57 protein-coding genes, 2 pseudogenes and 1 riboswitch (1 of these 60 running past the window's edge) are annotated in these 57,671 nt (G+C 37.9%); of the genes and pseudogenes, 20 read left to right on the forward strand and 39 right to left on the reverse strand.

The features are described 5' to 3' along the window. Nucleotides 1–140 precede the first annotated feature (140 nt). The 10 genes from JN080_RS00005 to JN080_RS00050 all read right to left on the reverse strand — a co-directional run bounded on the left by JN080_RS00005 (nucleotide 141) and on the right by JN080_RS00050 (nucleotide 9,901). Entirely contained in the window at nucleotides 141–647 is a 507-nt protein-coding gene (locus JN080_RS00005) for a CBO0543 family protein (protein WP_256233824.1), read from the reverse strand. Between the two features lie 276 nt (nucleotides 648–923). After that, nucleotides 924–1,454, reverse strand: a complete 531-nt coding sequence (locus JN080_RS00010; protein ID WP_256233825.1) for a YceI family protein — start codon at nucleotides 1,452–1,454, stop codon at nucleotides 924–926. Between the two features lie 178 nt (nucleotides 1,455–1,632). Beyond that, a complete protein-coding gene (locus JN080_RS00015; protein WP_256233826.1) occupies nucleotides 1,633–2,376 on the reverse strand; it encodes a hypothetical protein in 744 nt (247 codons plus the stop codon). A gap of 197 nt (nucleotides 2,377–2,573) precedes the next feature. Beyond that, a complete protein-coding gene (locus JN080_RS00020) occupies nucleotides 2,574–2,813 on the reverse strand; it encodes a hypothetical protein (RefSeq protein WP_256233827.1) in 240 nt (79 codons plus the stop codon). Nucleotides 2,814–2,815: 2 nt separating this feature from the next. Next, nucleotides 2,816–3,139, reverse strand: a complete 324-nt coding sequence (locus JN080_RS00025) for a heavy metal-binding domain-containing protein (RefSeq protein ID WP_256233828.1) — start codon at nucleotides 3,137–3,139, stop codon at nucleotides 2,816–2,818. Nucleotides 3,140–3,418: 279 nt separating this feature from the next. Continuing rightward, nucleotides 3,419–5,092 carry a ribonuclease J gene (locus JN080_RS00030; protein WP_256233829.1) on the reverse strand — a complete coding sequence of 558 codons (1,674 nt, stop codon included), beginning with the start codon at nucleotides 5,090–5,092 and terminating at the stop codon, nucleotides 3,419–3,421. 136 nt (nucleotides 5,093–5,228) lie between these two features. Then, complete coding sequence (locus JN080_RS00035; protein ID WP_256233830.1) at nucleotides 5,229–6,011, reverse strand: sugar phosphate isomerase/epimerase family protein; 783 nt, start codon at nucleotides 6,009–6,011, stop codon at nucleotides 5,229–5,231. 211 nt (nucleotides 6,012–6,222) lie between these two features. Then, complete coding sequence (locus tag JN080_RS00040) at nucleotides 6,223–7,440, reverse strand: MFS transporter (RefSeq protein ID WP_256233831.1); 1,218 nt, start codon at nucleotides 7,438–7,440, stop codon at nucleotides 6,223–6,225. Nucleotides 7,441–7,841: 401 nt separating this feature from the next. Next, nucleotides 7,842–9,560 (reverse strand): sensor histidine kinase, encoded by a 1,719-nt coding sequence (locus tag JN080_RS00045; protein WP_256233832.1) that lies wholly within the window; start codon nucleotides 9,558–9,560, stop codon nucleotides 7,842–7,844. Beyond that, entirely contained in the window at nucleotides 9,548–9,901 is a 354-nt protein-coding gene (locus JN080_RS00050; protein WP_256233833.1) for a hypothetical protein, read from the reverse strand. The genes JN080_RS00045 and JN080_RS00050 overlap by 13 nt, the downstream gene beginning before the upstream one ends. 202 nt (nucleotides 9,902–10,103) lie before the next feature. On the opposite strand from JN080_RS00050, the gene JN080_RS00055 reads away from it, so the two are divergent. The 4 genes and pseudogenes from JN080_RS00055 to JN080_RS00070 all read left to right on the forward strand — a co-directional run bounded on the left by JN080_RS00055 (nucleotide 10,104) and on the right by JN080_RS00070 (nucleotide 12,567). Continuing rightward, on the forward strand, nucleotides 10,104–10,826 hold the full coding sequence (locus tag JN080_RS00055) for a response regulator transcription factor (RefSeq protein ID WP_256233834.1): 723 nt from the start codon (nucleotides 10,104–10,106) through the stop codon (nucleotides 10,824–10,826). Nucleotides 10,827–11,042: 216 nt separating this feature from the next. Next, complete coding sequence (locus JN080_RS00060; protein WP_256233835.1) at nucleotides 11,043–11,147, forward strand: anti-repressor SinI family protein; 105 nt, start codon at nucleotides 11,043–11,045, stop codon at nucleotides 11,145–11,147. 154 nt (nucleotides 11,148–11,301) lie between these two features. Next, nucleotides 11,302–11,469: pseudogene (locus tag JN080_RS29565) on the forward strand (citrate/2-methylcitrate synthase); the annotation flags it as partial. A 195-nt stretch (nucleotides 11,470–11,664) separates the two neighbouring features. After that, complete coding sequence (locus tag JN080_RS00070; protein WP_256233836.1) at nucleotides 11,665–12,567, forward strand: DMT family transporter; 903 nt, start codon at nucleotides 11,665–11,667, stop codon at nucleotides 12,565–12,567. 107 nt (nucleotides 12,568–12,674) lie between these two features. Here JN080_RS00070 and JN080_RS00075 read toward each other — a convergent pair whose 3' ends face one another. The 8 genes from JN080_RS00075 to JN080_RS00110 form a co-directional block, all read right to left on the reverse strand. Next, a complete protein-coding gene (locus JN080_RS00075) occupies nucleotides 12,675–13,637 on the reverse strand; it encodes a D-2-hydroxyacid dehydrogenase family protein (RefSeq protein ID WP_256233837.1) in 963 nt (320 codons plus the stop codon). Nucleotides 13,638–13,856: 219 nt separating this feature from the next. Further along, nucleotides 13,857–14,804: a COX15/CtaA family protein gene (locus tag JN080_RS00080; protein WP_256233838.1), complete on the reverse strand. Its 948-nt coding sequence runs from the start codon at nucleotides 14,802–14,804 to the stop codon at nucleotides 13,857–13,859. Between the two features lie 13 nt (nucleotides 14,805–14,817). Beyond that, the gene (locus tag JN080_RS00085; RefSeq protein ID WP_256233839.1) at nucleotides 14,818–15,732 is read right to left on the reverse strand and encodes a heme o synthase; all 915 of its coding nucleotides are present in this window, start codon (nucleotides 15,730–15,732) and stop codon (nucleotides 14,818–14,820) included. 108 nt (nucleotides 15,733–15,840) lie between these two features. Beyond that, on the reverse strand, nucleotides 15,841–16,140 hold the full coding sequence (locus JN080_RS00090; RefSeq protein WP_256233840.1) for a cytochrome o ubiquinol oxidase subunit IV: 300 nt from the start codon (nucleotides 16,138–16,140) through the stop codon (nucleotides 15,841–15,843). A gap of 1 nt (nucleotide 16,141) precedes the next feature. Beyond that, nucleotides 16,142–16,732, reverse strand: coding sequence for a cytochrome o ubiquinol oxidase subunit III (gene cyoC / locus JN080_RS00095; RefSeq protein ID WP_256233841.1), 591 nt, complete (start codon nucleotides 16,730–16,732; stop codon nucleotides 16,142–16,144). 12 nt (nucleotides 16,733–16,744) lie between these two features. After that, on the reverse strand, nucleotides 16,745–18,733 hold the full coding sequence (locus JN080_RS00100) for a cbb3-type cytochrome c oxidase subunit I (RefSeq protein WP_256233842.1): 1,989 nt from the start codon (nucleotides 18,731–18,733) through the stop codon (nucleotides 16,745–16,747). Nucleotides 18,734–18,759: 26 nt separating this feature from the next. Continuing rightward, the gene (locus JN080_RS00105) at nucleotides 18,760–19,668 is read right to left on the reverse strand and encodes a ubiquinol oxidase subunit II (protein ID WP_256233843.1); all 909 of its coding nucleotides are present in this window, start codon (nucleotides 19,666–19,668) and stop codon (nucleotides 18,760–18,762) included. Between the two features lie 341 nt (nucleotides 19,669–20,009). Next, nucleotides 20,010–20,198 (reverse strand): hypothetical protein, encoded by a 189-nt coding sequence (locus tag JN080_RS00110; protein WP_256233844.1) that lies wholly within the window; start codon nucleotides 20,196–20,198, stop codon nucleotides 20,010–20,012. Nucleotides 20,199–20,461: 263 nt separating this feature from the next. On the opposite strand from JN080_RS00110, the gene JN080_RS00115 reads away from it, so the two are divergent. Further along, nucleotides 20,462–21,355, forward strand: a complete 894-nt coding sequence (locus tag JN080_RS00115) for a LysR family transcriptional regulator (protein ID WP_256233845.1) — start codon at nucleotides 20,462–20,464, stop codon at nucleotides 21,353–21,355. A 311-nt stretch (nucleotides 21,356–21,666) separates the two neighbouring features. Here the strand turns inward: JN080_RS00115 and JN080_RS00120 are convergent, their stop codons facing one another. The 6 genes from JN080_RS00120 to JN080_RS00145 all read right to left on the reverse strand — a co-directional run bounded on the left by JN080_RS00120 (nucleotide 21,667) and on the right by JN080_RS00145 (nucleotide 28,844). After that, the gene (locus tag JN080_RS00120) at nucleotides 21,667–22,899 is read right to left on the reverse strand and encodes a DUF438 domain-containing protein (RefSeq protein ID WP_256233846.1); all 1,233 of its coding nucleotides are present in this window, start codon (nucleotides 22,897–22,899) and stop codon (nucleotides 21,667–21,669) included. A 224-nt stretch (nucleotides 22,900–23,123) separates the two neighbouring features. After that, entirely contained in the window at nucleotides 23,124–26,348 is a 3,225-nt protein-coding gene (locus tag JN080_RS00125) for a DEAD/DEAH box helicase (protein ID WP_256233847.1), read from the reverse strand. A gap of 114 nt (nucleotides 26,349–26,462) precedes the next feature. Beyond that, nucleotides 26,463–26,843, reverse strand: a complete 381-nt coding sequence (locus JN080_RS00130; RefSeq protein ID WP_256233848.1) for a VOC family protein — start codon at nucleotides 26,841–26,843, stop codon at nucleotides 26,463–26,465. Nucleotides 26,844–27,042: 199 nt separating this feature from the next. Beyond that, nucleotides 27,043–27,246 (reverse strand): cysteine-rich CWC family protein, encoded by a 204-nt coding sequence (locus JN080_RS00135; RefSeq protein ID WP_256233849.1) that lies wholly within the window; start codon nucleotides 27,244–27,246, stop codon nucleotides 27,043–27,045. Between the two features lie 207 nt (nucleotides 27,247–27,453). Continuing rightward, the gene (locus JN080_RS00140; protein WP_256233850.1) at nucleotides 27,454–27,621 is read right to left on the reverse strand and encodes a hypothetical protein; all 168 of its coding nucleotides are present in this window, start codon (nucleotides 27,619–27,621) and stop codon (nucleotides 27,454–27,456) included. 113 nt (nucleotides 27,622–27,734) lie between these two features. After that, entirely contained in the window at nucleotides 27,735–28,844 is a 1,110-nt protein-coding gene (locus tag JN080_RS00145; protein ID WP_305473460.1) for a citrate synthase, read from the reverse strand. A 204-nt stretch (nucleotides 28,845–29,048) separates the two neighbouring features. Here JN080_RS00145 and JN080_RS00150 point away from each other — a divergent pair, with 204 nt between their 5' ends. The 3 genes from JN080_RS00150 (at nucleotide 29,049) to JN080_RS00160 (ending at nucleotide 32,324) form a co-directional block, all read left to right on the forward strand. Continuing rightward, the gene (locus JN080_RS00150; RefSeq protein WP_256233852.1) at nucleotides 29,049–29,930 is read left to right on the forward strand and encodes a LysR family transcriptional regulator; all 882 of its coding nucleotides are present in this window, start codon (nucleotides 29,049–29,051) and stop codon (nucleotides 29,928–29,930) included. 296 nt (nucleotides 29,931–30,226) lie between these two features. Continuing rightward, nucleotides 30,227–31,696: a MurT ligase domain-containing protein gene (locus JN080_RS00155; RefSeq protein WP_256233853.1), complete on the forward strand. Its 1,470-nt coding sequence runs from the start codon at nucleotides 30,227–30,229 to the stop codon at nucleotides 31,694–31,696. Continuing rightward, nucleotides 31,635–32,324 (forward strand): type 1 glutamine amidotransferase, encoded by a 690-nt coding sequence (locus JN080_RS00160; RefSeq protein WP_309144648.1) that lies wholly within the window; start codon nucleotides 31,635–31,637, stop codon nucleotides 32,322–32,324. The genes JN080_RS00155 and JN080_RS00160 overlap by 62 nt, the downstream gene beginning before the upstream one ends. Before the next feature lie 550 nt (nucleotides 32,325–32,874). On the opposite strand, the gene JN080_RS00165 is transcribed toward JN080_RS00160, so the two are convergent. The 6 genes from JN080_RS00165 to JN080_RS00190 all read right to left on the reverse strand — a co-directional run bounded on the left by JN080_RS00165 (nucleotide 32,875) and on the right by JN080_RS00190 (nucleotide 38,838). Continuing rightward, the gene (locus JN080_RS00165; RefSeq protein WP_256233854.1) at nucleotides 32,875–34,065 is read right to left on the reverse strand and encodes a MalY/PatB family protein; all 1,191 of its coding nucleotides are present in this window, start codon (nucleotides 34,063–34,065) and stop codon (nucleotides 32,875–32,877) included. Between the two features lie 133 nt (nucleotides 34,066–34,198). Next, on the reverse strand, nucleotides 34,199–35,119 hold the full coding sequence (locus tag JN080_RS00170; protein WP_256233855.1) for a ketopantoate reductase family protein: 921 nt from the start codon (nucleotides 35,117–35,119) through the stop codon (nucleotides 34,199–34,201). Nucleotides 35,120–35,291: 172 nt separating this feature from the next. Beyond that, nucleotides 35,292–36,542: a multidrug effflux MFS transporter gene (locus JN080_RS00175; protein ID WP_256233856.1), complete on the reverse strand. Its 1,251-nt coding sequence runs from the start codon at nucleotides 36,540–36,542 to the stop codon at nucleotides 35,292–35,294. 319 nt (nucleotides 36,543–36,861) lie between these two features. Continuing rightward, on the reverse strand, nucleotides 36,862–37,437 hold the full coding sequence (locus JN080_RS00180) for a class I SAM-dependent methyltransferase (protein WP_256233857.1): 576 nt from the start codon (nucleotides 37,435–37,437) through the stop codon (nucleotides 36,862–36,864). A gap of 86 nt (nucleotides 37,438–37,523) precedes the next feature. Further along, nucleotides 37,524–38,336 (reverse strand): cytochrome c oxidase assembly protein, encoded by an 813-nt coding sequence (locus JN080_RS00185; RefSeq protein ID WP_256233858.1) that lies wholly within the window; start codon nucleotides 38,334–38,336, stop codon nucleotides 37,524–37,526. Beyond that, entirely contained in the window at nucleotides 38,314–38,838 is a 525-nt protein-coding gene (locus JN080_RS00190; RefSeq protein ID WP_375141568.1) for a DUF2243 domain-containing protein, read from the reverse strand. The genes JN080_RS00185 and JN080_RS00190 overlap by 23 nt, the downstream gene beginning before the upstream one ends. A 264-nt stretch (nucleotides 38,839–39,102) precedes the next feature. Here JN080_RS00190 and JN080_RS00195 point away from each other — a divergent pair, with 264 nt between their 5' ends. Then, nucleotides 39,103–39,240 carry a hypothetical protein gene (locus JN080_RS00195; RefSeq protein ID WP_256233860.1) on the forward strand — a complete coding sequence of 46 codons (138 nt, stop codon included), beginning with the start codon at nucleotides 39,103–39,105 and terminating at the stop codon, nucleotides 39,238–39,240. A 409-nt stretch (nucleotides 39,241–39,649) separates the two neighbouring features. On the opposite strand, the gene JN080_RS00200 is transcribed toward JN080_RS00195, so the two are convergent. Beyond that, nucleotides 39,650–40,198: a DUF1697 domain-containing protein gene (locus tag JN080_RS00200; RefSeq protein ID WP_256233861.1), complete on the reverse strand. Its 549-nt coding sequence runs from the start codon at nucleotides 40,196–40,198 to the stop codon at nucleotides 39,650–39,652. 229 nt (nucleotides 40,199–40,427) lie between these two features. On the opposite strand from JN080_RS00200, the gene JN080_RS00205 reads away from it, so the two are divergent. Then, nucleotides 40,428–41,708 carry an acetyl-CoA hydrolase/transferase family protein gene (locus tag JN080_RS00205; protein ID WP_256233862.1) on the forward strand — a complete coding sequence of 427 codons (1,281 nt, stop codon included), beginning with the start codon at nucleotides 40,428–40,430 and terminating at the stop codon, nucleotides 41,706–41,708. Nucleotides 41,709–41,795: 87 nt separating this feature from the next. Here JN080_RS00205 and JN080_RS00210 read toward each other — a convergent pair whose 3' ends face one another. Both JN080_RS00210 and JN080_RS00215 read right to left on the reverse strand, forming a co-directional pair. Further along, nucleotides 41,796–41,954 carry a hypothetical protein gene (locus JN080_RS00210; RefSeq protein ID WP_256233863.1) on the reverse strand — a complete coding sequence of 53 codons (159 nt, stop codon included), beginning with the start codon at nucleotides 41,952–41,954 and terminating at the stop codon, nucleotides 41,796–41,798. A gap of 15 nt (nucleotides 41,955–41,969) precedes the next feature. Then, nucleotides 41,970–42,485 carry a DUF3231 family protein gene (locus tag JN080_RS00215; RefSeq protein ID WP_256233864.1) on the reverse strand — a complete coding sequence of 172 codons (516 nt, stop codon included), beginning with the start codon at nucleotides 42,483–42,485 and terminating at the stop codon, nucleotides 41,970–41,972. Nucleotides 42,486–42,822: 337 nt separating this feature from the next. Next, a riboswitch (cyclic di-GMP riboswitch) is annotated at nucleotides 42,823–42,910 on the forward strand. A gap of 467 nt (nucleotides 42,911–43,377) precedes the next feature. Between JN080_RS00215 and JN080_RS00220 the strand changes: the two genes are divergently transcribed. Together JN080_RS00220 and JN080_RS00225 are read left to right on the forward strand one after the other, a co-directional pair. Next, nucleotides 43,378–43,551, forward strand: coding sequence for an aspartyl-phosphate phosphatase Spo0E family protein (locus JN080_RS00220; RefSeq protein WP_256233865.1), 174 nt, complete (start codon nucleotides 43,378–43,380; stop codon nucleotides 43,549–43,551). A gap of 293 nt (nucleotides 43,552–43,844) precedes the next feature. Beyond that, nucleotides 43,845–44,321, forward strand: a complete 477-nt coding sequence (locus JN080_RS00225) for a hypothetical protein (protein ID WP_256233866.1) — start codon at nucleotides 43,845–43,847, stop codon at nucleotides 44,319–44,321. Nucleotides 44,322–44,427: 106 nt separating this feature from the next. Here the strand turns inward: JN080_RS00225 and JN080_RS00230 are convergent, their stop codons facing one another. The 3 genes from JN080_RS00230 to JN080_RS00240 all read right to left on the reverse strand — a co-directional run bounded on the left by JN080_RS00230 (nucleotide 44,428) and on the right by JN080_RS00240 (nucleotide 46,742). Next, the gene (locus JN080_RS00230) at nucleotides 44,428–45,531 is read right to left on the reverse strand and encodes a 3D domain-containing protein (protein ID WP_256233867.1); all 1,104 of its coding nucleotides are present in this window, start codon (nucleotides 45,529–45,531) and stop codon (nucleotides 44,428–44,430) included. Between the two features lie 332 nt (nucleotides 45,532–45,863). Then, entirely contained in the window at nucleotides 45,864–46,433 is a 570-nt protein-coding gene (locus tag JN080_RS00235; RefSeq protein ID WP_256233868.1) for a DUF421 domain-containing protein, read from the reverse strand. Nucleotides 46,434–46,562: 129 nt separating this feature from the next. Continuing rightward, nucleotides 46,563–46,742 (reverse strand): Fur-regulated basic protein FbpA, encoded by a 180-nt coding sequence (locus JN080_RS00240; RefSeq protein WP_256233869.1) that lies wholly within the window; start codon nucleotides 46,740–46,742, stop codon nucleotides 46,563–46,565. Between the two features lie 214 nt (nucleotides 46,743–46,956). On the opposite strand from JN080_RS00240, the pseudogene JN080_RS00245 reads away from it, so the two are divergent. The 5 genes and pseudogenes from JN080_RS00245 to JN080_RS00265 all read left to right on the forward strand — a co-directional run. Then, nucleotides 46,957–47,274 (forward strand): annotated as a pseudogene (locus tag JN080_RS00245) (SDR family oxidoreductase); the annotation flags it as partial. A 246-nt stretch (nucleotides 47,275–47,520) separates the two neighbouring features. Continuing rightward, nucleotides 47,521–48,219, forward strand: coding sequence for a CDP-diacylglycerol--serine O-phosphatidyltransferase (gene pssA, locus JN080_RS00250; RefSeq protein ID WP_256233870.1), 699 nt, complete (start codon nucleotides 47,521–47,523; stop codon nucleotides 48,217–48,219). Between the two features lie 291 nt (nucleotides 48,220–48,510). Further along, nucleotides 48,511–49,131, forward strand: a complete 621-nt coding sequence (locus JN080_RS00255) for a DedA family protein (RefSeq protein WP_256233871.1) — start codon at nucleotides 48,511–48,513, stop codon at nucleotides 49,129–49,131. Nucleotides 49,132–49,440: 309 nt separating this feature from the next. After that, a complete protein-coding gene (locus JN080_RS00260) occupies nucleotides 49,441–50,007 on the forward strand; it encodes a DUF2062 domain-containing protein (protein ID WP_256233872.1) in 567 nt (188 codons plus the stop codon). An 824-nt stretch (nucleotides 50,008–50,831) separates the two neighbouring features. Beyond that, nucleotides 50,832–51,995 carry an MGDG synthase family glycosyltransferase gene (locus JN080_RS00265; RefSeq protein ID WP_256233873.1) on the forward strand — a complete coding sequence of 388 codons (1,164 nt, stop codon included), beginning with the start codon at nucleotides 50,832–50,834 and terminating at the stop codon, nucleotides 51,993–51,995. Nucleotides 51,996–52,008: 13 nt separating this feature from the next. Here the strand turns inward: JN080_RS00265 and JN080_RS00270 are convergent, their stop codons facing one another. Continuing rightward, the gene (locus JN080_RS00270) at nucleotides 52,009–53,028 is read right to left on the reverse strand and encodes a DUF3231 family protein (RefSeq protein ID WP_256233874.1); all 1,020 of its coding nucleotides are present in this window, start codon (nucleotides 53,026–53,028) and stop codon (nucleotides 52,009–52,011) included. Between the two features lie 253 nt (nucleotides 53,029–53,281). Between JN080_RS00270 and JN080_RS00275 the strand changes: the two genes are divergently transcribed. The 3 genes from JN080_RS00275 (at nucleotide 53,282) to JN080_RS00285 (ending at nucleotide 56,766) form a co-directional block, all read left to right on the forward strand. Continuing rightward, nucleotides 53,282–53,518: a hypothetical protein gene (locus JN080_RS00275; RefSeq protein ID WP_256233875.1), complete on the forward strand. Its 237-nt coding sequence runs from the start codon at nucleotides 53,282–53,284 to the stop codon at nucleotides 53,516–53,518. A 358-nt stretch (nucleotides 53,519–53,876) separates the two neighbouring features. After that, complete coding sequence (locus tag JN080_RS00280; RefSeq protein ID WP_256233877.1) at nucleotides 53,877–56,156, forward strand: nitric-oxide reductase large subunit; 2,280 nt, start codon at nucleotides 53,877–53,879, stop codon at nucleotides 56,154–56,156. A gap of 391 nt (nucleotides 56,157–56,547) precedes the next feature. After that, nucleotides 56,548–56,766, forward strand: a complete 219-nt coding sequence (locus tag JN080_RS00285) for a spore germination protein (RefSeq protein WP_256233878.1) — start codon at nucleotides 56,548–56,550, stop codon at nucleotides 56,764–56,766. A gap of 69 nt (nucleotides 56,767–56,835) precedes the next feature. Here the strand turns inward: JN080_RS00285 and JN080_RS00290 are convergent, their stop codons facing one another. Then, nucleotides 56,836–57,438, reverse strand: coding sequence for a methyltransferase (locus JN080_RS00290; RefSeq protein WP_256233879.1), 603 nt, complete (start codon nucleotides 57,436–57,438; stop codon nucleotides 56,836–56,838). Nucleotides 57,439–57,657: 219 nt separating this feature from the next. Beyond that, on the reverse strand, nucleotides 57,658–57,671 hold the final stretch of the coding sequence (locus tag JN080_RS00295; protein ID WP_305473472.1) for an amino acid ABC transporter ATP-binding protein. 733 nt of this gene lie beyond the right edge of the window; the window shows 14 of its 747 coding nt (coding positions 734–747); its start codon lies off the right edge, out of view; it ends in the stop codon at nucleotides 57,658–57,660.

Consider the following 57,671-nt stretch of genomic DNA (forward strand, 5'->3'; position numbering starts at 1 on the left):
TAGCTATATCAAGGCATACCTGCCTATTTCAGTGTGCGAAAGTTGAGTAATTATTTATTAATCGTGAAATAATTTTTCTGAATTTTTTAAATACCTTTAAAAACAGATTGAATTTCCCTTGTTAAAATTATGGTTTTCAGTTAAAAGGCAAGCTTAAAAGGAACTTGGAAATACGCTATCATGAAAGTTGTGATAATTATTGAAAGGATATAAGCTAGGAATGGATGTTTCTGATGTATGGCAATGACCGAAAACATAACAATGTCAAATGGAAATGAATACCAAAATTCCCACCCATTCTGATAAGAAATTCTCCCCGACACATACAATACCCACTCCACTGCAATATATATCCCAGACCACAGCAATATATACATCCCCCGCCAGACCCATTTTTCAGGAAAATGGCTGAGAAAAAGTAGGATACTAATTGGCATCGTAAAAAGAGCATAAACAATCACTGTCATACTTTGACCATATAGCCAATCGGGATGGAACTTCCATAAGGTATGGTCTTGTACAATGTATTCGTAAAGCAAACCGCCTGTGGCAATAAATAACATACTAGCATGGTACTTTTTCCAATTCTTCCAATTTCCCCATTTAAATGAAGCCATAATGGTCAAAACGGCAATAGCAACGTGCATTTTCACTGACCTTTCAGATGCTTTTTAAAACAGTTTCCCCTATCCTAACCATTATATGTAGAAAAATCCAAATCAACCTTAATTGTTTTCATGAACCAACCAAGTGAAAAACTAATCAATAGAGCAAGACAATGTATTGATAGTTGTTTTATTGGTACAATAACCTGATTTTCTCTTTCTCATTAAGAAAAGACATGCCGAATTAGTCGTCATGTCTCATAACATACAATGTATACGGCAGAAATTAGGAATCATATTCTGTGTAAACATTTTGGATTATTGTTTTGATGCTTGTATGTCTAGTGAAATTTGTACTTGGTCTGCAACTAACACTCCACCAGTTTCTAATGCAGCGTTCCATGTGAGTCCGTACTCACTTCTACTGATTGACCCGCTAGCCTCGAACCCGGCTTTTTCATTTCCATAAGGATCTTTTCCGCTTCCCTCGTAACTAACATGAAACGTTTCCGGTTTAGTGGTCCCACGAATCGTTAAGTCCCCTGTTACTTCATATTCACCAGGGCTCTTCTTTGTGATTTGAGTCGATTTAAATGTCATTTTAGGAAAGTGTTCAACATCAAAGAAATCGGCTGAGCGCAAATGATTATCCCGGTCTTCATTACGTGTATCCACACTGTTCACATCGACTGAGAATTCAATTGTTGCTGTTGTTAGGTCCTCAAGATCAGCATCTATTGATGCATCAAAAGTTCGAAACGTACCTTTAACTTTAGACACCATCATGTGCCTAATTTTGAAATCAATACTGCTATGTGCAGGGTCTAAATTCCACTTACTATTCGTCATAAAATTCCTCCTACTTTTTTACACACCCACAGACAGAGTAGACAAAAATACAAGATTTTATACAGCAATTTTATTTTCGGAAGAGACTTTTTAATATAGAAAAATTTAATAGGAACTTACACAATTGCAACAAAAAGAAATACGATAGCCTAATGAAGCCTTTACTCCCTATACTAATTCAAGCAAAATAAGCCTTTATTTTTTGTTTCATGTCCTCTTTGTTTTCTGCGAATTGACGATGGCGATGACCATTGCCTCCAGAAGGATGAGGAAAACCATTTAAAACATTATTTGCGTTCATATAATCGTTGTCTGCAAGAAAGGTCAGTACTTTTGCAACATTCACTCCCAACGGAATGATTAATGCCTGATTTAACTTTTCTACTTCTTTTGCAAAGTTTTCAATCACATATCTTTTCAGAAACTCCGTTTTTAAAAGATTCGGTGTCGATCCGCTATAGTTTTTTCCATTATAAAAGACGGGATACGTAATAACCGATGTAGTCTGAACGAGGTGACTGGCCGTAGTAAATAGCTCGCTTGTAGAGGCTATTCCTAAATAGTTCTGTAGTTGCAACTCATCTAGCATTGCAATTAAGTTTTTTCGCATGGTTCCTTCAAAGCTGGAATTTTTCTTCACTTGGTGCAGGATCTCTTCATCACCAACCTCTATGCCCTTTAATTCGATTACAGTGGAATAAGATTTTTTCATTTGATGGAGGCCTGGTGTAATTCCTGCAATAACTACTTTTGCAAGCTCATTTACGTATTCAAATGGAGCATAATAAATTTCAAGCTTTTTCTTTGTATCTTTTTCAAGCAAGAACTGCTCACTAAGGATTGCTTCCTCTTTCAGCGGTGCTGACAAAGATAAGATTAATTTCTTGTATGTATCAAATTTCGAATAGGATGCAATAGCCATTAACATGATCCTCCAATCACACTTCTTTTAATGAAAGGTAATTCTTTATTTTAAAATTAGCAAGACAAGGTCTAGGATTCCTTCCAATGGTTCGTGATGAACAAAATTATTTCACCAACTTGCCCCTTTTTCAGAAAAAAATAGACTGCCAAAATGGCAGCCCTATATAAACATTATTTTTGCCAATGTTTGTTTTTTCATCTATTTTGTCCGCTTACTTCTTCCTCAATATACATTCGTTCACCTGTGTTTGGATTGATATAGACGCGAGTTACAACCTGTGAAACTGGATCAATGGAGACTTCCTTAGTTGCTTCAAAGCCTTCGGTGTGGTTCGAGCTGTTTGCCTTATAGCGTTTGTCTTTTCGCTTAGAAATGATCCAGAAAAGAAGTATTACTGCTAATTGAAACAATAGGTAAAAGATTACCCATTTCATCCTTACTCCGCCTTTTCAACTACCACGGCGGTTCCGTAAGCAACGATCTCACTCATATTTTGGGCAATTTCTCCTGAATCATATCGAAACATGACAACCGCATTGGCACCCATTGCCTGCGCATTTTTTATTAACCGGTCCATTGCTTGTTTTCTTGCGTCTTCAAGCATTTCTGTATATTCTTTAATTTCACCTCCTGCTAAAGAACGGATTGCTGCGGTAACCTGTCCAGCAAATCCTCTGCTTCTCACAACTAAACCAAAGCAAGCACCCTTTACTTCTTTAATTTGGTAGCCCTCAATCTTTTCAGTGGTGACAATCAGCATTAAAAATCCCTCCTTAAGTGATTAAGTTTCATTATTATCATTTATGATAAAAGTAACTTAAATGAATTAAATTGTAAATCATTTTTAAGTTTTCAGAAAACTTTACTAAGAAAAAATAGGAGGGTTCATCCAATTCGTTAGTGGAATAAATGATTGTATTTCAAACCAGAGAAGAAAACGTGGTAATTGAAAATAGTGTAAAGCTACGGGAACGGGCACGATTCGTTCTTATTCGTTCTCGTCCCTCCATTTTTCAGTTTCATATTTACGATTAGCTATTTATATTTCAATAATAATTGGGAGTATCATTGGCTTTCTCTTTGTCTCTTTAAATAAATATTGTCCGACTGATTTTTTAATCGTTTGTTTCATAACTTTCCATTGACGTATATTTTCTGCTTGTAAATCTTTTATTGCTTTTTTAACAAGTTGATTTACCTCATTTATGAGTTCCTCGGAATTTTTCACATAGACAAATCCTCGTGTAATTGTATCGGGACCTGAAATAAGCTTTCGTTCAGATTTACTGAGCGTTAACACAATAACCATCATTCCATCCTCGGAAAGCTGTTTGCGATCTCGCAGTACAATTTCTCCGATGTCGCCAACACCCATGCCATCAACATATGTATCGCCTGATGGGATTTTTCGAGTTTGGCGGGCTATCCCGTTTTCAAAGTCGACGACATCACCATTTTTAATAATAAATGTATTTCCTTCCTCTACTCCAACGGATTCGGCTAACAATCGATGATGGTGCAACATTCGAAACTCACCGTGAATGGGAATAAAATAGGTTGGTTTCATTAATGTCAGCATCAGCTTTAAGTCTTCTTGATAGCCATGTCCGGAAACATGCATTCCCGTTGAACTTCCCGAGCCGTAAACCACTTTTGCTCCAAGCTGAAATAAATTGTCAATAATTCGAGAAACATCCTTTTCATTTCCTGGGATTGGTGATGCTGCTAAAATGACGGTATCTCCTGGGTAAATAGCTACATCTCGGTAGTTACCGGTCGCAAGACGGGCAAGGGCAGCCATCGGCTCTCCTTGACTTCCTGTACAAAGGATGACAACCCGTTCAGGCGACAATTTTTCAACTTCGTTAGCGTCAATTAACATGCCTTCTGGAATGTTGATATAACCTCGTTCGATCGCAATTGAGACAACATTCACCATACTTCGGCCAAGCAATGCAAGTTTGCGATTTGTTTTTATGGCAGCATGCACAACTTGCTGAACACGATTCACATTCGAAGCGAAGGTAGAGATGAAGATCTTTCCTTGAGCTTTCATAAACTCCTCATCCATATGGCCTGCTATTTTTTGCTCCGATGGTGTCAGGCCGGGACGTTCGGCATTAGTACTTTCAGATACTAAGGCCAAGACACCATTACTGCCTATTTCGGCCATTTTATGAATATCCGAATATTGGTTATTTTCAGGTGTCAAATCGAATTTGAAGTCCCCGGTATGGACAACACTTCCTTCGGGCGTATGAAAGACGATACCCAGACAATCTGGAATACTATGGCTTACTTTGAAAAAGGAAGCCTTTATCATCCCAAACTCAAGCTCTGAATCCGAGTCAATGGTAATAAGTTTGGTATCCCTTTTAAGCCGATGCTCATCTAACTTTAATTCTATTAACCCTAGTGTAAATCGGGTGGCATAAATGGAAACATTTAATTTTTTTAAAAAGTAAGGTATACCGCCGATATGATCCTCGTGTCCATGTGTCACCAGTAAAGCACGAATTTTGTCCTGATTCTCTTCTAGGTAAGACATATCAGGGATAATTAAATCAATTCCCAACAAACTTTCGTCCGGGAACTTGCCGCCACAGTCGACGATTACCATGTCGTCTGCATATTGAATAACATACATATTTTTACCAATTTCATTGATGCCGCCTAAAGCGAAAATGGATAATGCAGTTTCATTGGTTTTCAATTTTTATATCCTCCCAATCGCAATTAAATATTGATAGTCTTCCCCCTTAAAATCTTTTTTATTAATTTCGATGGAACTCAATAAAAAAAGCTTGTAGATTCTGAACGATCTACAAGCTTTTTTTATATGCTACAACTTATCCTATATTGCTCTGACTAGGAGCCCAACTTTGGAGTTCGTTTTTATCATGCTCAATTTTTTGTTTTATTTTGTTTTGTTCCCCACATGGGTATTCAATTGCGCAAGGAACGTCCTCAGAAAATTGATTTAAAATAGATCTAATATCTAAATCCCCTGATTCCATATCAGTTGCTTCAAGCTTTTCCCCTTGCTTCTTAACATTTTTTATATGTACATACTGAACAAATGGTCTTAGAACCTTCGCGCTTTCGATTGGGTTTTCATCAAAATAAACAAAATTGGCAACATCAAAAGTCAACCCGAGAGATAAATCAAACTCGGCCGCTTCTTCCATAAATGCTTTTAGTCTTGAAGAACTGCCTCTTTCATTCGACTGATCATTCTCAATCAATAGCTTTGTTGTAAATTGATTTAATAATCGCTTGATTTTTTCAGCTATTTCCTTCGTTAACTTTTCCAAGTCTCCCAATGTTACTTTCATTTGAAGTGCATGTAAAAGCTCTGCTTCTTTAAAATAATCTTCCAGCACTGGATTTACTTCATTGTCTTTAAATAAATCGTCAGGTACTGAATAAAAAAGCTTCACTTGTTCTTTCTTAGCGATTTCAGCTGTTTGTTTCAACTCCTCTTCTCCATCAGTTACAAACTCTCTGCGAATTTCAACATAATCAATTCCTACTGATTTTATTTCATGAAGTAATTCAGCTTGGCGGATGGTAGAATTCTCTTTCATTACTTGCTGATAGGCAATCGTATTTAATGCAATCGTACGTGGCATTGACAAATTCCTTTCTAGATGAAATTATTTCTATTTGAGCTTTTTTGACAAGTCCTTTTCTCAAATCATTGGACCCTCTTTCCTTTACAGTCTTACTGACGCTCAGTTTATCATTATATCTTTAAATTTAACCTTTTATAGTCAAATGCAGAAAAAAGAAAGAAACACGCGTTTCCTTCTTTTTAAAAAGTAATATAGTGTCTACACCACCTTAAGCAGATTGCTTCAATTGGATGGATGCTCTAACCTGCTTCTGCTTGAGACCAAGCATAACGATAAACGAAACGACGTATAAAATGGCTAAGTATGTCATCGCCACAGTCATATCATAGTTTTGCAGGATATGACCAACAAGAATTGGTGACAATCCCCCTAATGCTCTGCCGAAGTTAAAGATTGCGTTTGTGGCAGTGCTTCGGATTTGAACAGGATAATAGCTGCTTATCAATGCTCCATATCCAGCAAACATACCGTTTGAAAAGAAACCAACGATTGCCCCACCGATTAAAAGGCCTGCACTTCCGTGGGCATGAGCGTATAAGAATACGGCGGAGGCTGAAGCTAATAGGAACATTCCATAGGTGCGTTTTATCCCAAACTTATCAGCGAATTGTCCAAATGTCAGCATCCCAATAAGCATTCCTACCGCTGTACTGATTGTCCAAAGAGCTGAACTTGAAACTGACAATCCTTGTGATTTCTGCAGCATTGACGGAAGCCAAATCATTAAACCATTGTATCCAGCAATCTGTACGGTTGCCATGATTGCTAAAGAAATTGTCGTTATTGTCGTTTTAGGATCTTCAAACAACTGAATCAATTTGCCCTTTTCTCGTCTTCTGTCAGCTTTTTTGTGCTTTTGTGCTGCCAGCCATTCTGGTGATTCGCCTAAGTTTTTCCGAACAATAAACGCAAAAACTACCGGAATTGCTCCTACAAAAAACAATGCTCTCCATCCTAAAGTTGGAAGGATGAATGCGCTAAGCAACGCGGCAAGAATAACACCAATTTGCGCACCAGTGCTTACATAGGAGGATGCCCTGCCTTGTTTGTTCTTTGGCCATGCTTCTGCAACAAGAGTCATACCAATTCCGTATTCTCCTCCTGCACCAAGCCCTGCAATAAATCTAAATACATAGACTTGTTCAATATTGGTTGCAAAACCAGTTAAGACGGTACCAAGCGCAAAGAATAAAATACTATAGGTGAACACCTTTACCCTGCCAAATTTATCGGCTAAAATCCCAAAGATTACTCCTCCAACCAGCATTCCGATATTCGTGATCGAAGAAATAAGACCGCCAGTGGTTAGGTCAATGTGAAAATTGGCAATAATCATTGACATGGCAAAAGAAATAAACATGATATCCATGCCTTCTAATGTTAAACCTGCTACTGATGCAACTACTGTTTTGTTCTGATAATTCATTTTCATTTCCCCTCCAGTTTGTTCTTGCAATAAATTGGATGTTTTGAAGGGAATGGATGTACAATTCAATTGGATGAATTTTTTCCATTCTCTTTTCAAGCCTCACAGGACTAGTTTAAAAGAGTACTGTTGTCTTTACTGAAATCATATAAAAATGCCCTTCTGTCTCAGAGGACAAAAGGGCATGGGTTTACAAAAATATACATAACCAGTTGATTACAACCGCCCTTTTCAGCCTCTCTGGACCGAATTAAAGGTATTTTATTGATATTTATATTAGCATGTTGCTACCCTTGTTTCAATAAAAAAATTATTTAAATATATCTTTAAGTCTATAAAACAGCTCTTTTCTGCTTTGTCTTGTGTTTCTCAATAGCATTGGGGAACTGCATGGGAGCAACTTATTTTTTCAACACCGGTAATGTAAAAGTAAAACAGCTTCCTATACCTGTTTTACTTTCTACTGAAAGCTTCCCTTTGTGATGCTCAATAATTTCCTTTGCAATGGCTAAGCCTAAGCCTGAACTGCGGTGAGGCTTCCCTTGATTTCTCCCCCTGTAAAATCGGTTAAAGATTAACCCCAGTTCGTCTTCATTTACACCGGTTCCATTATCCGCGACTTTAATAACGATATAATTTTCATCTAGCTTATCCAGCTCCAATACAATTTTCCCTTCTTTCTCTACAAACCTTTGGGCATTTCTCAACAAATTCGTAATTACCTGCTCAATTCTTATTGAATCGATTTGAACTATACTTTCACCCTCTTGTTGACTAAGCCCATCCTTCAATACAAACGTAATTCCATTTTTTTTACTATCCATTTTGTATTTATCATATATTTTGCTAATGTAACTTTGGATGTTGACCGGGCTCAACTCAAACTTAATTTGTTTATTCTCCATAACAGCCATATCATGTAAGTCATTCATCATTTGTGATAAATACAAGCTTTGGTCATAAACTAATTTCATGTTTTTCTTATCACTTGGGATCACCCCATCCAGCATGCCCTTTGTATATGAGCGAATTCCTGTTAAAGGGGCTGCTATCTCATGAGTAATATTACCAATCCATCTACTTCTGGACAGATGGGCTTCCCTTAACTTTTGATTTACATCATGAAGTTCATTATTTGCATGTTCTAACTCCATCGTCCGTGTCTGCACTTTCTGCTCTAATGATGCATTTAGTTTGGCTAAATCATGTGATAATCTCTCCGATTGTGTAAAAGACATCGAATATCTTTTTGAGAGGATAATAGATTGTGTAAACAAAAAGAACAGCAAACCAACAGAGGATAATTCTGTAGTGTGAACAATATTGTTAAAATACAAAGTATCATTAACACCGGTCAGCAACATTATGAAAATTGCTCCCACATTCAATAACGATCCTTCCCGTTTATGAAGAAACGCTTTCATGTCAACGTAGAGCAAATACATAATAGTTATCATAATAAAAACCTGGAGAAGTACCATTGTTCTTGTAAATACAAGTGCCGGTGTCAGCACAATAAATAGACTATAGGCAGACATCAAAAAAACAATGAAATTTCGAATCCTTCGGTTCATTTCGTCCGAAAATTGCATATAGCTAAACAAAGAAATAAACAAAACTCCTAAAGTTGCCCCTAAATATTCTAGTTTATTGGCTATTTCCCAATTTAAAAATGAAAGGATATAGGAGGCAAGATCCTGTTCAATTAGAATAGCCCGAATCGCAACAGCGATGCACACGATTGCGAAAAAAATGAGTGCGGGTTCTTTTCTGCGAAATGCAAATAATGCAGCATGATATAAACCCATGATTACTAGACTCATGACAATCATCGACCGGTATATAAGCTTTTTTTCACTAAATTGAAAAATAGTCTGCGGATCTCCAATTAATAGCGACTCAGTGATTCCCGCCTTCCGCTGATTATAATTTGATGCTTGAATGATCAATTCAACCTGAATAGAATTTACTTCAAACTCCACAACTTTTGGCACACTTTCCGGTATCATCAGTTCTCTGCTTTTCCCTACTGATCCGTTTTCCGACATTTTCTTTCCATTAATCCATAATGTATAAGCTGATGATACACTAGGCATATAAAGTGCTTTTATTGTACCCACTTCATCCTTTGGAAACTCGATTTGGATGCGAAGGTTGCAAATCCTGTTTGCGGCAAGTTCTTTCCCTCTAACTTATAATTGCTCCATGTCTGGGGAACTACTACCAGTTGGCGCGGTTTGTGAGCGGAGTTTTTCTTGAAGTCCTCTGGTATATATAGCTTATGCCAATAAAATTCCCATTTTCCATCTACCTGTACCAATCCTTTAGCAGGCAATTGGTCAACAGAAATGATACCCTTTTCTAGTGATTCATTCATGTCTGCTTCTGCACAAGAACCCATTAAAATAATCCCGATGATGACTGAGATGAATAAAAATACCCTATGTTTTAATTTTATCATTTGATCCGCAATCCCACTTTTCCATCTTTTGAACTAATAGTACCACTTTTGTTACTATTTTCAGGTACGAAAGAGTTCGAAAAGTGGCAAAAATAGCAAAATTAGTATAACTGTTAGGACTTTGTAAGTATTTGAGCATAGAAAAAGTTAATATCAATATGGTATATTTAGGTAGAATAAATTGTCAAAAAGGGGGGAAAGAATGCGAACCATCAACATTTTAATCGTAGAGGATGAGAGTATCATTACTGATATTTCACGTCTTTATCTTGAGAAGGAAGGTTATACTGTTTATTCATCATTGAACGCAGCTGATGGTTTACGATTCATTGAAGAAGATGCGCCTGATATTGTTTTACTAGATATCAATCTCCCCGACCTTAATGGGTTTGACCTTGCCCGGAGGTACCGGGAAGTCTCTGATGGAATCCTCATATTTATTACTGGGGAAAGAACCAGAAGTACCATCATCGAAGGTTTTGAGATTGGTTGTGATGACTACATCACCAAACCATTTGACCCCCCAGAAGTCCTCGCTCGAATTAAAGCAATTATGAGAAGAAGCGATACATTGGCCTCAAATGAAGTACACCTAGGAGATTTGACCATAAATTTTTCAGATAAGAGCATATACAAAAAAGGAAAAGAAGTTGATCTTTTCACTAAAGAAAGAATGTTGCTTTTCTATTTAGTTGAGCATCCAAACCAAGTATTTAGCGCAGAACAGTTATTTGACCTCATTTGGGGAATTGATTCAGATGCCAATTTAAAGACCGTTTCTGTTCATTTAAGTACATTAAGAAGTAAAATTGAGGATGATCCAAAAAACCCAAAATATATTCGAACCGTAAGGGGATTTGGATACAAGTTCTCAACACAGGCTAAAAAAGAAATAAGACATTCACCACAAGGAATCAAGAATTAGTTCGTTCTTGATTCTTTTATTTTTGCCAATTTATCAAAATAATTATTATTTTCAATATTTTTTCGAATTTTAACTTAACTTTAACCTTTGTAAGATAATTTAGGATTATAGGGTTTACATTTTACAGCAATATCACTATTTTTCGTCGAAAATTGTTAACAAAGGAAATTCGATACCATTAAAAAACTAATTATTAAGGGGAGTGAGGAAAAGGAGATGGTAGATTATGAATGGGTAAGACTAATATTAGAAGCCAAACAACTAGGTTTAACCATTGAAGAGGTAAGAGATTTTTTAAATAAGAACCTGGTTGGTGAATGAAATAACAGTAGTTAATATTCCACCCCGCTTATCCATCATCATATGTTTTGACAGGACAATACTTAAGGGAGTTCGATCGAGCTAAAAGGCTCTTCTAACATCCTCTTCTCTATTGCTCTCTACTTACTGTTGAAATTGGCTATAAAGAGGTTCGCTTTATACAATTGTTGAATTTTATGCTGCCACGCTTATAAATGCAAATCATACCGACCCTGAGCTATTTACACATACTTTTACCGCTAGCAGAGTGGGTGGATGGAGCGCCCATGTTTTGGAGCAAGCTGAAAGTAATGTCATATTCAGGCCGAATCCAAATACATAGGTGGATTTTACAAAGATTCAACTATTTCTATTGCTCTCTAAAACTGGATGGGGAAATTCTCCTTCCAGTTTTCCTTTTTAATAGTTTCGATTTACCCTTTTTCTGGTAAATAGGCATTTTCATTGAAATACGAAATAGAAGTGAGGTATATTTTTTAAGTATCATTTTTTTATAAATATAAAAGGAAGTGCCATCTTGAAGGAAATGTCACGTATCAAAACGGTCAGCCTTATTGTTTTTCTTGTAGTTGTATGGGGTATTTCCTGGCCCATTTACAAAATTGCATTGAATTATACCCCACCTCTTTTATTCGCAGGTATGCGAACTCTATTTGGTGGTCTCTTGCTTGCCGTTCTATTATTTCCAAACCGAGATAAGATCCACTGGAAAGATAATTGGCGCATTTATGTTATTTCTGCTATTTTTAATGTCATTTTATTCTTTTCTCTTCAAACTGTCGGCTTGCTATATCTGCCTTCGGGTTTATTCTCCGTGTTAGTGTATTTACAGCCAGTTTTAGTGGGTTTATTAGCATGGCTTTGGCTCGGAGAATCGATGTCATTAGTAAAAATCATCGGTTTACTACTTGGATTTGTTGGTGTCGTAACAGTAAGTTCTGGTGGATTTTCAGGGCATGTTGCTATAATTGGATTACTATTAGCTATTTTAACCGGCATAAGCTGGGCAATTGGAACAGTTTTTGTAAAAAAAGTCAACTCTAAAGTCGACTCCATGTGGCTAACCGCTTACCAATTTATCATCGGCGGAATTTTCCTGACTGGATTAGGTTCGGGAGTAGAAAATTATGCGGATATAGTTTGGAATGGTCCATACCTATCTGGATTACTTTTCGGTAGCTTTTTAGGGGTTTCCGCCAGCTGGATCGTCTATTTTACGCTTGTAAATAATGGAGATGCTAGTAAGGTAGCATCCTATACATTTATCGTTCCTTTGATTGCTGTTTTTTCTAGTACAATTTTTTTACATGAAGCTTTCACCATAAACCTTTTGTTTGGTCTTGTATTCATCGCCGTAAGTATTTATTTAGTCAACCGTAAACCGAGTTTTAAGAAAGAAGCAATAGAGGAAGCAGTTTAATAGCGGTTCACATTCACTAACCGAGGAATATTAAATGATGAAAAAGGTAGGCATTGCTCAGCTATGCCTACCTTTTAATTAATCTCATAAATTAAAATTTGAGGTTTTTAATTTATACTCCGAATCGGTAATCCCAATAGGAAAGCTTTAATATCTTCTACTGCTTGTTGGTAAAAAGTGTGATAGTTTCTTTGTGAGACATAACCGAGATGTGGTGTGGTTAACACATTTGGAAGTAACCGAAATACATGATCCCGTGGCAAAGGTTCGTTTTCATAAACATCGATTCCTGCACCTGCAATCCATTTGTTTCGTAAGGCCTCTATAAGTGATTCTTGATCGACAATGGAAGCACGCGAAGTATTGATTAAATAAGCAGAAGACTTCATGCTTTTAAGCTCATTTTCTCCAATTAATCCTCTAGTCCGTTCGCTTAATACGAGATGAATAGAAACAAAATCACTTGTTGCTAGCAGCTCTTCTTTGGATAATGCTAAACGTACACCTATATCATTTGCCCGTGCTGCGGTTAGGTTTTCGCTCCACGCCGCCACTTCCATTCCAAAAGCCTGTCCAATGCGAGCAATTCGGCTGCCAATCTTACCAAGACCCAATAAGCCTAACTGCTTTCCATAAAGGTCTACTCCTACTGAGCTTTGCCAAGGACCATTCGCTCGCATTGCATTATGTTCAGAAACTATATTCCTGGCAAGTCCCAATATTAGAGCCCAGGTAAGCTCTGTGGGCGGTTCTGAATGGCTCATTGTTCCACAAACGATGACGTTTTGGTCTGCGGCTGCCTTGAGGTCAATGGCTGAATTTCTCATCCCTGTTGTAACGAGCAGCTTCAACCGTGGCAGTTGTTTAAGAAGCGCAGCAGGAAAAGGAGTCCGTTCCCGCATTATCACAATAATTTCATAGTTTTTAATGACACTAACAAGTTGGTCCTCATGATCAATATATTGATTATAGGAATCTATTACTACTTCGTTAGAAATCGAGGACCAATCTGCCATAGACCGTGCAATATTTTGGTAGTCATCGAGGATCGCACAATGAAGTTGTTTCATCTTATTCATCCTCTTCGTTAAGAGTTCTATCCACTTTCTTCCTATAGAATAATCATAATCTAACATGTATCTGCCGTAAATTCTTTTACAGTTGAGAGACTCCATTTTTGGCCTATATTTGTCTGTTGGCTTCCGCCCCATGTGCTCTGATCAACATAGTTGCAAAATCAACAATGACCATTACTGCCTTAGCAAAAGAAAAAAAGCTAATAAGGTTCATTAGCTTTCCATGTGAAGAATGGCATTTGCATTTTTTCTCGTAATCTTTTTCTTTGTATCCCACATTAAAGACCAATTAAGTGAACTTTGGACACATATAACGCTTAGTGCAGCTACGAGCAAGGATAGAATTGACACATGCAGAAGAACTGACCCTAGGCTTAAATGTGTATAAATCAAAAGCCCTCCACTCAACCCTTGCAGAAGAATGAGGATAAAACAAATCATACTCAAGCGGTAAATGTCAGGACGATAAGGCTGATTTTTTTTTGCTAAACGAATTAAAATGACCATCAGTATGATTAAGCATAGGGCAAACAAACGGTGAATGACATCCACCCAAAATGCGGCTCCAGCAACTGCCGGGGTTTCTGTAGGAAATGGAAAACCGCGAAAGGCACCTCCTAAGGCAGTCTTGGCAACATAACCGCCGAAATAAAGCGCCAAGTACAAAAATACAAAACTAAACCAAGAAAAAATGGAGAATGAAGAGGACATCTTGCCCTGATAGTGAATTTGCTTTTCTTCAAAATAAATGACATAGGCTATATTCACTAAAGCCGAAAAAGAAATAAGCGCAATGCCTAGATGGGCTGCTAAAAGCAATGGAGAAAGCGAAAGCAACACGGTCAACGCACCTAAAGTCGATTCTCCCAGAATTCCTAAAACAGCAAAAACGATCAGCCATCTCATCGTGCGAAATGGATAGCAAAACCAGGCAAAGAAAGAAGCAATGAATAATAGAATACCGGCCAAACCAACAACCACCCGGTGGGTATATTCAATCACAGTATGATAATTTGTAAAGTCAGGGATTACCTTTCCATTACAAAGCGGATAACCGCTTCCACAACCCATCGCGGAATTAGTCATTGTATCAATAAAACCAATGACATTTACTAAGAAAATCAAAACAGCAGCCGTAAAAACAAGCCAAAAATAGCGCATCATCACCCCTCCTTTATATGATGCCGATTACCATAGATGAAAACATCCCTAAAATATAAAACAAAGAACAGATAAATGTGCGTTTTGCCCAAGTGAACTGATCATTTGCTTCTTTCAACATTTTCCAAGTGCAATAAAGAAGAGCGCAATTAAAAACGATTGCCCCTGTAAGATAAAAATAATTAAAGCTCCCGCTTACATAAAGGATGATCGAACAAATAAATAAAACAAACATATAAAAAAGACTTTGTATTTTCGTTGATCGTGCCCCTTTTACCACCGGCATCATCGGAATGCCTGCTTTCGTATATTCCTCATTTTTGTATAATGCAAGCGCCCATGTATGGGGCGGCGTCCAAAGAAACACAACCATAAACATCAGCCATGCCGTGGCGTTTAAGCTACCGGTAACCGAAGCCCAGCCGATTAAAATTGGAAACGCCCCTGCTCCACCGCCAATGACAATATTTTGAGGTGTTTGGCGTTTTAGCCACATTGTATAAACAACAGCATAATAGAAATATCCCACAGCATTTAATAAAGCTGTAAGAGGATTAACAAAAATGAACGCAACCATAATGGAAAGAATGCCAAGGAGAATGCCGAACAAAAAAACGGATCGGGAATTAATCCTCCCTGTAGGAATCGGACGTTTCGCAGTCCGCTTCATCACAGCATCAATGTCTCGATCGTACCACATGTTGATCGCTGCCGATCCTCCCGCTGAGAGTGAAGCACTCAAAAGCATCGCGAAAATCACCGATATCGGAGGAACATCTCTTTGCGCGACAATGGCTGAACAAAGCGATGTAAAGATAAGCATCACCATTATTTTCGGTTTTGTCACCTCTATATAGGAAGAAAGGATTTGAGTCCATCGATTTAAACGAGCGGGCGGATCTTGGTGAATTTCATGAGCAACTGTCAAAGATCACTCACTCCTTTCTTTTTCCAGCACAAGCGCCCGATTAGCGGTAGTGTTAACCGCAAACCGGGCGCTTCCGCTTTTCTTTTGTCCAGCACAAGCTTTTCTTGTTTACTGAACCTGTGAATTAAATGACATGATCCAGATGGCACCGGCCACAATCGTTACAGCAAAGACGATTCCTAAAATTAAAGCCATTGCATTGTATCTTGGTCCTTCACCATCGCGGATGTGCATAAAAAAGAACAATTGAATCACGAACTGCAGTACAGCTGCAAGCAAAACACTAACTACGAGCACTGTTTTTTCCAGCATATGGTTTAACACAAGAACAAGCGGGATGATTGTCAGCACGATTGAAAAAATAAATCCTGAAAGATACGCTTTGATCGAACCATGATGCTGATTCATCTTACATCACCCCCATCAAATAAACAACCGTAAAGATGAATATCCACACGGCATCCAAGAAGTGCCAGTACAGATTAATAATCGATACTTTACGTTTGGTTACAGCGGTAATTCCTCGTTTAGAAAGCTGAAAAATTAACCCGATCATCCACAAAATTCCGAAGGTTACATGTAGTCCGTGCGTACCTACCAGTGAGAAAAATGATGTCAGAAAGGCACTTTTTGAAATTGTTGCCCCTTCAGCTGCCATATTCGTGAACTCATTGATTTCAAGTCCGACAAACACTGCACCTAAAAGGAGTGTAACGGTCAACCAGCCGATCAGTCTGTTTTTGTTGCCTTTATGCATCGCTAACACAGCTAAGCCGCTTGTAAACGAACTAATTAATAAAATAAATGTTTCGATCACAAAACCCGGGACATCAAAATCCTTCGCTGTAAACCCGCCATTTGTATGAGTATGCAAAACAGCATAAGCTGCAAAAAAAGTAGCAAATAAAAGACAATCGGTTACCAGGAAAATCCAAAAGCCTAAAACTTTTATTTCCTCCTGGTCAACATGATGATCATGTGCAGAAACACTTTGTTGCATCTTTTCCCCTCCTTAATTTGCGGTCCGGCCGGCAGCCGACACGTGACTCCGCAATGCTTTTTCCGTACGTTCGATTTCTTCCACTGGAATGAAGTAATCAGTATTATATTGGAAGGAACGGGCAAATAACGTGATGGCGACACCGATTAATCCCGCAACCCCCATCCATGCCCATTCGAACGTAAAGCCAAATCCGGCAATAAACCAGAAGATTGCCATGATGAAAGGAATTCCGGTATTTTTTGGCATATGAATTGGTTCATATTTAACCGCTTCTTTTTGATAGTTTCCTTTTTTCATTTCTTCTTTTTGATACCACCAGGCATCACGTCCATGGACCTCAGGCAGCACAGCAAAATTGTAAATTGGTGCCGGAGAAGGAATTGACCACTCTAATGTACGGCCATCCCAAATATCGCCGGTGACATCCCGTTCGCCATGTTTAATACTGTAAAGAATCTGCCATACCTGGAATAGGAAACCAATCCCCATCAAAAATGCGCCGACAGTTGAAATATAGTTGAGCGGTGCCCAGCCCATATCCCAGCCCATTGATTGGTTATACGTATAAATACGCCGGGTCATTCCCATAAATCCGAGAGCATATTGTGGCATAAAGCATACATAGAAGCCGATTTGCCATAACCAAAAGCCCCATTTCCCTAACGTTTCATTTAATTTAATCCCAAAAATTTTCGGGAACCAGTAATACATCCCCGCAATATATCCGAATACAACACCACCGATTAATACTTGGTGGAAGTGAGCAATCAAGAAATAGCTGTTATGATATTGATAATCTGCAGGAGCTGCCGCCAGCATAACCCCTGTCGCACCACCGACTAGGAAGCAAGGGAAAAACGCATAGACCCATAGCATCGGCTGTGTCAGGCGGATCCGGCCGCGGTACATGGTAAACAGCCAGTTAAACACTTTTACTCCTGTTGGAATCGCGATAATCATTGTACAAATAGCAAAAACAATATTAACGTTCGCTCCGGCACCCATCGTAAAAAAGTGGTGTGCCCATGTGTAGTATGAAACGACACTGATCAAAATCATCGAAAATACCATTGAACTGTACCCGAAAATACGTTTTCTTGAGAAGGTCGCGACGACCTCAGAAAATACACCAAAAGCAGGTAATACAACGATATATACTTCAGGGTGACCCCACATCCAAATTAAATTGACATACATCATTGGGTTACCGCCGGCAGTCATCGTAAAGAAGTGGCCGCCAAGGAAGCGGTCGATAAACAGCATAACCAAGGTAACTGTAAGAATTGGAAATACGCCTAAAAGGGCGATTGATGAAGACAAGACAGACCATGAAAAAAGCGGCATATCTTTTAGACGCATCGATGGGGTGCGCATTTTTAAAATTGTTACGATAAAATTAATTCCTGTTGCCAAGCTGCCAATACCGGATATTTGAATTCCCCAAATCCAGAAGTTTTGTCCAGGACCGGAACTGAAAGGTTTTTCCGACAAAGGTGGATAGGAAAGCCAGCCTGCATCCGGAGACCCGCCGATGACAAAGGATAGATTAAAGAGCATTGCTCCAAGGAAGAATAACCAAAAACTTACCGCATTTAAAAACGGAAAAGCAACATCTCTTGCTCCTATTTGCAACGGGACAACGATGTTAAATAGTGCAAACATAAACGGCATTGCCATAAATAAAATCATGATCGTGCCGTGTGTGGTAAAGATTTCATTGTAGTGTTCTGATGTTAAGAAATGGCTATTCGGAACAGCCAGTTGAAGCCTCATTAATAGGGCATCTACTCCTCCGCGAAAAAGCATCAGCAATGCCGAGAGAAGATACATAATGCCAATTTTTTTATGATCAACGGTTGTAAGCCATTCTCTCCAGAGCCAGCCCCATTTTTTACTGTAGGTCAAGTAAAAGATAATGCCAAGACAAGCCACAATAATGGAAACATCCGCACCATAGATCATAGGATCGCCTGTGACAAAAAAATGCGAATTTGACATAGAATAATTCCTCCTGATTCTTTCGTTTATTTCTGCATAGACATGGATGGCATACTGCCATCTCCCATATTGTTCATATGATGGTAATAGTTTCCTCCATTTTTATTAACGATGTTTTCAAACAGACCATTTGGATAAGATGAAAAACTTAATTCTTTTTCAAGGCCGGGCTTCGCCAATGTTTTATAGCCGGCATTTGTTAAGACAGGCGAATTTTCCCTTATGCCTTCCGCCCATTTATTAAATTCAGTCTGCGGCACTGACTTGACTCTAAATTGCATATGGGCAAAACCTTTTCCGGTAAAGTTTGCACCGGAGCCAAAATATTCTCCCACTTTGTCTGCTTGAAGCCATAGCCCCATGGACATACCAGGCATCGTATATTCCTGTCCTCCCAATTGCGGAATCCAGAAAGAATTCATCGGCGCGTCAGAGGTTAACACAAACTGAACCGGAACGCCTGCTGGAATTTCTACATAGTTGACAGTTGCAATCTTTTTCCCGGGATACGTGAACATCCATTTCCAGTCCAATGACGTTACTTGGACAACAATTGGTTTCACATCTTGAACTGGCGGTTTTGTTAAATTAATCGTTGTTTTAGCTGTAAATATTCCAAGAATAGCGACAATGATAATCGGAATTCCCCACCAAATAATCTCCAAGGTTCTGCTTTCTGACCATTCAGGTTGATAAGGAGCTTTGTTGCCGGGTTTGTCCCGGTAACGAATTACAACATAAATAAAGATACCTAATACTGGAATAATGACAATTGCACATAAAATGACTGAAATAATAATAAGACGCATCTCTTGCTGAGCTACAGGTCCTTCAGGGCTAAGAACAATATATTTGTTGCTGTCGCACCCAGCCAAAAGTACCATGCCCAATAAAGCTAAAACTGAAAATTTAGCATATTGGATCCACTTCTTCAATGTTAGTTCCCCTTTCATTTAAAATAGTTTTTTCACTTTAATCACTATGTAAATAGTAAAAATAAATTATATTAATATACGAATATGCACAATAGTTCAACTCAGGTACAGCAGCAGCTAATTGCTCATATTCGTATAAAATTTTTCTCTTTCAAAAAAACCTGTTTGAAACGCTTTCATAATTTTTAGTTTCTATTGAGTGGGTCCATTATTTTTTTAAACTATTTCTCTCTATATTTCAATCAAACCAAGTTTTGCCTTCCATTCTTTTCATTCGCATTTTTATTATATAGATATATCTCTCAAAAAATAGTGATATAGATCACATTTTAGGCGGATAATTATCCAGTTGTTCGTTCACGCATAATAACGATCATTTCATAACCTTCGATCAAGTTGACTAGTTCATCCTCATTTTCAACATGCTGAACAAACGAATCGACCTCAACTTCGTCCGAAATTGAGGTCCAATTAGCCCTTGACAATGCAACATTTTGGTAATCATCTAAGATCACATAATGAAGTTTCAACTTCGTCACCCTCTTTTTATGAAATGACTTTGTTTCCAAATGTAAGCTTCCGATCATTATTCGTAAATAGTTGGGAAATAACCTGGAAATTTACATTTTTATTTCAAAAATTGTCCTAATCTAATGCAAAAGCAAATAAATTATTTTATAATATTGAAAATTCAAATATAAAATAATATGATTAATTGATTACTATTTTCATAGATTATCCTAAAATTGTATTGGTACTATCTTTTTGTAAATGTATCAAAGGAGGACATACCTTGGATAACGAGCAATTATTAACTTTTCTGACCGTTTCCGAAATGAAAAATTACTCACGTGCTGCAGAATATTTAAATTTAACGCAGCCTGCTGTCACGGCAAGGATACAAAAACTAGAAATTGAATTAAATTGTAAACTATTCTTACGTGACGGAAAAAAGATCTCCTTAACGGAAGCAGGGAACGCCTTACTTCCATTTGCTCGAAAAATAGTCAACTATATGAATGAAGCAAAACAAACCATTGACGTATTAAAAATTCCCACTTTAACGATCGGCTTGGCGCCAGCAATCTCGGTATCTATCCTCTTCCAGGTTTTATCATTGTTGCGTGAAAAGAACCAATTATTATTCGACATTGTCGAAGCAGAGGATTCAATTGAAATAGCCAAGCTGGTTACTGAAGGAAAGATTGATATTGGGCTAGTTAGAAACGTTATCCCATTTACAAATCTAAACTCAAAATATCTATTTCATGAAAAGTATAAATTCATTGTAGGCAAACAACACGCTCTAGCCGGAAAATCTGAAATCAATATGAAGGATTTAATTGGGGAAACGATGATCTGCTATCGTCGGCAAACCCCTATCGCAATAAAAATCGATGAAAAATTAGTTGGAGTAGAAAATCTACATCGCATCGAAGTGGGCGGATTTGAAATGGTTAAATTTATGGTTAAAAATAATTGGGGATTCAGTATTATTTCAGAGCTGGAATTAGGTTATGACAAAGAAACCATTCAAAACGATTTTACAATCATCCCGTTTGCTCAATTTGAGGATCTTACATTTGATATAACAGGAATTCATAAAAAAGATTCTCCAAAATTGGATAACCTCCAGCTGTTTTTAGACTATTTTGAATCAACTTTGAAATCGTTACAATTCAATTAACCAATCGAGACCAGACAAGTCCCTATTTTAATTGAAAACCCATTTCTTACATTAAGGAAAATACAAATCTCTTTGATAACATCGGTAACGTAATCATCTGCAAGAGTAAGGGAGATATTGATCTGCTATTGCAGATGCACACTGGTAACAAATTGTTATTGCTATTTTAGTATTCATAATTTTACATTTCATAAACTCTAATAGTGATATACAGATGATGAAACTTTTTTAATTGTTGCTTTGGGAAGCGAAAAACAATTTCATTAATTTAAAAAGCCCCTTCAATCGAAGGGGCTAAAGCTTTTGTTCATTTAAGATAAAATCCGTTTTTCCCCCTCAATTGACTGGATAGGGTCAATATTTTGCGTGAATTCAAGGGTGCCGATGTATTTTCCGTTCTCATCACGAACAGCGAAATAACGGATATAGACATATTTATCACGGAACTTGATCCAGAAATCCTCACAGTCCTTCTGACCTGACTTAAAGTCTGCAAGCAGCTCCTCCACAACATGAACGCTTCTTGGCGGATGGCAGTTTTGCACGGTACGGCCAATGACGGCCTTTGTACGAGCAAAGATTCTTTCTTTTCCGTGTGAAAAATAGCGGACAACGTCATCATGGTCAATAAAGGTAATGTCAACGGGCAAATGGTTTAAGAAAAGCTCCAACTGTTTTAATGATAGGATCCCTGTTTCCATTTTAATATAGCCTTCAGAAATTGCCTTCTCATCCAGCCCTTTTCGTTCCGGCATCCATTCAGCTGCTGGACCAGTCAAGCAAAAACCGATTTCATCACTTTCATGGGCAATTTTTACCCACTCATCTTCGGTTAGATTATTCAAGGCCATTGGAAAAAGAATATTTTCCTCACGGTAAATCATCGCGCTTACTTCATCAATTGTAAAGTTAGCCGCTTCAAACACAGCCTGCTTGTCACCGTTGTAATCTTTTAATTTTACTTTTGCAAGCTTGATTGCGTCCCTGATATAGTCATCAATTCTCCACATATTTTTACTAGGACCGAATATCCCGTACTTTTCTAAATATGGAAATACTAAATTCTCTTTACGGCTGTAGTGCTTGTCGATATCGAGGAGAAGATTGATATCTTCAAGGAGCAGGTATACATTTTCTGCTGAGTCCTCGTTTTCAAATCTTTCTAAGTCCACTTGCAGCTTTGATTGAAGTAGCTTATCGATTTCTTTGTTTTCAAGAATAAAGGTGTGAATCGGATGTCCCGGCTGGTCTTCAGGATGTTGGGTTTTGTAATCTTCGTTTTCTATTGCACCTTTAAAAATTTCCATATGGTTAGCGTATAAATCATGAACTTCCGTAATGGGAATCCCTTCGTCTTCGAGGAAGTCATTCGAAAGCTGAGAGATTTCTTCAATCGTTATTTTTCCGATAAAAGCATCAAAATGTGCCCTTACTTCGTGTACATTTTTCCCATTATGAAGATCTTTAAAGATTTTTCTTAGCATCTCTAGGCGTTCTGGGCTATTAATTGTAAATTGTTCCCGGTTGTTGATGATTTCACTCATAGAGGGTTTCTCCTTCGTTTTGGGTAACTTCAGTGATAATATTTCTCAATACTAAAATAACACGTTTGAAAATTCATTTTAGTGATTTACATCATTATTAAAAGTGAACTTTTTGAAATGCTTGTGTTACGAATTACCCAATCGAAACTCCCTTTTTTTAACTATTTGAGTGTATGGCTAAAGTTGAAGCTAGTGTCTCGGCGATAGTAAAACTACAAGTTTAACTAGATCATCAATATTTCTCGTATGTCCTCTTCAGTCAACGTGGTTGAGGTTTTCTCCTCAGAATAGATGATTTCTTCAATCAGATGTCTCTTTTTTTCTTGCAACTCATTCATTTTTTCCTCGATTGTGCCACAGGCAACTAGTTTAATTACTTGAACAGGATTTGTCTGACCAATCCGATGTGCGCGGTCTGCGGCTTGCTGTTCAACCGCAGGATTCCACCAAATATCATAAAGGATAACAGTATCAGCACCCGTCAAGTTCAGACCTGTTCCGCCAGCCTTCAAAGAAATGAGGAATAAATCGCGTTCACCTGCATTAAATTGATCACAGATTTCCACTCGTTCTTCTGACGGAGTTTGTCCATTAAGATAGAAAAAGGTCAGCCCTTGTAATGCTAACTCTCTGCCAATAATCTCAAGCATTTTCGTAAACTGGGAGAAAATTAGCACCCTCCTTCCGGAAAGCCTCGCTTCCTCTACCATCTGCATTAACTGTTCAAATTTAGCTGAACTTCCTTTATAACCATCGACAAACAAAGCTGGATGACAACAAATCTGTCGCAGGCGTGTCAAACCTGCAAGGATTTTAATGCGGTTTTTCCGGAGTGTGTCCTTGTCAAGATGCTTCAAGGTGTCGTGCCTAAGCTTCGCTAAATAAGCTGCGTAAAGCTTCTTTTGATCTGGAAGCAATTCTATTGATTCCATCGACTCTATTTTCTCGGGCAGCTCTGAAAGAACATCCTCTTTCAGTCGACGAAGCAAAAATGGACGAATCCTCCTGGCAACCGTTTTCCTTGGGAGGAAACTGAATTCCTTTAAGCCCTGGAATAATTCAGGAAAGACAACGTGAAAGATCGACCATAGCTCCTCCAGTGAATTCTCGATCGGGGTGCCAGTAAGAGCAAAGCGATTCTTCGCTTGAATCTTCTTAACTGCTTTTGCTGTCTTTGTAATAGGGTTTTTAAAGGCCTGTGCTTCATCAAAAAATACGCTATGAAAGGTCTGTTTTTCGTACCACTTACTATCACTCAGCAACAACGGATAGGAGGTAATAATGACATCAATATCGACCAGATTCTTCTTGAGATTTAACCGTTTCGTTTTATTCCCATCTATTATAAGTGCATGTAATTCTGGGGCAAACTTCTTGATTTCATTTAGCCAATTATATGTTAATGATGACGGACAAACAATGAGAACTGGAAGCTTTCTATCACGGATGTTAGGGAGTTCTGATAGAATAAATGTGATGCTTTGGAGTGTTTTACCCAATCCCATATCATCAGCTAAAATTCCTCCAAATCCATAGCTGGCAAGAGTTTTCATCCATTTAAAGCCGTTCTTTTGATAGTCTCTTATTATTGGATCTAAGCTCTTTGGTATCTCAAACGCCATATTGTCCGGATTTGTGATGCTTTCCAAGAACTGACGGAACGATTCCTCTAGCTTGAAGGTAGTAGGATCATCAATCATATCAAGTAGCCTAAGCCCCCCGACAATTGGTAGGTTCAAGCCGCTTTCCAGATCTTCCTTTTGAACCGGAAGTGCGTTCAAAAATCGTTTTATCTCATCAAAGTCCCTTTGCTCCAATGAAAGCAGCGAGCCGTCTCGCAAACGATAATACTTTCGCTTTTCCTCTAAAGCAGCTAAAACCTCCCGTATTTGTTTATCCGGAATGCCATCCATTTCAAATTTGAATTCCAACCAATTCGTCCGTTCTCTTTTGAACTTCACCCTAATTTGTGGCCGGGCACTGCCTCTAAAAATTCGGTTTTTCACTGCCGTTGTTGCATAGATTTGGACAAGCTTTTGAAGTTTAGGTACAACATTGTACAAAAATTCATACTCCAGCTCTTCATTGTGCAAAAAATAACCCTCGTCCGTTTTAGCAAACGAACTTTCATCCATTAACTTTAAGATCGCTTTCTCCTTTTTCACATCTCTGATAAGCAGCGACCCCGACGTGCGTTCTCTACTGTCCAATGGATTAATCACTACATGTTCATAGCAAAATTCCAACCCGGCGAGAAGTCGATTGTTTACCCGATCCAGATAAAGCTTTGCAATTAAAGGTGCTTTTACAAGCTGATCTGTGATATGATCAGAAATTCGCAGTTTGCCTAGTTTTTTTAAACCCGGCACAACTTTTTCTAGAAAAAAACGAACTTGCTCCTGGTGAATTGGAATTTGATTTGTCCCTAATCCCTCTAGCATCTGATTTAGATCAGATAGAAGTTTTATTTCTTCCCTTTTCATCTGGATGAATTTTCCTTCGTATAAGACAGTACTATATGAACTCATCACAACCATCCGATTCAACCCATTTATCTTTAGGCGAAACCCTTCGCCCTCTGTTTCGGAAAAGTCAAAATGTAATGGCAGTGGTTCACTCAATAAGTGAAGACCTTGATACGTATTCCCTTCGTATTCAAGCTTTACAAGCGGTGCTCTTAAAAGGCTTGGAAAAAGCCGCTCCCATGCGGATGGGGGAATCAATAATCTTTTAGGATCGTACACATAATCAGGTTGATTCGGCAATTCACCAAGGTACAACTTTTCATCTTGAATGACTTGAATAAGCTCCTTGACCACTGCATCTGTTTCTTTTTCAAAACAATAAATGCTTGGGTCGTGTGTAAAAGAAGCTGAAAGCGTACTAGGAACTCCGTCTGTCACTTGCTCCAAAAAGTCTCGGATATTTTTCACTTTCGTCGATTCCAGCTTCAGTTCTATTCCGAACATATGGCTTACTGCGCCGATTGTGACAGGTTTACATGTTATCTCTACTGCGATTATTTCTCTTCGATCAAAGTGATTGAGACGTCCGCTTACTCGTACAGGGTGATCATTAAACAGTGTTAGGAAGTCCTCTGTCACCCCTTGGTTTGTTATTGAGTCCAACTGACTTTTGCCAGCAGGACTAAGCGGGGATGCTCCTTTTTGCTGAAGTTCGTAAATTGCTACTAAAACAGCTGCAATATGCTGACAGTCTTTTTGAAAGGAAGCTAGTTTTGGACAACTGCATTTCGAACGAATCTCACCGCTCTCATTCCTTTCAATCGTGACATGAAAATCTTCCATCCCTATTACAGTTGCTTCACAATTATTGGGACCGTAACTTTCAACTATTACTTTATTCGCACGATAAAAAGAGTCTCCTCTTTTGAAGGAGACTGTACCGCACATATCTTTAATCATTTTTTCAGTTAATTTACTATTCAAATGCCAAGTTCCTTCCCGAGGAGTTTCACTTCTATTTTCGAAATGTACATTTTCAAATTATTCTTCACTATTCATTTTATCATAAGGTAACAACTTTAACCTCTTACAAAGAAATCAACTATAATCCTTTTTTTTCTGAAAGTTTAGTAACCAACCAATTCCATACTGATCAACTACATTTGCATGAATTGCACCCCAAAATGTATCCTGAAGCTCAGCTGTAATCTTTCCACCTTTGCTAAGAGAGTTATACACTCTACGAATTTCTTCCTCGCTTTCACATTCTAAGCTGATGCGGACGTTATCTCCTCCATGGGTCTTTCCAAAGGTATCTGAAAAGTGGATAATACTGTTTCCTAGCTGAAGTTCAGCATGTAAACACATGCCATCCCCAGTTTTCTGAATATTAGTAATTTCTCCTCCGAATATACCTTTGTAAAACTTCATTACATTCAGACAGTTACCTACAAAAATATATGAACTTGCACTCTTCATTATAATTCCTCCATAAGGCGATTATACTTCTTTGATTTTATCACATTTGGTTTATGAGCTAAACTGAAACAAAAAGAAGCCGAAGATTTACAAGCTATGAAGAATAGCCTGCAAATTTTCGGCTTCTTAAAACAGAAAAAAATTTATAAACCTGGAAGATCAATCAGTTTTCTATCTAGTTATATACTAATAACAACCGTTATTTTTGTTTTGTTTCTTTCTGATATTTATCTAAGCATTTTTGACAAATACAATGCTTTCGTCTGCTTTCTGCAGGAACTAACTCAAAAATCCCGCTAGGAAATGTTTCTTGATTACACCAGCAGTTACCGTGTTCTGCAGTTTCCGCCATACAATTGTTTTCCTCACCACATATAGGACAATATTTATTATTTAATGACAAACTCATCCAGCTCCTTCACATAATTATTAATTATAACCAAAAAACAAGAGGCTGGACCAACTTTCTCCATTCTCTTGTAATTATTGTATAAGTCAATGCAAATTCTTTTGGCTTTTTAACCTGCGTCCGTTCCATATAATAAGAAAAAAATCCTGCACAGGTTTTCCCCTGTTTAGGATTTTTAAGAGGATCTCTATATGGCTACATCTACACCTCGAAATAGTCCGTATTTCTACTATCCCCATCCGCTCTCTCCAGTGCATGCTCTAGAAATACAAAGTCTTCCTCTTCCCAAACAGAGATTTGAAAATTTTTCAGTAATTCTAAAACGATTTCATCTGGAATGCTTTTTGTAATATAAATTTTTGGTTTCAATTTCCATTCAACCCCTTAGCTTACTTGGAATTCTTCAACCTAAAAAATATTTTTATAATTGATCTTCAACAATATTAATTGGTAGTATGCGAAACCTGCACTAAATGGTTATTTTAACGCTCTTCGATTGGTACATACTTTCTTAATGGTGAGCCGATGTACTCCGCACGTGGTCGGATTAGACGATTATTGGCATACTGTTCCAATATATGAGCTGTCCAACCTGATGTTCTGCTCACAGCAAAGATCGGAGTAAATAATTCGCTTGGAATCCCCAAGCTATAATAAGTAGATGCAGAGTAGAAATCCACGTTTGGAAGTAGTCCTTTTTCTTTCTGAATAATATCGTCAATTTTTACAGACATTTCAAATAATTTACCCTGACCTGTCAGGGCAGTCAGACGTTTTGACATGCTCTTTAAGAATTTTGCACGTGGGTCTCCTGTTTTATAAACGCGATGACCAAATCCCATGATTTTTTTCTTTTTTACTAATGCTTCATAAATATAAGCGTCAACATTTTCAACTTCGCCAATTTCCTCGAGCATTTTCATTACAGCTTCATTCGCTCCTCCGTGCAAGGGCCCGCTTAAGGTACCAATTGCCGACACAATACCTGCATAAATGTTTGCCAACGTCCCTACTGTTACACGCGAAGCAAATGTGGACGCATTAAGTTCATGGTCAGCATGAAGGACTAGCGCCGTATCCAGTGACTTAATCGCAAGCTCCTCTGGTTTTTCACCATTTAGCATATATAGGAAATTTTGTGCAAATGAAAATTCCGGTTTAGGTGATAAAATTTCTTTTCCTTCTTTAACACGGTGAATGGCAGCTACAACAGTTGAAATCTTTGCTTGAATCTTTAATGCCTTGCGCCGATTTGCTTCATAAGACATATCGTATGCATCTGGGTCGTACATCTCGAGGGCAGAAACAACAGTCCGAAGCATCGCCATCGGGTGCGTATTTTTTGGAAGGGCTTTCATTAGTAAAATGACTTCATCAGGTAATAAACCTTGTTGGGCAAGGTCTTTCCTAAGCTCGGTAAGCTCCTCCTTTGATGGCAATTCATCATTCCACAGCAAGAATACAACCTCTTCGAAGCTAGCATACTTGGCTAATTCATCAATATTGATCCCCCTATAAGTTAAAACACCATCAATAATCGAACTAATCCCTGATTGCGTCGCCACAACCCCTTCTAATCCTGCTGCTGACATTGTAATCTCTCCTCTCATTCTCTTCCTCAAAAGTCAACTATTTATCTGTAAAATTATAAAAATCTAATTACTAAAAATCGATTGCACATATTGTCTTAAAATTCCAATTATTCTACACTTATTACTTTACATCTCCTCATTCTATAAGTAAAATGAATAATTAGAATATATACTATGAATATTAAGAATAAATAGGAGTCTATTATGGAATTACGTGACTTAAAATCGTTTATTGAAGTGGCTGCTCACAAAAGTTTTACAAAGGCTGCAGCGCATTCCTACTTGACCCAGCCTTCGTTAAGTAAAGCTGTTAAAAAACTCGAAGAAGAGTTACATATGGAGCTTTTCGACCGTTCAACGAGAAATTTACGACTGACTGATGCAGGAAGAATTGTTTACCAACAAGGCCACAAAGCGCTTTCAGCCTTGGCAGAGTTGGATATCCTCCTTGATGAGCTAAAAGATATCGCCATCGGAAAAATTAAAATGGGCATCCCACCATTGATTGGGACATTGTTTTTCCCGAGAATTGCTCGCACTTTTAACAAAAAGTATCCAAAAGTAATGCTTGAGCTAGTTGAACTTGGAGCAAAACGAATCTGTCAACTTGTTGAAAATGGAGAAATCGATCTTGGTATCATTGTTCTGCCTGCAAGTGAGACTAAATTTGATGTTTATCCGTTCATTCAAGATGAATTCGTTTTATACGTGCATGAGGATCATAAGCTTGCCAAAAAAAGCTCCGTTACTCTTCGTGAATTAGAGGACGAGAAGTTTATCATTTTTTCCGAGGATTTTGCCTTACATGATTATATTAAACAGTCATGTGAGGATGCTGGGTTCACACCGGATATCTCCTATCAAAGCTCGCAATGGGATTTGATCATAGAGCTTGTTTCATCAAATCTTGGAATTACGCTCATGCCTATATCAATTTATTACAAACAAACCAACAGTAATGTCAAAATTATTCCTATTGAAAAACCGAATCTCTATTGGAAACTTGGAATTATTACAAAAAAAGAAGCCTACCAATCCTTTGCTTTAAAAGAATTATTAAACATGCTCGAGAAAAATGAAATTTAACACTTAATGTTGTAGAAAGGCGGTGACTTCTAGTCTCCGCCTTTCTACATGATCCTTGGTTCTTGATTTTCAGTCCGGAATTTCCCTTTTTCTAATTCATTCACCCAGCAGTTCCTCCGAAAAACGGGCGTGAGGGTATGCATTTTTATAAGATTTCTTGTTAAGAGAGGAACATGTAATATTTTCCTCTTCTGATTATTTTTCATTGGGAAATTATTTGCAGGACATACTAGAAGCGGAACATTTAGTAAATTTGTTTAATTTTGCGAGTTATATTTGCCGTTGGGGGAATTGGAATGAAGACAAGAATGGCCATTTGGGCAGGCAAAACCGCGGGAACACTGAGCCGAACGATGGGAAACGATGGTACTACCATTCCTGGAGTTGTAGCAAGAAAAGTAGACCCTGGCTTTTTGCGACACTTAAGAAAAACAGCTAAAACGATTATCTATATCACGGGGACAAATGGAAAAACCACTACTGCCAACTTGACAGCCCATCTCTTTAGGTTTGCTGGAAAAAGGATTATTGCTAATCTAGAGGGTTCAAACATGGTTACAGGTTTATCTGCTGCTCTTGTCCGTAATACTCCACTATTCGGGTGGAGGGTAAACGAAATCGCTGTAATGGAAGTAGATGAAGCAAGCCTTCCGAAGGTAGTAGCAGAGTGTCCCCCTGATTATCTGATTGTGACCAATTTTTTCCGGGATCAGCTTGACAGATACGGGGAAGTTGATGTTCTCATTGAAAAAATGAAAGATAGTCTGCGCCCGTTTGACATAAAGTTTATTTTGAATAGTGATGACCCATTTGTCCACCGCTTTTCCGATCTTCAAAAGGAGAATATTTATGTTGGTCTAGATGCTGATGCTTATCCGTTTCAGTCTTATACGATGGGCGAATCGAAATATTGCCCCGAATGTGCTAAAGAACTCACCTACAGCACCATCCATTACGGTCAGTTAGGGCATTACCATTGCCACTGCGGGTTTTCACGGCCGGAACCAACCTTTTCTGCAGAAAAGGTCGATACGGGCCGACAAGGTTTACGGCTCATAATGGATGGGGAAGCATATTCGACAACCCTAAAGGGAATGTACAATGCCTACAACGCTCTGTTGGCGATGACCGTGTGCCGTACGTTAGGGATCAACGAATCGCACATTCAAGCGGGACTCATCTCCTATCATCAATCAAACGGCAGAATGCAGGAATTCTTACTCAATGGGCTTAAGTGGAAACTCAACCTTGTGAAAAATCCTGCAGGCGGAAACGTTACCCTTTCAGAATTTATACGTACAAATGATTCGAAACAATTGATTTTCTGCTTGAATGATGAACCTGCAGATGGAGAAGATATCTCCTGGATATGGGATATTGATTTTGAAGTGGCAAACCGGGAAGATGTATGTGGCTTTATTGCGTCCGGAAAGCGGGCATACGATGCAGCAATCAGGATGAAATATGCAGGTATCCCTGCCGAAAAAATCATGATCCTGCCCGACCTGAAAGCAGCAATGCTTTATGCAAAAGCAACAGAAGTTCCCGCTTACATCATGGCAACATATACCTGCCTTGCACCTTTGATAAAAATCCTTTCAAAGAGTGCAGACAAGCAGCAAAAAGGAGATGAGAGCATTGGAACTGTTACTTTACCACTTTTGTCCAGATACCTTAAACCTGTATGGGGACAGAGGCAATATCATCTGTTTAAAAAAGCGATGCGAATGGCGGGGTATTACCCTGCGAGTCGAAGAAATAAATAAACCCGATGATTTACAAAAGAAAGAGTGCGATTTATTTATGATTGGCGGCGGCAGTGACCGGGAGCAGGCCATCGCCACAGACAGACTCTCCCCTCTGGTCAGGGAAATCAAAGCGTGGGTTGAAGACGGCGTCTCTGCCCTTACCATTTGTGGTGGATACCAGTTTTTAGGTGAATATTTGCAAACAAACAGTGGCCAAAAGTTAACAGGAATGGGCATCCTTCCTTTCTATACAAAAGCGGAGAATGACAGATTGATGTCAAATCTTTTAATAGAATCGGGGCATTTTGGAAGGATTGTTGGTTTTGAGAACCACAGTGGCAGAACCTACCATGACTTTCCCACCCTTGGTAAAGTGGTCAAGGGTTTTGGAAACAATGAAAATAGCGGTGAAGAAGGGCTTCACTACCACCATCTCATCGGTACTTATCTTCATGGGCCCATTCTCACCAAAAATCCAGGAATCGCAGATTACCTAATTGAGAAGGCATACGAACGTAAATCGGGAAAAAAACTGGAACCGCTCGATGATCAAATGGAAAATGAAGCAAAACAGTATGCCTGGAACCGATTTAGTAGGGGCCGGACCACATGGATTGATCAAGTTTGGCGGAGAAGGTTATCATAAGAATGGTTTTTCAAACAGTATTGTTACCATGAAGTGCTTTTTTGGGTGCTGATGGTCACGAGTATCCACATCTTGTTACCATGATGCGCTTTTTTGGGCGCTGATGGTCACGAGTATCCACATCTTGTTACCATGATGCGCTTTTTTGGCCGCTAGTGGTCACGGGAATCCACATCTTGTTACCATGATGCGCTTTTTTAGGCGCTAGTGGTCACGAGTATCCACATCTTGTTACCATGAAGTGCTTTTTTGGGCGCTGATGGTCACGGGAATCCACATCTTGTTACCATGATGCGCTTTTTTAGGCGCTAGTGGTCACGAGTATCCACATCTTGTTACCATGATGCGCTTTTTTGGCCGCTGATGGTCACGAGTATCCACATCTTGTTACCATGATGCGCTTTTTTGGGTGCTGATGGTCACGAGAATCCACATCTTGTTACCATGATGCGCTTTTTTGGGTGCTGATGGTCACGAGAATCCAATATTCTATTAGTGAAGCGAATAAAAGGACCTTCAAAAAGAAGGTCCTCTGTCATTTGAACTCCTGTTAGCGAATATCTTCAAATTCCCGAGCGATTCTTTCAAATGCTTCCTTGATTAGCGGCCGGGGCGATGGAAGGCAAATTCTTTGATATGGTAAGCCTTCTTCCCCAAACATCCTTCCATCCTCTAAAATAACGTTCGCTTTGTTGTAAATACGATCATGAACTTCCGTAGGAGAAAGTCCATAGCCACTAAAGTCCATCCACATTAAATAAGTACCTTCAGGAATTCTCGTCTTTACTTTCGGCATTCTTTCAGAGAGAAAGTTTTTCACCCAGTCCATGGTGCCATCAATATATTCCTTCAGCTGCTCCAGCCATTCTTCGCCTTCATTGTATGCTGCGATGAGGGCAGAAATGGCAAAGGGTGTTGCCACTTGGTTACCAAGGGCTTTTACAAATTTCTCACGAAGTTCAGGATTTGGCAGAATCATATTTGTACAATGAAGCCCCGCAACATTGAAGGTTTTGTTTATAGCTGTACACGTAATAATATGACTGTCATCATCGGCTGCTTTTGCAATTGGAGTAAAGACTAGGTCCCGACGGATTAAGTCTCCGTGAATTTCATCAGCCACAATCAGCACCCCATTTTGGGCACAAATGTCAGAGAGTTTTTTCAGATCCTCTCTACTAAAAATTCTTCCGGTTGGATTGTGGGGATTACACAAAATAAACATTTTCGTTTGTTCATCTTTTGCTTTTGCCTCAAAGTCCCCAAAATCAATCGAATAATAACCTTCATCATCACATATTAAAGCATTATTAACAACCCTTCTTCCGTTACCTTCAATAGCTCTTGTAAATGGAGGATATACCGGACGTTGAATGATGACTCCATCCCCCGGCTCTGTAAAAGCACGAACGGCCACATTAAGTGCAAAGACCGTCCCTGGGCTGTAGACAATTTCCTCCTTTTTAATTTCCCAGTCATGGTGCTTTTTAAACCAGTGCTGTACTGCTTCATAATACTCATCAGGAAATACAGAATAGCCAAAGATTCGATGATCAACCGTTTTATGTAAAGCATCTATGACCGGTTGTGGGATCGGTAAATCCATGTCTGCTGTAAAAAGCGGTAACGAATCTGCATCATATCTTTCCGTTATGCCATTTTTTTTAATTCTTTCTCCTCCATCCCACTTTAGGGAGTATGTGCCACGCCGATTAACGATTTCATCAAAATTATATTTCATAGTAGATCCACCTTTCGTATGGTAGGGCTTTAGCTCTTTATTTTTTAAACAGGTGCTCTAGTAGATATAGTTTATCCGCTTCCTAGAAATGAAACACCTTTGCTCTTTTCTGCTTATTACTATCGCATTACCATCAAAGATTAGCCATTTCTTCGATAATATGAATCATCCTGTATAACTGATCATTAACAGGTGTGGGAACTTGATATTTTTTACCTAATTCACATACTTTTCCTGCAAAATAATCGACCTCTGTTTTCCTGCCTGCTTCAATATCCTGAAGCATAGACGTTTTTCCTTCTGGTGATAGATGATTTAAAATTGGCCAGAACTTCTTCACATCTTCTTCTGTTAAAAAAACACCGGCTTTTTCGGATAAAGTGACAACTTCACGCATTGCTTCTTCCACCCATTCATAGGCAAGCGGTAATTTTTGAAAAACACCATATGGTGCTTTTAAGACGGCAGATGTTTGATTAATGCCGACATTAATCATAAACTTCCACCACATCGTATAGGCAATATTCTCAGATATTTCGTAAGGAATACCTACTCTTTCAAATAAATCCCTTACAGCAAGAATATCATTTGTTGCCGAAGAACCCTTTCCTCCATAGCAAATCCTTCCAATCGTTGTAAAGCGGATATCTCTATTTACTCTTAGAGCATCAATTTCCACACTCATACTGTAAAGTATATGCTCGTTTTTACAAGCCTTATAAATTTCATCTTCACTCGAAATCCCATTTAGTAACGACAGGATGATAGTATCTGGGCCAATCTGATTGTTCATATCGCGAATCGCCTGAGGTAAATCTGCGTTTTTTACGGCAAAAATGACTAGGTCAGCAGGTTCTGTTTTTGTTTCTGGGGTTATGTAGTGAAAATGATAAACTTGCTCGTTGATGTTAATCCCGGATGTTTGATAGCGATCAATGCGCTCTTCGTTTACAACTATTTGAAATGAGTCAAGTAAACCATCATGCAATTTGCTTCCATAGGCAGCACCAATTGCACCAAGTCCAATTAATGAGACAGATTTTATTGTTTTCATCGTAGTCTCTCCTATCATATTTATTGTTTCTATTAGCATACCAAATTCTTGTGTGTGTCCCCAAAAGAAATGTAACGAATGTACTGTTCCCCTTCATCCAAAATGGCACTTTTTCCATTTTATAGGCTCGACGAAAAAAGGATGGTCATTTTCCATCCCGTTTTCAAAACTTTTAATAGTTCGTATTTTCATTTCTATTTGTTTTAGTTCGTACAATGAGAAATAAAAAAGACAAAGCTGCTCCAACACCTGCACATACGATGACAATTCCCATTGGTATAGCAGTGTGTTCTCCACCTAAGCCAACTAATGGTGCTGCTATTGCTCCTAAGGCAAGCGACAATACTCCTAAAAGAGCAGAGGCACTTCCTGCATTCTTTCCTTGTTTTTGCATCGCAAGTGAAAAGCCGGCTGTATTCGTTACACCCACACTTGCCACCACAAAGAAGAGCGGCACTAAAATAATATATAGGCTCGCCTGCATCAAAATCAAAGCAAGTAAGCATAATCCTCCAATAAGGGATAAACCTAGTCCGAAGACAAAAAGCTTTGATTCGTGAATTCGCCCGGCAAGTCTCCCTGTCGTTTGACTAGCAATCATAATTCCAACTGCATTCACTGCAAAAATGAGGCTAAACATTGTGGGGGAACCCCCATAAATAGTTTGGACTACAAATGGCGATCCTGAGATATAGGCAAACATGGCCGCAAATACGAGTCCTTGTGCCAATGCGTATCCTATGAAACTCTGATCTAAGATAAGATTACGAAAGGTCATAAAGGTATTTTTTATTCCCCCTGAGGATCTTTTCTTCTCATGAAGCGTTTCTGGCAGGCCAAAAAGCACAACAAAAAACATGATCAAACCAATTACACTTAAAACAACGAACAATCCATTCCAAGAGACCACTTTAAGCAGTTGTGCCCCTGCTACGGGAGCAAGAATAGGAGCAAGCCCATTCACTAAGGCAAGCAGTGCATAAAATTTAGTCAATTCTGATCCCTCATACAGATCGCGGACAATCGCCCTCGAAATTACAACACCAGCAGACGCCGCCAATCCTTGAATAAGCCGTAAAAGAATAAACAGCCAAATCGATGGGCTAAAGACACATAATAAAGAGACAGCAAAATAAAGGATCAACCCGATAAGAAGCGGCTTCCGGCGTCCAAACACATCACTTAACGGACCTGCCAGCAGTTGGCCAGACGATAAACCCAGTAAGAAAAAAGTTAAACTAAATTGAACAAGAGTAGGGCTGGTATGAAAGTCTCTTGCTAAATCTGGAAAAGCCGGCAAGTACATATCAATTGATAAGGGACCGAATGCCGCTAATGAACCTAAAACAACTGCCATCCATAGTCGTTTGGAACGGGAGATTCCCTCACCCATGTCGACGGGATTTTTTAAACTTTCCCTCATTCCTTAAAACTCCTTCCTACTCTTAGCTGCTATGTTTTCTTATTTTTTAAAAAATAAGAAAAATCATATTATTTACTATAACATGTTGCTGGTACTTTTTCCTTTGTTTTAACTTCACCTAACTTTTACTGGAAACAGAATGATTAGAAATGAGGTGTTATAGTACCGGATGTCCGTATCTAGTTAAAAACAATAAAAATGCAGGACAGTCTTTGATAAAAAGACTGTCCTGCATTTTTGCTAAAATCTTAGGAATTCTTACCACTAAGGAATACTTTAATGGTTCTTACAACTTCAGACCCCTCGAGTTTCATATGGTTCATTGAATTAAAGCAGCATAAATTTTTTCATTAAGATCGAGTATTTCCACTTGGAAGCCGTTCTCTTCAAGTTCCTTTTTCATTTCACCCGAAGGAATCCGTTCATGTAGAGGAGGCCCCATTTCAGATTTAACGGCTTGCCATTCCAGGATGACAATTTTCCCGCCCAGCTTTCTGACCCTGTTTAGCTCATGATACACTTTAATCCGGTCAGGTACTTCATGGATCACAAACGCAATCAGGATTTTCTCAATTTCACCCTCTTGAATCGGAATACGTTCAAGACTCGATTCTATGTACTTAATATTATCAACATTGTCGATACTTGCATGTTCTTTAAGTAGCTCTAACATTTTGGGCTCGATGTCCACTGCATACACCGTTTTATCAGTATGCGCTGCAATCGGAACGGTAAAATAACCATTTCCTGCTCCAAGCTCGGCGACAATATCGTCCCGTCCTAATCCTAAAAGATCCATAACCGTATCCGGTGATATTAGTTGTCTTCGATTTGGATCGAGTAATTTCCCTGCTTTATCTGGGTTGAAACGTTGACCATGTCCATGTTCACTCATAACGTAAAACTCCTTTCAAGAAATTACTATTTATTAACTTATCGCTATTAAAGTCTAGAAATTGTTCATTAAAACATTAATTCAAACTAATCTTCAGCAATTCCTCTATTATCTGCCAACAATCCTCGAGGTCTTGAAGCTTTAAACCATTGAAAGCAAAGGATGATAATCATGATAATGTCAATAATGTCACCACCATAGTACATGATCATTCCCCCCATCTCCGCTTGTAATACAGGCACACCACTGGGTGGTTGAACATATATGTATTTTGCTAAAATAGCGTGACCGCCCGATGCCAGCACAAGAACGATGGCACGGTAAACGAAACCAGGTCTATGTGGTACGGGGTCAACGGAAATCATCGCTAAGGTAAACATATAGCCAGCCAGGAATACGTGAAAATGGATAAATATGTGAAGAAAAAGATTATGTTGCATTCCCACATATAGGCCGTAGGTATAGAGGATCCATAGCCCTCCGACATTGAGAAGGGCTGCAACAATGGGGTCACTGACAATCCGGACTGGTCTGCTTTTTAAAACCCTTGATAGATCTCGTGCTAAAGCGACGGGAAGGGTACGTAGGAAAAGCATCATCGGGGCCGCAAGCACCATTAGAAGCGGTGCAAGCATACCAAGCAATAAGTGACCAATCATGTGTGCTCTAAAATCCATGTGCGAGCGATTCGCAAGTGGACCACCCACAACCGCAAGTGTGCAAAATACACCAAACCCCCAACATGCCGTCCGATAGAACGGCCATTTTTTGCAGCATCGGTTCGAGTAGACTGTACAAAAAATATACAAACCGGCTGCGAACAAGAACGGGAGTGATAACAGCAACTGGGGTACTATTCCAACTATCTCCCCATGATCAAGGTGATTGGCTTTGTCCATATACAGCAGTCTCTCCTTGTTGTTGTAATCCTTGCCGTGTCCGGACTAGAAGAATGACCCCAACTGCAACCATGGCAACCGAGAGAATAATCCATGTCAGGTCATAGGGGAAGATTTCCACATTGTAGCGGATTTGGTGCAAACGCATTAGCTTGTGCTGAATGATGCCGTCGTATAATTGGAATCCCCCTCCCCCTAGTAGGACTCCTCCCCACCACCTCGGCAGGTATACGGAATTTCGCCTGCGAAGATCGGCGAACATAAATAATGACCCGATTGTCGCGAACCAGCTAAAAGCATGAAACAGACCATCTGAGACTAATCCAATCTCCGTTGTCGACTTGTCATAAAAATGATGCCAATGCAAAATTTGGTGAAAAACCGTTTCATCAATAAATGCCACCAGACCCAGACCTAATAGGATTCCGGACCAAAGATTGCGGCCAGCAGTTCGGGTAGAGTAGTTTGGATTTCTATTTTTATTTATTGTTTTATCCATCATAAAAACTCCTTCGTGCATCTAACTTCCACTTTTACAGGTTCACCACCCATTCTTAACCAAAATTGACAACTTATAACCAATTCATACAGAATCAGACTATTAAAAAAGTATTAAAATTAAGTTGATATCGGGACAGGATCTTTTTAAAATTTGTGTATGAAATTTCCTTTAATTTCTTAAACTAACGATAAAGCTGGGAGCTAACTGCAACAAAACTATATCGTTATTGCTCGCTTACTTGCTTTTAAGATGGAGGTGAAAAATATGCCAGAAAAACAATCAAGCAGCTTCCCGAATGTAAGCCTTGGTGGAAAGTTAAACAAACAAAAAGGTGAGAAGTATGCCGGAAACTTACGTTATCGAGAGAAGGACCAATCTGGTGATGATAGCAGCAAAAAATAATGAAAAGAAGCGTTGAAATTAACTAGTTTTGCTAGGTTTTGCAAAAGAGCTTGGATGTCCAAGCTCTTTAATTTTTAAAGCCTTACCTTTCGTTATCTGGTAGCTTACTCACAAAAACCTTCCTCAAATATCTACGTAATGTTCATAAATTCGTATAAAATCTCCCAAATAGCCCAAAATATTTTTAGAGACTTTTTCATCCAATTTGACTAAAAACTATTATCTATAAGGGTGTTTAAAATGTACGATAATTGGATCTATAACCACTTCTTAAACACTTCTTATTTTATAGCGGTTTGCTTGTCTTTCCCGCTGGCCATTGGTTGCTGGCTACTTTATTCGATAGTAAAAGAAAATAAAAAGGAAAACTCAAAATAAAACAGTAACAATTCCAAAACGATTTTAGCTCTCAGCTAAAATTCTCCATCTCATTCGCCATTGTTTCGAGTTTTTTGATTGTTTTCCAATTGCGAACTGTTGAATGTACACCTAATTTTTGAAGTTGACTAGAAAGCTTAGATTTATGAAAGCTGATTCGCAAAAAGAGATAAACCTCCTTACCTCTTATATGACAATCTTCCAATTCATTTTTATAATTGAGAAATTGCTTAACCCCTTCCTGGGAGGGCACTTCAGCCAGAAGAGCAACATGTACACTCTCTCCCTCCAATAATGAATTCACTGGATAAGGGCAATCGTTAATCATCTGCTCAAATTCTGAAGCTGTTCTCAGGATAACGGGGACAGAAAGGCCGAAATTTTCTTGAATCTCAAGTTCAATTTGTAGTTGTAATTGTTCTGCTGTTTTTTCTGATTTAAAACATACATTACCACTTTGAATGTACGTTTTAACATGGTCTAATCCTATATTTGTTAATACGTTCTTTAAAGCTTGCATCTTTATAATGTTGTGTCCACCAACATTGATTCCTCTTAGTAAAGCGAGATAAATACTCATTTAGCACCTCATATATCTATGTCATTCGTTAGGATAATTTATTCTAGCAATTTTTTCATTACCAAGACAACCGCCATTGCATTATGTAAGTGGGGTTGTCTTCCCCTAAAAGAGGATAAATATTGTGAAGGTATCTTTTATCCTTTCTTAAACTAGGTTAGTATTAGTCTGATGTGAATATACGGAATAAATTGGGCAGTAAAAATATCATTAGAAAGGGGTTTAGACTTTGAAACAATACTTGCTAAAAGAAAAAAAGATTGAAGAAATAGTGGATCTTATTCCGGACGGTTCAGACATTATTATTCCATTAGGGAATGGAGAGCCAGATGCCATCTTGTCTGAAATTGATGATCATTTAGATTTATTTTCAAACTTAAAATTCCACCAAATACTCGAATTAAAAGATCGGAAATATATGCATAAAGTATACCCGCAAATAGAGTATCACTCTTATTTTATGAACGGATTTGCAAGAAAAGCATATCAGAATGGAACAATTGAGCTAGTTCCTAATCATTTTCATAATGTACCTAAACTTATCGAAAATCGCGTAAAGAAACCCATATTGGTATGTCAAACGTCCCCCATAGACGAAGATGGCTATTTTTCACTCGGGACTGGCGCAGATTACACTTCTTATTTTATTGGGAAGATTCCAATAATCATTCAGGTGAACGAATATATGCCAAGGACATTTGGAACAAATAAAATTCACATTTCGCAAATAATTGGGTATGTAAAACATAATATGCCGCTATTTGAATTACCTTCTGTTACAGTAAAGGATATTGATGTAACCATTGCCGAGTACATTGCGGAACATATCGAAAATGGTTCAACCATGCAAGTAGGGATTGGCGGTATTCCAAATGCAGTTATTAGTCTTCTGAAGGATCATAAGGATTTAGGAATACATACAGAAATGTTAACAGATGGGATTGCAGAGTTATATGAAAATGGAGTGATCACTGGGGCTAGGAAAAAAACACATTCCGAAAAAATAGTTGCAACCTTCGTTTTAGGTTCTAAAAAGTTATATGAATTTGTAGATGGTAACCCCAGTATTGAAATGCTACCCGTTGAATATGTGAATAATCCAATCAATATAGCAAAGGAAGATAATATTGTTGCTATAAATGCTACCACGGAAGTGGATTTTTATGGACAATGTGCTTCTGAAACGATGGCGGGTAAATATTATAGTTCTTCAGGTGGACAAGCTGATTTTGGAACAGGTGTTCAATTAGCCAAAAATGGAAAAGGAATTATCTGTTTATATTCAACAGCGAAAAACGGTGAAATATCTAGGATTAAACCAACTTTAGCAGTTGGTTCTGTGGTGACTACCTCTAAGAATGATGTGGACTTTGTTGTTACAGAATACGGAATGGTTCAATTAAAATACAAGAGCTTATCAGAAAGAACGAAATCTTTAATAGGAATCGCTCATCCTAAATTTAGAGAAGAATTATCATTTGAAGCAAAAAAAATGGGATTAATGGTTTAAATAAAATGTAAATAGCTTAATAAGAAAGAGAGGCGTGGAAGTACCTCCACGCCCTTTAGTATTGTTTAAAGACTAGATAGTTCTTTCTTATAGGTCAGATCTCTTACCAGGCTCATCCTTGCCGTTGGTGTCATTACCTGTAGATGCGGTATATCCAACGCGATAAACGAAGTCTTTTTTCTGCCGAAGGGCATTTGGCATTTTATATTGCTGATCGTTACTTTGGTACTCACCCTTATGCGACATAATTCTGCCTCCTTCTTAACATTCCGCAGCTGTATTTATATGCAAAGGCGGTGGAACAAGCCAGCCCTTTTCTTTGAGCAGCCTTAACGTCTTCGCTGCGTATTGGGCTTTTTTCATGTGAAATTGTCCATACATCATGGCAATATCTTCTCGAATGCATTGGCTCATAACTGTACTGCAACTGATCAATCCAGTTCCAAGGTCCAGTGCAAGCTTGTTGGCAATTTCCGGATCCAAAAACCGTGCTCCTGGCGGAATGTTTTCGAGGCATGCCTTTGGACGCTCTGGTGGTGTCGGGGGCATTCCAACCCCATTCTCTTTAAGAAGTCTTTCAATTTCTTCAATTTCAGGTTTGGTTCCATTTTCGATGATATCTTCAATCAGTTTTTTTAGATCATCATCACCAGCATGGTTAAGAATGGTTTCATAGCTTGCTACACAGGCTTTTGCAGCAGTCAAGTGCATCCAGGTTAAATAAACCTCACCATAATGCATTGGTTCTTCCTTTTGATTTCCGCTAAGAATACCCATTGTCATCCCCCTACAAAATATGCCTACTTTATAAAGTGGCATTTACTATTATCCCGTTTTTAGGGCTAGTCATGTTTGGAAAACAAGGCCATTTTTGAACCAAATGTAATGATAATACATTTTTTTGCTTATTCTATTTTTCTTTATTAGCTTAAATTGATGTTTTTCTTTTTACTGGGAAAAGTAAATGTGAGCAAAAATACCGCCTTGAAAATAGAGTAGGGTTGTTTCCAAAAGTAGAGGAGCTAATTTTTCCTTAGATTAAATTATCTCCTATCAAACTTTGATATTATCAGAAATCACTATTTTTCCTTTTTTAAACATAATATGCTAACATAGGTTTTAAGGGCAAATTTTGTGAAAGCAAAATACGCAAAGCCAAGGGCCTAAAGCAACCTTCTTGCCAAGGCAGCCGGGTTACCGAGATTATTGTAAAAATCTTGTAATGTGAGGGATGTTCATGTTCTATCCTACATTTTATTGCAATGTAACGAAGATCAGACATGTTGTAAAAGACCGTTACTGCTACGAATGTGGTCAAAGGTTTAATTTAAATTATGATCTTAAAAAAAAAGATTTAAAGAATATTACATTTAAGCAACTAGAAGAAATAACCTGTACTAAGTGCAAATCAGTACTTATAAATACCATTCAAAAACATTAATAGTATGGGAAGTAGCCTTTTCTAAGTATCCATTTTCCCTCTAGACGTTTTAACTAGACTCCCAGACAACTGGGGTTATTTTTTTGTTTTTAGAAGGATTTTGTCCCGTGATTGGAATTTTTTATTATTTAGTCCTAAAGTAGTCCTTTAGTGTAGGAAAAATCACTTAATTTTTTTGTAAATTTATGATAAATTGGTAAGCATATACTACTATAAAGGAGATCGTTCATGATTTTTATGCCAATGATTGATGAAAAATTTAAACTCGAAAAACTTATCGAAAGTCTTCGTGAAGAAATGATTCGAATTGGCATCAAAGAAGGACTCAACAGTGAAAAAACAATAGAAATCAGTCAAAAGCTTGATCGTTACATCTCAAAATATCAATTCTTGAGGAACTAAACTTTGAGACTATTGCATCTTCACTTTTCCTTGCTTGTCCATTAACTCACTTTCCCACTTTAGAAGTGTCGCTTGATACTTCTTTTTTATTTTCTGAATTAAATGTTATCGATCCCACTCATGTTTCCTCTATTTTTTCTTTCCGTTGTGTCAGACATTTGTTTTAAAAGTATATACTTTGGATCAAACTGTTAAAAATATCTGGTGTAATGGTCAGTTTCACTTGGTCTATTTCACCTAAATCGATTCCATAAATTTTTTTGTAACAGAAATTAGAAGAAAGGAGTTTTTAGATGGATAATTTGTTTGCATTAATTCCGCTTGGTCACCCGATCATCACTTTAATCATTGTAATTGTAGGTATTATTCTGATAAGAAGCTTATTCAGAGCCACCTTTAAATTGACCATGATAGCTGCAATCATTGGACTGGTAATGGTTACGTTTTTTGGGTATTCCTCTAACGACGTGTTCAATAAAGGAAAACAGGTTGCCTCTTATACTGCGTCCTATGCCGAGAAAACAATTAAACCCGCTATTTATCATGGTTTAAAAAATGTTCATGTAGAAAAAGGGTCAAATGGGTCCATAGCATTTGTCGGGGACAATTTTGACATTGGTGAAACACCCCAAGGTAAGTTTATTTTTCATATACAATCATTAAACTTGTCAATTACTCAGGATGAGCTTTCTAAGTATTTGAACACGGATGAAATGCAAAACTTACTTCAAACCTTACACGATAAAAAGCAAGAAATGATCCCTAGTTGAAATTGTTATCCTTTCTCTTTAATAAAAAAAAGCCGGATGGCACCCCCATATTGAAAGGTATCCATCCAGCTTTTATCATTTGCACTTATAGAAATTACTGAGTTAGCTAATCCAGAACAACAATTTTCACTGCTTTAATGCCCCAGACTAATGCATCTGCCCTTGTTGGCATTAATACATCAATTCTATGACCTTTAATTGCTCCTCCAGTATCACCTGCAATCGCAACACCGTAGCCTTCAACCCATACATGTTTACCTAATGAAATAACATTTGGATCAACAGCGATCAATTTCATATTGGGATTTGCCTTAATATTGTAGCCTGATGTTGTAATATAGGCAAATTCTTCCGGATTGTATGCAGTTGCAGTAACATACATTTCTTCGCCATTCCCTGCAGCTTGAACAGGGCTGCTTTCGGTGTTTCCTTTAGGAGCCGCTGCTGCCGCCGCTGTACGAGCCGCCGCTGTTGCTTGTTCCTGACGAAGTTTTTCTTGTGCTGCTTGTATTTGGGATTCAATATTAGCTTTTTGTTCTTTAGCAAGTGCCATTTGTTGGTCAATTTGACTGAATTTCTCCTGCAGTGCTGTTAAAGTTTCTTGTCTCGTTTGTAAATTTTGGTCGAGATCCGCCTGCTGTTTCGCTAGAGCCTTTTGTTCTTCTTCTAAAACCTGCTCTTGCCTATCAATCTCTTTTTTTGCTGTTTCAATTTGGCTGAGATCATTCTTCTGTGCCGCCATAATATCCTGATCCGCATTTAACAGCGTGGATACTGCACTTGCACGTTGAATGAAATCGTTGAGATTTTTAGAATCTAAGAAAACTTTAATAACGATACTAAGATTATCATCATGTTGAAGAGCAACAATCCGCTTCTTCATAACCTCTTTACGAGCAAGAATTTTATCCTCGAGAGTAACAATTTCTTGTTTTTTCGCTTCTATGAGTTTATTTGTTGCCGCCATTTTTTGCTGGGTATTATCTAATGCGGCTTGATTCTGGGCAATATATGTATTTAACGATTGGACCTCTTGTTGAATACTTTGAATCTGATTCGTAACAGATTGCTTTTCTTGAGCATTTTGATTAAGCTCCTGTTGAATATTTTGTAGAGCCTCTGTATTTGATTGTGCATAGGTAAGTACCGACCCTGAAATACATAACACCCCAGTAAACATTGTGAGAATTATACGCTTTATCACTTGCATACACGTCCCCTCCTGTATACTTATTTATATCAAAAGTTTGTACCATTCATGTTACAAACAGATTAAAACTGTATCTCATTTTGTCATAAAAGGCAGAATAACAGCACTCAGTGTTTATTTACCCGCTGTTTTTTTGGAAAATCATGAAACAATTTCCTATAAAAATAGAGATCCCTGAGGATCTCACTGTAGTGACTAATTGTAAGGTCTTTTACAGGTAAGGATAATACAGCATCATCCTCACCTGTATTTTTCTTGAACAAAAAAAGGTGAGCAACTGTTAGTAGTAATGACTCACGCTTTGTGCCTTTACTAATAAAGGAGCACCCAAGTTATTCATTATCTTTCACAACAACATCAAAAATATTTTCTCCTTTTGAATTTGCCGCTGAATCCTGTTTATTTACTATTTTTAAAAGTTCCTCTTGTGTAACGGGTTTTGCATCGGGCATAAGCTCGAAAGCGAATTCACCATCTGCTTCAATTGTTCCAATCCTAACATCAGCAATGTAGGATACCCCTTTTTGACGCAGCCTCATTTCTAATTGTTTTTTTGTCATTCGAAGCTTTTTTAAACTATCCGAAATCAATTTCCCATCTTTAATGACAAGTGTTGCCTCACCAATTAAATATCGTTCAAGTATACTGAATTTCAGCTCCAGCTTTTGGACGATGATTAAAAATATTCCGTAAGTAACGAGTACTATAATCACCTGCCAAAATTTATTTTCCTTTACTGCATGGCCCATCGTCGTGCCAATCGCTAAAATAACGACTGTTTCCAAGCTGGTCATTTTGGCAACTGATTTTTTGCCTGCAAATCTTAGCACGATCACACTAGTTATTAATAAAGTTACTGATTCTGTTATGAAGTTAAAGTTCAAATTTACCACGCCAGACATTCATTAGTTATCTTATTTTAAACATCTTCCCTTGTATTTAAACCTGCCTGAAAATGAATAAAAATGAAAGTTGAGAGCAAGTTGACTGTCTTTATGGTCCCAGCATACTGGATTTATAGATAGTTGATTTTACTTTTTAACGTTTGGGTCCGTACTATTTGCTTCTACATAATTGTACTCCTCTTCTAAGTCACTCAAGGTCCATTCATATAGATGTTTATCGTTTTTTTTATATATACCAGATTTAATTAGCTGCTCAATTAAATATTGTCTTTTTTGCTGGACAGCCCTTCGGAGTAACTTTTCCATCCCTTAAAGACACCTCCCTCTTTCTTTGGATACCGTCGAGAATAGTAGTAAGTTCGTCTTTGGGTCCACACGTTTTTGTATGTAGGTAGAAAACAGTTTTAGAGTGTATTCCAATTATAAAGTTTCCAAATTCAGGAATTTGTCGATTTATCAGGAATTGATCAACTCTTAAATGAATTGTAAAATTACTTTAATAAAAGATAAAAAACATATTCTTTCTATATTGAATCAAGGCTGTGCGATTGTTAATACTACTTCAGTTACAGCCTATCGCGGCGAAAAAACGTTGATTGATTATTCTTCTATCAAGGGGGCGATTGTTTCCTTCACCCGTGCACTCGCTAATTCCATAATTGATCAAGGGATCTACCCCGCTAATTCCGGCTTCAATGTCGGCAGAGGTTGTTGCGATCTTTATGAAACGTGCAGGCCATCCTTTTGAATGGCACCTGCCTTTGTTTACCTCGCAAGCAATGACTCCAGATATGTCACTGGGCAAACACTGCACGTCAATGGCGCCGAATACATCTAATCTTAAGAAAAGAAATATTAAAATATAAAAAATTTGAATGAACCATTTTCATTTTGTCAATTTATCTTACTCTGTTTTGTTCTATAATAGATTCCAATAGACAATGTCAGAAAGGAGAACCTATATTTCAATGAAAAGGAAAAAGCTTACTTCAGATGAAAATTTTTCTTAAAACTGATAAAGTGATAGTAGTAAAAGAAATAAATTACTACAAAATGATTTCTTACAATAGAAAGAAGGCAAAAGATGCGTTTTGCAAAAATGATACCGAATTTGTTTACACTTGGAAATTTATATTGCGGTTTTTTATCCGTTGGCTTTGCTGCACATGGCCAGTATAAAAATGCAGCCATTTTAATTATAATCGGGATGATGCTGGACAGCATGGATGGCAGATTGGCTAGAATGTTAAACGTTGACAGCAATCTGGGCAAAGAGCTAGATTCTTTAGCTGATATTGTCACCTTTGGAATTGCCCCTTCCTTCTTGGTTTACTACACCTACTTTTTTCATTTTGGCTTTTTAGGATTAGCGGTAGCAGGACTCTTTCCTTTGTTTGGGGCCTTTCGGTTGGCAAGATTTAATATTAGCCCCCCAAATTCATCCTTACATTATTTCGTTGGTGTTCCGATTACAGCCGCCGGAGGAATTTTAGCAATCCTTACACTTTTTGGCAGAATTATTCCGCATATCGTAACAACTATAATTTTCACTGGCTTATGTTTTCTAATGGTTAGTAAAATTCATATTCCTAGCCTAAAAGAAGTTCCTCTGCCGAAATACGGAACGATTGTGACCATCTTCCTTGGCAGCCTTTTATATATTATTTATCGAAGTCATTACACTCATCATTTTCCTTACCTTATTTATATCGCGACACCGTTATACATTGCTTACATCGCCTATCGCTTTATCAAAGGAAAAAATCGTAAAGATCTTGACTAATAAATAATTTCTTCACTTACTGCCATTAAAAAGAGCATTGGAATTTATGCTCTTTTTTTGTTGCTCAGCTTCTTATTAGTAACCTAAACTACCGGTGGTGAAAAAAAGTTTGCACTTGCTTATACACAACGATATACTTCTGATAATTGGGATTATTTTTGGAATGGATATTTAATCCGAATCATAAAGCATATATTATCTTTGGACATATTCTTTTAACATTAGAGAATTTGTTATTTCAATTTTGACACGTAAATAGAAAATGATCTTTAAAGTCGGGATGTGAACAATTTGGGTCATGTAATATATCTTCTAGAGCACTACGGATACTATGGAATCATGATTGCATTAATAGGCGGTATTATTGGACTTCCCATTCCTGATGAAGTGTTGCTCACCTATGTTGGATATATTGTTTTTCAAGAAAAAATGGCTTACCTTCCATCCTTACTATGTGCATTAATTGGAGCATTTTGCGGAATATCGATTAGTTACTTCTTAGGAATTAAATTGGGACTTCCATTCTTGCAGAAATTTGGTCCAAAAGTTCACCTGACGAATGACAAAATCAATAAAACCAAAACGTTATTTTTAAAATTTGGCCCGACCTTGCTTTTCATTGGGTACTTTATTCCTGGAATTCGCCATGTAACCGCTTATTTGGCAGGGATAAACAGTTTTTCCTTTAAAAAATTTGCTCTATTTGCTTATTCAGGAGCTTTCGTATGGTGTTTTACCTTTATTACATTAGGTAGGGTTCTTGGAGAAAGATGGAGATACGTTGCATTCTATATTATGAAAAACAAAATGTTTCTCATTCCAGCAGCCGTACTGATTTTAGGCGTAGTCCTTTTTGTATATTGGAAAAAAAAGAGAAAGAATTCGGTCGAATCAAAAGAAGTTTTTGAATAACATAATATAGATAAATTGTAAAAAAAAGCGAGAGCTGAACACTCTCGTTTTTTTTGCAACAATTTCTACTGATAATATCAGACGGCAAGACCGTTCAATTAGCATACTAAAAGAATTTGGAAATTTTCAATTTGGCATTAATACATCAAATAAAATGGTATACAATGTTGTTATGAGGGAATTATATTTAATTTATATAGCACTTACAAAATTTAAAAATATGAAAAACAAGAACTTTTGAGTGGTTAAATGGGCTCAGTTTAATATAGAATATAAGTAACGTATGTGTTTAAAAAAGGGGATTACCATATGAGCGGAAAACAACAAAAAAAATATAATTTCTATCAACGGGTTGGACGTGTTTTTAAGCTGAATTTTATTAAGCTTCTTCGCTCACCTGGCGGAGCGAAAAAGGTATCGTTAGGATTTGCTCTCGGCTTCGGTCTTGAAATGTTAGTGATTTCAACAGCATCACTTATTTATATATTGTTTGTACCCATTGTACGTTTATCCAAAGGTTCTTTACCGGCGGCGATCATTGGTAATGTAATTGGAAAATTATCCTTTCTCCCCGTTATTCTTTTACCTATTGCAAAACAAATTGGGAATATAATCTTTCCTATGCGAGTTAAAATTAATCACGGTACAGCTTTTTCTTTTCAAGGCTTAATGCACGGTGATTTCCGTGGGTTAATCAGTCTCCTGCACGGCGGCATCCATATGTTAATTGGGATGACCATTTTAGGAGCTGTACTTGGTTTAATTTCTTACTTTATCGTTCATTTCTTTTACGAGAAAGAAAGACTGAAAAGACTAAAAAAAAATCGCGATAAGCATGCTATTCGTGGAAACGCAATCAATAAGAATTATATATAAGCCTAAAAAGCTGGGCAGATCTATTTAGCTATCGATTTTACGATAGCTTTTTCTATGCAACCGATTCAATGGTACGGAAAGCTTTATTAAGAAGCAGAAAATTCGGAATAGTCAATCTACAAATACAACTAATTTAAAGAAAAATTCAGGCTGATTACCATATTATTTTTATAGTGATTTACTTCAAAGCTTTTTGAGGGGTTTAGGTATTTGTCTATACTTTTATAGAACTTACACATAGACTATGGTGTATTTAATAAGTGAGGAGGAATTTAAAAATGGAAAAGAAACCTTACGTTACCCCTGCGGTAATGCCAAATCAACCTTATGTTAGTGCCCCTAATGTTACACCAGTTCAGTTGCAACCCGCTATGCCTATTATGCCTGCTTATTCTAATGTTCCACCACAATACCCAGCCTATAACCCTTGTTATTTTCCTGCTTATGAACCTTGCTGCTATCCAATCCCTGACCCCTGCTGTGTTCCGATAAACCCATGTTGTATGCCAATTAACCCTTGCTGTTTCCCTTTTTAAAATGATATAATGCAATCAGTTTTATAAAATATATAATATATCTTGGTATTATCAAGAAATAAATTAAAGACCTAAGGTTCTTGGTCTTTTTCTTTTGTCCGAAAATAAATATAAAAGAACATCGCTTTAAAAAAATATAAAAATAAAATGAACTTATACGTTACGAATGAAGTCTTTTGTTTTGAATGCTATTTTTTAAAAATGAACTTTTTTAAAATTTACAATTAAACTGAAAGAATTTATTGTTTATATAGTAGGATACTTGTTTGTGGAGAAAGGTTTGATAATATGCGTAAAAAAGTACTTGTTATTTCTTCTGATCACACAGGTCATGGACACAAAAGTATTGCTGAATCCTTATCTGAAAAAATTGGCGTGAACACAAAGATTGAATTACATGTTGTCGACGGTTTTTCATTAGGTGGTAAGGTTTTATCAGGCATTGGAAAGTCATATGGCCCGATCACAAGATACTCGGAACAGTTGTGGAAAATGATTTGGCATTTTTCGGCACTTAATTCCTTTCTCGTTGATAGATTTATAGAGACGATGATTAAGCACAAATTATTAACCTTGTTAGATAAGCTAAAACCAGATTTAATCTTATCGATTCATCCTAATTTTAATGGCTCCGTTATCAATATTTTAGAAAAGCACCAGCTAAATATACCTTTTGGTACCCTTATCGCCGATTTAGTAAATATATATCCTTTATGGGCAGACCGTAGAGCTGATTATATTATTAGTCCTACAGAAGAAGCGAAAGAAAAATGCATTGAGTTTGGTGTTCCGGAAGAAAAAATTAAAGTTACTGGATTCCCTGTTCGGCAAAGGTTTTATCGTGAATCAGTAAGGACTTATTCAAAACTAACCGGGTTACACTTTTTAATCATGAGCGGCGGTGAAGGAGTAGGGAATATGAAGGCAATTGCTGAAAACCTGCTTAACAACTTTGATTGTTCGGTTAGCATTGTCGCAGGAAGAAACGAAAAATTAAAAGAACAATTGGAGTCTTCACTTTCACTGCAATTTGGTAACAGGGTTGAGATTTTTGGCTTTGTCAAAAATATACAAGATCTAATGTTCATAGCTGATATTGCAATTACAAGAGGTAGTCCGAATGTCATGTTTGAAGCTATTGCTGCCAACCTGCCAATTGTCATTACCGGTGCATTACCAGGCCAAGAAAAGGACAACCCATTGTTTGCTGAAAAGAACAATTTAGGAGTCGTTTGCAACGATGCCAGCCATATAAACATGGTAATTGAAAATTTATTGAAAAACGATGGCGAAAAATTAAAAACAATCATTGATTCACAAAGACAGTTTATTAATCAAAATGCTGCGAAAGACATATTAGAATTCCTTGTACAAATTGAAACGAAAGAGTATGTTCCTGTGAAGAAACTTTCGTTTGCTTATGTTGCAAATAGATTAAAAAGAAGTACATGATCTGTACTTTTTTTTACTCCTTTTCGCTTTGCAGCTTCTTTCGATTCGTTACAAGCGGAGTTTGCTCGAGCCACTTTTTCTCTACCACTATGTCAATTATTTCTTTGCTGTACATCATTACCTCTGCAACAATTTTCGTATATTCGGCTATAAGGTCTGTTCTCGTAGACCGTGATAAAGCGTGTGAAATTAAACTTATATCGACGGAATTTAAGCTACTTATCATTGTAAAGATGAGTCTTTCTGAAAATGGAGAAATTGTTGAATCGGTAACTTCCATGCTAACCGTTACTGTACCAAGCAGATCTTCTTCCATAAGCAAATTGTTGAAGTAAGAGATTTGTTTTTCACTTATTTTCTTTCCTTTTAATATTTGTTCCTTAAGTTTTTTGTCTTTTATCACTTGAGCAAAACCAAGCATGATCAGAACTGAGAAGTAATTCCTCTCAATATTAAAGAATATTTCGGACAATTCAATCGCGTTCAATGGTCGTTTGTCCCCGATCATTTCCGAAAAAAATGATTTCTTTTGAACATACTCGATTTCTTTAGGATAGGTCATTTTAGGAGGACGGTCATAGATGCCTTTGGATAACATCATCTTCACTGCTTTTCCGAACATGTCCGTGGATGTATGCAAACATCCTGTAAAGAAATCAAGTACATCTAATCGAACATTGTTTGAAGCCGTATACCCGAAACTTATCATACTGAGTCGGTTCATCATGTAAATATAGCTTAAAGTAAAAACATCCTTAAAAAGCGGTGGGGCTGCTAAGTTTACCTCATCATCAGAAAAAGCTATGGGTACCGGAAAATTTTCAGCAAGGAAAATCTCTTTTATTGTATGTAAGCGATCTTCAGAAATTTGGAATGCTTCTTTCGCCAGAGGGATGATCTCCTTATCTTGAAGATGGTGCAAAAAGTATAGCAGAAAACAATGGTTCATGCTTTCTTGAAGATAAATACCCCAAAGTCCGCCAATTTCCGTACATGTCAATTCAATGTTTACGTCCTTTTCTTCTGGCTTCAAGCCTAAATCCCCCCTTTTTACATTTTACCCGTGAATTTGGGTAACTACCCGATAATCTCCATCCTTTACCACTTCAACTTGACCTGCTTCCTAGAGATATTTTTCCTTTTAAATGAGAAAATATTTATCCTCTATTTTTGTTCGGCATTATTTTTTAAATGGACTTTACAAACAGGTTAAATAATTCGTTTCTGAAAGATTGGTTATAATAAGGTTCATCGTATTCACTTTAAAGAAATTTGGGGGTGATTTAATGGCAGATTCCTTAGAACCATTCAAGTATGAGACAGGTACATCTATTCAGACCTTCAACATCATTCAAACGAGTGTAGATGCTGAAGGTTATGAAGTCCTGTTAAATATTGATTTAGATAGCGGCTACGAATTAGAAGATGTTAGGTTGAAAATTAGCTTTGAGGACCTTACTGCATACGAAACAAAGGATATCCATGAAGGAGTAAGGTATGCACTTGGGTTCTTTAATGAATAATTTTATCATGTTCTACTCAGTAATGTACATCCTATCTGTAATTATAAAGCTGCCCATATGGCAGCTTTTAACTTTCATTTCCCCCCTACAAAGCAAATGGGATTAATAATCCTCCCTTAAATACTTCCTGTATAATCCCTCTTGTATACGAGATCACGAAAAATCACCGATAATTCATTTATTAGATGACAAATGATCAACCGAACATTTCACTCCTATTATTTCAATATCTTCGATTATAAATTTTCCCAACAAAACTACTAAAAGGAATCTTTTCTATAATTACGGGAACTATATGGGTATATTTTCTTTCGCAAATGTGGAAGGGATTTATATATACTTTCACGGAGGTGTGTTTATGCGTTATACAAGGTTATGGATAAGCCTTACCATTGTTTTTATAGCTTCATTTGCGATTCTTGGCTACTACGGTGGCCGTCTCATTTATTCAGAACCGCCTGTTCCAAATCAGGTTGTTTCATCCGATGGAACCGTCCTATACACCAAGCAGGATATTCAAACAGGGCAAAATGTTTGGCAATCCATTGGTGGACAAGAAATGGGAAGCATTTGGGGACATGGTGCCTATGTTGCACCAGATTGGACAGCAGATTGGCTTCATAATGAAGCAATGTGGATGTTAGATAGCTGGGCAACGAAGGATTTCGGAAAGAGATATTCTGAGATAAACGATGAGTCAAAAGCAGCACTCCGCGAGCGGCTAAAAAAAGAAATTAGGAAAAATACGTACGATAAAGACACTGGGAAAATTACTATAACACCACAAAGGGCAGCGGCGATTGCCAATGTAAGTAACTATTATTCTTCGTTATTCACAGATGATCCTAAGTTTGACAAGCTGCGAAACGATTACGCTATGCCAAAAAATGTAATTAAGGACCCAAGCCGGCTTCATTCTTTTATTAGCTTTATCTGGTGGGCGACGTGGGCAACCGAGACGAATCGTCCCGGCGACAATGTCACGTATACAAACAATTGGCCGAATGAAGATTTAATTGGCAACAAACCAACAGGAGAAATGATTGTTTGGTCTGTTGTTAGCTTTGTCCTGTTGCTTGGTGCGATTGGGGGCATGGCATGGTATTATGCTATCCAAAAGCATCACGAAGTGGAAGAGTCATATCCTGAGAGGGATCCGCTCTTGGCCATGTCAGCTACACCTTCTATGAAGGCAACTCAAAAATATTTTTGGGTGGTTGCGGCATTATGGCTTGTTCAAGTTTTACTAGGAGCGATAACAGGCCATTATCAAGTTGAGGGCAGTGGCTTTTATGGCATTCCATTAGATAAATGGATCCCATATTCCTTAACTAGATCCTGGCACACGCAACTAGGAATTTTATGGATCGCAACAGCGTGGCTGGCAACTGGGCTTTTCATGGCTCCTGCCGTTTCCGGCTATGAACCCAAATTCCAACGGTTTGGTGTGAATTTTTTATTCGTATGTTTGATTATTATTGTAGCAGGGTCAATGATTGGCCAATGGTTTGCAGTCCAACAAAAATTAGGCCATGCTGCTAACTTTTGGTTTGGCCATCAAGGCTACGAATATACAGATACAGGTCGTTTCTGGCAAATATTCCTTACTATCGGATTATTCCTCTGGTTATTCCTGATGGTTAGAGCCATGTTGCCTGCATTTAAAAATCTTAAAGAAAGCAAACACCTCCTTGCCTTGTTTTTAATCGCATCAACAGCTATTCCTGTCTTCTATGTTCCGGCATTATTATGGGGACAGCACAGTAATTTAGCAATTGCTGAATACTGGCGCTGGTGGGTAGTCCATCTTTGGGTAGAAGGCTTCTTTGAAGTGTTTGCCACCGTCGTAATGGCCTTCCTGTTTACAAGAATGGGATTATTAGGACTGCGGACAGCAACCACTTCTGTTTTATTTTCAACCATTGTCTTTTTATTCGGGGGTATTATTGGTACGTTCCATCATTTATACTTTAGCGGCACTCCTACAGGGGTTATTGCCTTTGGAGCAACCTTTAGCGCCCTTGAAGTTGTTCCATTAGTGTTAATTGGATTTGAGGCCTATGAAAACGTGACCCGAAGTCGAGCCCGTGCATGGGTGACTGCCTACAAATGGCCGATTTATTTCTTTATCGGGGTTGCTTTTTGGAATTTAGTTGGCGCCGGATTATTCGGTTTCTTTATCAACCCGCCAATCTCTTTATATTATATGCAGGGATTAAATACGACAGCTGTCCATGGCCACTCCGCTTTATTTGGTGTCTACGGCATGCTGGGCATAGGCTTAATGCTCTTTTGCTTGCGCGGTCTAACAGTAAGACGTGAATGGAAAACTGGTGCGTTAACGTTTGCCTTTTGGGCAGTTAATATTGGTCTCGCATTGATGGTACTGATCAGTTTGTTACCGATTGGCTTAATGCAGACATGGGCCAGCGTTCAGCACGGCATGTGGTATGCACGCTCCGCAGAATTTATGTCACAAAGTATTGTCCATTTATTTGTTTGGCTGCGGATCATCGGTGATACTATTTTTGCGCTCGGTGCTTTAGCACTGACCTGGTTCATTTTCGGCCTAAAAACCGGCTGGTCACTTACCAATGACCGGCTAGATTATGAAAAAACACCCAACAAAAAGATTTAAAGCATCTCATCCAAGATTCTTTAGAACAAAAGCGGAAGTGCCCGTTTAGCGGCGTATGGACTGGAGCACACACACTGAGATAAAGGAAACACGAAGAACGTTAGCTCATTCGTGCTTGACTTATCATAGGGAGGTGGGCGAAGTACACTAGTCGCTGGGCGTTGGAGCTAGACGTTGATCAACTTCATTCAAAGTTACCAATAGAAAATTTTTTTATAATTTCCTAGACTAGAATAAAAGCCGACCAAAATGGTCGGCTTTAAAAGATTGTGCTGGAATGATTATACTGGACAATCTTAAAATATTTTTCTAACATGTTTAGTTGATGTGTTTATACGCTGACGCGTGACTGAACATACTTATATAAGAAAATGAAATGGGGAGAATTATTTTGACAAGTAGCAGTCAGGGAATTTTTATCAATACTATTTCAGGTGGGATTGTAAATTTCGGGGGTGCGTTGAAGATTGCGCCTATTTCCATAACATCTAGCTCTGCAGAATCTGGGCAATCCAATAAAGGGTTAGGCGTAACCGAAAATCTTGGAACACTTTTAACTCGTTTAGGTTCTGAAGCTGTAGTCAAGAAACATAGCAATCCACAAGGTTAAAGTGAGAAGGCTAAGAGTAAAAGGCGGAATGCTCATGCCACTTTTTATACAATAACCTGCTTAGCTCATTCACAAGCGATAAATTAAAAATCGCTCGTTTTGATTATGTTCATAAACACTAGGCAATATGACTTCTTCCGTTAAAACAAAAGTAGTTTGGTTTTCTAGAAAATAGATGTAATCCTCGGAAGGATAATATAATATCAACGTAATTTCTCTTTCCGTGTTTTCAACGGATTTCAAGATATGATTGATTACCTTTGTAAATATCTGGATTGAGAATGGATTAAAAAAGTAAAAGTGATTATCCATTGGGTTAATATGGTATTCTTCGGCTAGGCAGTGGAGAAAATGAATTTTGTCTTTTCCATGACTATGCTTCTTTAAATAGTTTTTTCGACTTTCCAGGGCTTCTCGATAAAAGGTCTCGTTCATTTCCACGCCAACAACAGTAGCATTAAATAAATAATGAAGATAGAAGTTTAATCTTCCCTTCCCGCAGCCAAAATCAACGATCCGGTCACTACTAGTTAATTCATATTTTTCAAATAAAAGCTTTAGTGCACTGTATGGTGTGGGCTCATAACGATAATAGTGCATTGATCTGTTGAATCCCTTTTGATCCCCTGCCGTTTTTATGTTCAGCATGCCATCATAAAACCGCTCATCCATCGTATCTATGCCCCCATTTAATTTCCTAATAAAACAAGCGAGCGCGAAAAGGACCGAAACGCAAGCACTAGAATGAAGGAACGTCGACGTCAGCACTTTCTATGCGAAGCTAGACGTTGAAAAAGCTCCTGCTGGATAAGGAGCTCTTTCCATTTCAGTCCAATCATCTTTTAAAGTAAGCAAACTACCTTTTGTTTAGCTGCTCTTTAGTTACATAACTTACCCTAAACTGC

This window comes from Bacillus sp. EB600 (assembly GCF_024494385.1).
Lineage (GTDB): Bacteria > Bacillota > Bacilli > Bacillales > Cytobacillaceae > JAEVLT01.

Excerpts from the sequence above, each read along its gene's own strand:
- JN080_RS00005 (WP_256233824.1), bottom strand. The coding sequence starts at position 647 with ATGCACGTTGCTATTGCCGTTTTGACCATTATGGCTTCATTTAAATGG.
- JN080_RS00010 (WP_256233825.1), bottom strand. The coding sequence starts at position 1,454 with ATGACGAATAGTAAGTGGAATTTAGACCCTGCACATAGCAGTATTGAT.
- JN080_RS00015 (WP_256233826.1), bottom strand. The coding sequence starts at position 2,376 with ATGGCTATTGCATCCTATTCGAAATTTGATACATACAAGAAATTAATC.
- JN080_RS00020 (WP_256233827.1), bottom strand. The coding sequence starts at position 2,813 with ATGAAATGGGTAATCTTTTACCTATTGTTTCAATTAGCAGTAATACTT.
- JN080_RS00025 (WP_256233828.1), bottom strand. The coding sequence starts at position 3,139 with ATGCTGATTGTCACCACTGAAAAGATTGAGGGCTACCAAATTAAAGAA.
- JN080_RS00035 (WP_256233830.1), bottom strand. The coding sequence starts at position 6,011 with ATGCCACGTACGATTGCATTAAATACGATTGCCTATCAGCAAGTAATG.
- JN080_RS00040 (WP_256233831.1), bottom strand. The coding sequence starts at position 7,440 with ATGAATTATCAGAACAAAACAGTAGTTGCATCAGTAGCAGGTTTAACA.
- JN080_RS00050 (WP_256233833.1), bottom strand. The coding sequence starts at position 9,901 with ATGATAAAATTAAAACATAGGGTATTTTTATTCATCTCAGTCATCATC.
- JN080_RS00055 (WP_256233834.1), top strand. The coding sequence starts at position 10,104 with ATGCGAACCATCAACATTTTAATCGTAGAGGATGAGAGTATCATTACT.
- JN080_RS00060 (WP_256233835.1), top strand. The coding sequence starts at position 11,043 with ATGGTAGATTATGAATGGGTAAGACTAATATTAGAAGCCAAACAACTA.
- JN080_RS00075 (WP_256233837.1), bottom strand. The coding sequence starts at position 13,637 with ATGAAACAACTTCATTGTGCGATCCTCGATGACTACCAAAATATTGCA.
- JN080_RS00080 (WP_256233838.1), bottom strand. The coding sequence starts at position 14,804 with ATGCGCTATTTTTGGCTTGTTTTTACGGCTGCTGTTTTGATTTTCTTA.
- JN080_RS00090 (WP_256233840.1), bottom strand. The coding sequence starts at position 16,140 with ATGAATCAGCATCATGGTTCGATCAAAGCGTATCTTTCAGGATTTATT.
- cyoC (WP_256233841.1), bottom strand. The coding sequence starts at position 16,732 with ATGCAACAAAGTGTTTCTGCACATGATCATCATGTTGACCAGGAGGAA.
- JN080_RS00100 (WP_256233842.1), bottom strand. The coding sequence starts at position 18,733 with ATGTCAAATTCGCATTTTTTTGTCACAGGCGATCCTATGATCTATGGT.
- JN080_RS00120 (WP_256233846.1), bottom strand. The coding sequence starts at position 22,899 with ATGAGTGAAATCATCAACAACCGGGAACAATTTACAATTAATAGCCCA.
- JN080_RS00130 (WP_256233848.1), bottom strand. The coding sequence starts at position 26,843 with ATGAAGAGTGCAAGTTCATATATTTTTGTAGGTAACTGTCTGAATGTA.
- JN080_RS00145 (WP_305473460.1), bottom strand. The coding sequence starts at position 28,844 with ATGTCAGCAGCAGGATTAGAAGGGGTTGTGGCGACGCAATCAGGGATT.
- JN080_RS00150 (WP_256233852.1), top strand. The coding sequence starts at position 29,049 with ATGGAATTACGTGACTTAAAATCGTTTATTGAAGTGGCTGCTCACAAA.
- JN080_RS00155 (WP_256233853.1), top strand. The coding sequence starts at position 30,227 with ATGAAGACAAGAATGGCCATTTGGGCAGGCAAAACCGCGGGAACACTG.
- JN080_RS00165 (WP_256233854.1), bottom strand. The coding sequence starts at position 34,065 with ATGAAATATAATTTTGATGAAATCGTTAATCGGCGTGGCACATACTCC.
- JN080_RS00170 (WP_256233855.1), bottom strand. The coding sequence starts at position 35,119 with ATGAAAACAATAAAATCTGTCTCATTAATTGGACTTGGTGCAATTGGT.
- JN080_RS00175 (WP_256233856.1), bottom strand. The coding sequence starts at position 36,542 with ATGAGGGAAAGTTTAAAAAATCCCGTCGACATGGGTGAGGGAATCTCC.
- JN080_RS00180 (WP_256233857.1), bottom strand. The coding sequence starts at position 37,437 with ATGAGTGAACATGGACATGGTCAACGTTTCAACCCAGATAAAGCAGGG.
- JN080_RS00185 (WP_256233858.1), bottom strand. The coding sequence starts at position 38,336 with ATGGACAAAGCCAATCACCTTGATCATGGGGAGATAGTTGGAATAGTA.
- JN080_RS00190 (WP_375141568.1), bottom strand. The coding sequence starts at position 38,838 with ATGATGGATAAAACAATAAATAAAAATAGAAATCCAAACTACTCTACC.
- JN080_RS00195 (WP_256233860.1), top strand. The coding sequence starts at position 39,103 with ATGCCAGAAAAACAATCAAGCAGCTTCCCGAATGTAAGCCTTGGTGGA.
- JN080_RS00200 (WP_256233861.1), bottom strand. The coding sequence starts at position 40,198 with ATGAGTATTTATCTCGCTTTACTAAGAGGAATCAATGTTGGTGGACAC.
- JN080_RS00210 (WP_256233863.1), bottom strand. The coding sequence starts at position 41,954 with ATGTCGCATAAGGGTGAGTACCAAAGTAACGATCAGCAATATAAAATG.
- JN080_RS00215 (WP_256233864.1), bottom strand. The coding sequence starts at position 42,485 with ATGGGTATTCTTAGCGGAAATCAAAAGGAAGAACCAATGCATTATGGT.
- JN080_RS00220 (WP_256233865.1), top strand. The coding sequence starts at position 43,378 with ATGATTTTTATGCCAATGATTGATGAAAAATTTAAACTCGAAAAACTT.
- JN080_RS00225 (WP_256233866.1), top strand. The coding sequence starts at position 43,845 with ATGGATAATTTGTTTGCATTAATTCCGCTTGGTCACCCGATCATCACT.
- JN080_RS00230 (WP_256233867.1), bottom strand. The coding sequence starts at position 45,531 with ATGCAAGTGATAAAGCGTATAATTCTCACAATGTTTACTGGGGTGTTA.
- JN080_RS00235 (WP_256233868.1), bottom strand. The coding sequence starts at position 46,433 with ATGTCTGGCGTGGTAAATTTGAACTTTAACTTCATAACAGAATCAGTA.
- JN080_RS00240 (WP_256233869.1), bottom strand. The coding sequence starts at position 46,742 with ATGGAAAAGTTACTCCGAAGGGCTGTCCAGCAAAAAAGACAATATTTA.
- pssA (WP_256233870.1), top strand. The coding sequence starts at position 47,521 with ATGCGTTTTGCAAAAATGATACCGAATTTGTTTACACTTGGAAATTTA.
- JN080_RS00260 (WP_256233872.1), top strand. The coding sequence starts at position 49,441 with ATGAGCGGAAAACAACAAAAAAAATATAATTTCTATCAACGGGTTGGA.
- JN080_RS00265 (WP_256233873.1), top strand. The coding sequence starts at position 50,832 with ATGCGTAAAAAAGTACTTGTTATTTCTTCTGATCACACAGGTCATGGA.
- JN080_RS00275 (WP_256233875.1), top strand. The coding sequence starts at position 53,282 with ATGGCAGATTCCTTAGAACCATTCAAGTATGAGACAGGTACATCTATT.
- JN080_RS00280 (WP_256233877.1), top strand. The coding sequence starts at position 53,877 with ATGCGTTATACAAGGTTATGGATAAGCCTTACCATTGTTTTTATAGCT.
- JN080_RS00290 (WP_256233879.1), bottom strand. The coding sequence starts at position 57,438 with ATGGATGAGCGGTTTTATGATGGCATGCTGAACATAAAAACGGCAGGG.